56 protein-coding genes, 6 tRNA genes and 3 rRNA genes (2 of these 65 only partly in view) are annotated in these 55,615 nt (G+C 56.9%); 55 read left to right on the top strand and 10 right to left on the bottom strand.

Going from position 1 to position 55,615, the window contains the following annotated elements; genetic code table 11:
- The 4 genes from AC3RCP_RS29025 to trpE form a co-directional block, all read left to right on the top strand.
- Positions 1-737: the 3' portion of an iron-containing alcohol dehydrogenase gene (locus AC3RCP_RS29025; protein WP_492570680.1), read on the top strand. 412 nt of this gene lie to the left of the window's left edge; 737 of the gene's 1,149 nt are visible here — the last part of the coding sequence; its start codon lies off the left edge, out of view; the stop codon is at positions 735-737.
- A 79-nt stretch (positions 738-816) separates the two neighbouring features.
- Positions 817-1,491 (top strand): ribulose-phosphate 3-epimerase, encoded by a 675-nt coding sequence (gene rpe / locus AC3RCP_RS29020; protein WP_007926156.1) that lies wholly within the window; start codon positions 817-819, stop codon positions 1,489-1,491.
- Positions 1,488-2,306, top strand: a complete 819-nt coding sequence (locus AC3RCP_RS29015) for a phosphoglycolate phosphatase (protein WP_007926157.1) — start codon at positions 1,488-1,490, stop codon at positions 2,304-2,306. The genes rpe and AC3RCP_RS29015 overlap by 4 nt, the downstream gene beginning before the upstream one ends.
- Before the next feature lie 70 nt (positions 2,307-2,376).
- Positions 2,377-3,858 (top strand): anthranilate synthase component I, encoded by a 1,482-nt coding sequence (gene trpE, locus AC3RCP_RS29010; RefSeq protein WP_492570681.1) that lies wholly within the window; start codon positions 2,377-2,379, stop codon positions 3,856-3,858.
- 64 nt (positions 3,859-3,922) lie between these two features.
- Here trpE and estP read toward each other — a convergent pair whose 3' ends face one another.
- Positions 3,923-5,833 carry an esterase EstP gene (gene estP / locus AC3RCP_RS29005; RefSeq protein WP_101339267.1) on the bottom strand — a complete coding sequence of 637 codons (1,911 nt, stop codon included), beginning with the start codon at positions 5,831-5,833 and terminating at the stop codon, positions 3,923-3,925.
- 408 nt (positions 5,834-6,241) lie between these two features.
- Here estP and AC3RCP_RS29000 point away from each other — a divergent pair, with 408 nt between their 5' ends.
- The 4 genes from AC3RCP_RS29000 to AC3RCP_RS28985 all read left to right on the top strand — a co-directional run bounded on the left by AC3RCP_RS29000 (position 6,242) and on the right by AC3RCP_RS28985 (position 9,496).
- Positions 6,242-6,835, top strand: coding sequence for an aminodeoxychorismate/anthranilate synthase component II (locus AC3RCP_RS29000; protein WP_007930170.1), 594 nt, complete (start codon positions 6,242-6,244; stop codon positions 6,833-6,835).
- Positions 6,836-6,844: 9 nt separating this feature from the next.
- Positions 6,845-7,894 (top strand): anthranilate phosphoribosyltransferase, encoded by a 1,050-nt coding sequence (gene trpD, locus AC3RCP_RS28995; protein ID WP_007930171.1) that lies wholly within the window; start codon positions 6,845-6,847, stop codon positions 7,892-7,894.
- Positions 7,891-8,727, top strand: a complete 837-nt coding sequence (trpC, locus tag AC3RCP_RS28990) for an indole-3-glycerol phosphate synthase TrpC (protein WP_101339266.1) — start codon at positions 7,891-7,893, stop codon at positions 8,725-8,727. The genes trpD and trpC overlap by 4 nt, the downstream gene beginning before the upstream one ends.
- A 67-nt stretch (positions 8,728-8,794) precedes the next feature.
- On the top strand, positions 8,795-9,496 hold the full coding sequence (locus AC3RCP_RS28985) for a lipoate--protein ligase family protein (RefSeq protein WP_492570682.1): 702 nt from the start codon (positions 8,795-8,797) through the stop codon (positions 9,494-9,496).
- Here AC3RCP_RS28985 and crp read toward each other — a convergent pair.
- The gene (gene crp, locus AC3RCP_RS28980; RefSeq protein WP_007930174.1) at positions 9,493-10,137 is read right to left on the bottom strand and encodes a cAMP-activated global transcriptional regulator CRP; all 645 of its coding nucleotides are present in this window, start codon (positions 10,135-10,137) and stop codon (positions 9,493-9,495) included. The two genes, AC3RCP_RS28985 and crp, sit on opposite strands and share 4 nt — an antisense overlap.
- Positions 10,138-10,373: 236 nt before the next feature.
- Here crp and AC3RCP_RS28975 point away from each other — a divergent pair, with 236 nt between their 5' ends.
- Positions 10,374-10,796 (top strand): OsmC family protein, encoded by a 423-nt coding sequence (locus tag AC3RCP_RS28975; protein ID WP_007930176.1) that lies wholly within the window; start codon positions 10,374-10,376, stop codon positions 10,794-10,796.
- Between the two features lie 82 nt (positions 10,797-10,878).
- Here AC3RCP_RS28975 and coq7 read toward each other — a convergent pair whose 3' ends face one another.
- From coq7 to hemJ, 6 genes are all read right to left on the bottom strand, one after another.
- Positions 10,879-11,526 (bottom strand): 2-polyprenyl-3-methyl-6-methoxy-1,4-benzoquinone monooxygenase, encoded by a 648-nt coding sequence (gene coq7, locus AC3RCP_RS28970; protein WP_007930179.1) that lies wholly within the window; start codon positions 11,524-11,526, stop codon positions 10,879-10,881.
- Positions 11,527-11,651: 125 nt separating this feature from the next.
- A complete protein-coding gene (locus tag AC3RCP_RS28965) occupies positions 11,652-11,990 on the bottom strand; it encodes a histidine triad nucleotide-binding protein (protein ID WP_007930180.1) in 339 nt (112 codons plus the stop codon).
- A gap of 79 nt (positions 11,991-12,069) precedes the next feature.
- Entirely contained in the window at positions 12,070-12,858 is a 789-nt protein-coding gene (locus tag AC3RCP_RS28960) for an SDR family NAD(P)-dependent oxidoreductase (protein ID WP_007930181.1), read from the bottom strand.
- A 129-nt stretch (positions 12,859-12,987) separates the two neighbouring features.
- Entirely contained in the window at positions 12,988-13,863 is an 876-nt protein-coding gene (locus tag AC3RCP_RS28955; protein ID WP_101339264.1) for a DUF805 domain-containing protein, read from the bottom strand.
- 92 nt (positions 13,864-13,955) lie between these two features.
- The gene (locus AC3RCP_RS28950; RefSeq protein ID WP_009051135.1) at positions 13,956-14,924 is read right to left on the bottom strand and encodes an NAD(P)H-dependent flavin oxidoreductase; all 969 of its coding nucleotides are present in this window, start codon (positions 14,922-14,924) and stop codon (positions 13,956-13,958) included.
- Positions 14,925-14,959: 35 nt separating this feature from the next.
- Entirely contained in the window at positions 14,960-15,391 is a 432-nt protein-coding gene (gene hemJ / locus AC3RCP_RS28945; RefSeq protein ID WP_007930191.1) for a protoporphyrinogen oxidase HemJ, read from the bottom strand.
- A gap of 134 nt (positions 15,392-15,525) precedes the next feature.
- Here hemJ and argC point away from each other — a divergent pair, with 134 nt between their 5' ends.
- Both argC and erpA read left to right on the top strand, forming a co-directional pair.
- Positions 15,526-16,560, top strand: coding sequence for an N-acetyl-gamma-glutamyl-phosphate reductase (gene argC / locus AC3RCP_RS28940; RefSeq protein WP_025804014.1), 1,035 nt, complete (start codon positions 15,526-15,528; stop codon positions 16,558-16,560).
- Positions 16,561-16,727: 167 nt separating this feature from the next.
- Positions 16,728-17,078, top strand: a complete 351-nt coding sequence (gene erpA / locus AC3RCP_RS28935) for an iron-sulfur cluster insertion protein ErpA (RefSeq protein WP_007906865.1) — start codon at positions 16,728-16,730, stop codon at positions 17,076-17,078.
- A 67-nt stretch (positions 17,079-17,145) separates the two neighbouring features.
- Here erpA and AC3RCP_RS28930 read toward each other — a convergent pair whose 3' ends face one another.
- Together AC3RCP_RS28930 and AC3RCP_RS28925 are read right to left on the bottom strand one after the other, a co-directional pair.
- Positions 17,146-18,237: an anhydro-N-acetylmuramic acid kinase gene (locus AC3RCP_RS28930; RefSeq protein ID WP_101339262.1), complete on the bottom strand. Its 1,092-nt coding sequence runs from the start codon at positions 18,235-18,237 to the stop codon at positions 17,146-17,148.
- A 2-nt stretch (positions 18,238-18,239) separates the two neighbouring features.
- Positions 18,240-19,670 carry a peptidoglycan DD-metalloendopeptidase family protein gene (locus AC3RCP_RS28925; protein WP_007930198.1) on the bottom strand — a complete coding sequence of 477 codons (1,431 nt, stop codon included), beginning with the start codon at positions 19,668-19,670 and terminating at the stop codon, positions 18,240-18,242.
- Between the two features lie 211 nt (positions 19,671-19,881).
- On the opposite strand from AC3RCP_RS28925, the gene tyrS reads away from it, so the two are divergent.
- The 44 genes from tyrS to rplR form a co-directional block, all read left to right on the top strand.
- A complete protein-coding gene (gene tyrS / locus AC3RCP_RS28920; protein ID WP_009045857.1) occupies positions 19,882-21,081 on the top strand; it encodes a tyrosine--tRNA ligase in 1,200 nt (399 codons plus the stop codon).
- Positions 21,082-21,632: 551 nt separating this feature from the next.
- Positions 21,633-23,169, top strand: a 16S ribosomal RNA gene (locus AC3RCP_RS28915).
- A gap of 65 nt (positions 23,170-23,234) precedes the next feature.
- Positions 23,235-23,311 (top strand) — tRNA-Ile (locus AC3RCP_RS28910).
- Between the two features lie 26 nt (positions 23,312-23,337).
- Positions 23,338-23,413: transfer RNA gene (locus AC3RCP_RS28905), tRNA-Ala, on the top strand.
- 239 nt (positions 23,414-23,652) lie between these two features.
- Positions 23,653-26,544, top strand: a 23S ribosomal RNA gene (locus AC3RCP_RS28900).
- Between the two features lie 139 nt (positions 26,545-26,683).
- Positions 26,684-26,799 (top strand): 5S ribosomal RNA (gene rrf, locus AC3RCP_RS28895).
- Together the 16S, 23S and 5S rRNA genes with 2 tRNA genes alongside form the textbook arrangement of a ribosomal RNA operon.
- 167 nt (positions 26,800-26,966) lie before the next feature.
- Positions 26,967-27,926, top strand: coding sequence for a bifunctional biotin--[acetyl-CoA-carboxylase] ligase/biotin operon repressor BirA (birA, locus tag AC3RCP_RS28890; RefSeq protein WP_101339261.1), 960 nt, complete (start codon positions 26,967-26,969; stop codon positions 27,924-27,926).
- Positions 27,916-28,665 (top strand): pantothenate kinase, encoded by a 750-nt coding sequence (locus AC3RCP_RS28885; protein WP_007924212.1) that lies wholly within the window; start codon positions 27,916-27,918, stop codon positions 28,663-28,665. The genes birA and AC3RCP_RS28885 overlap by 11 nt, the downstream gene beginning before the upstream one ends.
- A 7-nt stretch (positions 28,666-28,672) precedes the next feature.
- Positions 28,673-29,110, top strand: a complete 438-nt coding sequence (locus AC3RCP_RS28880; RefSeq protein WP_101339260.1) for a hypothetical protein — start codon at positions 28,673-28,675, stop codon at positions 29,108-29,110.
- Positions 29,111-29,252: 142 nt separating this feature from the next.
- A tRNA-Tyr gene (locus AC3RCP_RS28875) sits at positions 29,253-29,337 on the top strand.
- Between the two features lie 24 nt (positions 29,338-29,361).
- Positions 29,362-29,435: transfer RNA gene (locus tag AC3RCP_RS28870), tRNA-Gly, on the top strand.
- Between the two features lie 26 nt (positions 29,436-29,461).
- A tRNA-Thr gene (locus tag AC3RCP_RS28865) sits at positions 29,462-29,537 on the top strand.
- A gap of 84 nt (positions 29,538-29,621) precedes the next feature.
- A complete protein-coding gene (gene tuf, locus AC3RCP_RS28860; RefSeq protein ID WP_011063776.1) occupies positions 29,622-30,815 on the top strand; it encodes an elongation factor Tu in 1,194 nt (397 codons plus the stop codon).
- Positions 30,816-30,869: 54 nt separating this feature from the next.
- Positions 30,870-30,945 (top strand) — tRNA-Trp (locus tag AC3RCP_RS28855).
- Between the two features lie 45 nt (positions 30,946-30,990).
- On the top strand, positions 30,991-31,359 hold the full coding sequence (gene secE / locus AC3RCP_RS28850) for a preprotein translocase subunit SecE (protein WP_009045851.1): 369 nt from the start codon (positions 30,991-30,993) through the stop codon (positions 31,357-31,359).
- Between the two features lie 9 nt (positions 31,360-31,368).
- A complete protein-coding gene (gene nusG / locus AC3RCP_RS28845; protein WP_002555501.1) occupies positions 31,369-31,902 on the top strand; it encodes a transcription termination/antitermination protein NusG in 534 nt (177 codons plus the stop codon).
- A 118-nt stretch (positions 31,903-32,020) separates the two neighbouring features.
- Complete coding sequence (gene rplK, locus AC3RCP_RS28840) at positions 32,021-32,452, top strand: 50S ribosomal protein L11 (protein WP_003176435.1); 432 nt, start codon at positions 32,021-32,023, stop codon at positions 32,450-32,452.
- Positions 32,452-33,147 carry a 50S ribosomal protein L1 gene (gene rplA, locus AC3RCP_RS28835; RefSeq protein WP_007925952.1) on the top strand — a complete coding sequence of 232 codons (696 nt, stop codon included), beginning with the start codon at positions 32,452-32,454 and terminating at the stop codon, positions 33,145-33,147. Before rplK ends, rplA begins: the two co-directional genes overlap by 1 nt.
- Positions 33,148-33,345: 198 nt before the next feature.
- Entirely contained in the window at positions 33,346-33,846 is a 501-nt protein-coding gene (gene rplJ, locus AC3RCP_RS28830; RefSeq protein ID WP_007925954.1) for a 50S ribosomal protein L10, read from the top strand.
- A gap of 80 nt (positions 33,847-33,926) precedes the next feature.
- On the top strand, positions 33,927-34,292 hold the full coding sequence (gene rplL, locus AC3RCP_RS28825) for a 50S ribosomal protein L7/L12 (protein WP_007925956.1): 366 nt from the start codon (positions 33,927-33,929) through the stop codon (positions 34,290-34,292).
- A gap of 219 nt (positions 34,293-34,511) precedes the next feature.
- Positions 34,512-38,585, top strand: a complete 4,074-nt coding sequence (gene rpoB / locus AC3RCP_RS28820; RefSeq protein WP_007925957.1) for a DNA-directed RNA polymerase subunit beta — start codon at positions 34,512-34,514, stop codon at positions 38,583-38,585.
- 64 nt (positions 38,586-38,649) lie between these two features.
- Positions 38,650-42,849: a DNA-directed RNA polymerase subunit beta' gene (gene rpoC, locus AC3RCP_RS28815; protein WP_007925958.1), complete on the top strand. Its 4,200-nt coding sequence runs from the start codon at positions 38,650-38,652 to the stop codon at positions 42,847-42,849.
- A gap of 200 nt (positions 42,850-43,049) precedes the next feature.
- Positions 43,050-43,421, top strand: a complete 372-nt coding sequence (gene rpsL, locus AC3RCP_RS28810; protein WP_003186084.1) for a 30S ribosomal protein S12 — start codon at positions 43,050-43,052, stop codon at positions 43,419-43,421.
- Positions 43,422-43,531: 110 nt separating this feature from the next.
- Positions 43,532-44,002, top strand: coding sequence for a 30S ribosomal protein S7 (gene rpsG / locus AC3RCP_RS28805; RefSeq protein WP_007925959.1), 471 nt, complete (start codon positions 43,532-43,534; stop codon positions 44,000-44,002).
- Between the two features lie 30 nt (positions 44,003-44,032).
- On the top strand, positions 44,033-46,162 hold the full coding sequence (fusA, locus tag AC3RCP_RS28800; RefSeq protein WP_007925960.1) for an elongation factor G: 2,130 nt from the start codon (positions 44,033-44,035) through the stop codon (positions 46,160-46,162).
- Positions 46,163-46,192: 30 nt separating this feature from the next.
- On the top strand, positions 46,193-47,386 hold the full coding sequence (gene tuf / locus AC3RCP_RS28795; RefSeq protein WP_007924207.1) for an elongation factor Tu: 1,194 nt from the start codon (positions 46,193-46,195) through the stop codon (positions 47,384-47,386).
- Between the two features lie 140 nt (positions 47,387-47,526).
- Positions 47,527-47,838: a 30S ribosomal protein S10 gene (gene rpsJ, locus AC3RCP_RS28790; protein ID WP_003186070.1), complete on the top strand. Its 312-nt coding sequence runs from the start codon at positions 47,527-47,529 to the stop codon at positions 47,836-47,838.
- An 80-nt stretch (positions 47,839-47,918) separates the two neighbouring features.
- Positions 47,919-48,554, top strand: coding sequence for a 50S ribosomal protein L3 (gene rplC / locus AC3RCP_RS28785; protein WP_007924205.1), 636 nt, complete (start codon positions 47,919-47,921; stop codon positions 48,552-48,554).
- 12 nt (positions 48,555-48,566) lie between these two features.
- On the top strand, positions 48,567-49,169 hold the full coding sequence (rplD, locus tag AC3RCP_RS28780) for a 50S ribosomal protein L4 (RefSeq protein ID WP_007924200.1): 603 nt from the start codon (positions 48,567-48,569) through the stop codon (positions 49,167-49,169).
- The gene (gene rplW, locus AC3RCP_RS28775) at positions 49,166-49,465 is read left to right on the top strand and encodes a 50S ribosomal protein L23 (RefSeq protein WP_002555488.1); all 300 of its coding nucleotides are present in this window, start codon (positions 49,166-49,168) and stop codon (positions 49,463-49,465) included. Before rplD ends, rplW begins: the two co-directional genes overlap by 4 nt.
- 14 nt (positions 49,466-49,479) lie before the next feature.
- Positions 49,480-50,304: a 50S ribosomal protein L2 gene (gene rplB / locus AC3RCP_RS28770; protein WP_007924198.1), complete on the top strand. Its 825-nt coding sequence runs from the start codon at positions 49,480-49,482 to the stop codon at positions 50,302-50,304.
- A 16-nt stretch (positions 50,305-50,320) separates the two neighbouring features.
- A complete protein-coding gene (gene rpsS, locus AC3RCP_RS28765) occupies positions 50,321-50,596 on the top strand; it encodes a 30S ribosomal protein S19 (RefSeq protein WP_002555486.1) in 276 nt (91 codons plus the stop codon).
- Between the two features lie 13 nt (positions 50,597-50,609).
- Positions 50,610-50,942, top strand: coding sequence for a 50S ribosomal protein L22 (gene rplV / locus AC3RCP_RS28760; protein WP_003103908.1), 333 nt, complete (start codon positions 50,610-50,612; stop codon positions 50,940-50,942).
- Positions 50,943-50,955: 13 nt separating this feature from the next.
- Positions 50,956-51,642 (top strand): 30S ribosomal protein S3, encoded by a 687-nt coding sequence (gene rpsC / locus AC3RCP_RS28755; protein WP_007924192.1) that lies wholly within the window; start codon positions 50,956-50,958, stop codon positions 51,640-51,642.
- Between the two features lie 12 nt (positions 51,643-51,654).
- The gene (gene rplP / locus AC3RCP_RS28750) at positions 51,655-52,068 is read left to right on the top strand and encodes a 50S ribosomal protein L16 (protein ID WP_003228729.1); all 414 of its coding nucleotides are present in this window, start codon (positions 51,655-51,657) and stop codon (positions 52,066-52,068) included.
- Positions 52,068-52,259 carry a 50S ribosomal protein L29 gene (rpmC, locus tag AC3RCP_RS28745; protein ID WP_002555481.1) on the top strand — a complete coding sequence of 64 codons (192 nt, stop codon included), beginning with the start codon at positions 52,068-52,070 and terminating at the stop codon, positions 52,257-52,259. Before rplP ends, rpmC begins: the two co-directional genes overlap by 1 nt.
- A 2-nt stretch (positions 52,260-52,261) precedes the next feature.
- Positions 52,262-52,528 carry a 30S ribosomal protein S17 gene (gene rpsQ, locus AC3RCP_RS28740; protein ID WP_003194644.1) on the top strand — a complete coding sequence of 89 codons (267 nt, stop codon included), beginning with the start codon at positions 52,262-52,264 and terminating at the stop codon, positions 52,526-52,528.
- A 23-nt stretch (positions 52,529-52,551) separates the two neighbouring features.
- Complete coding sequence (gene rplN, locus AC3RCP_RS28735; protein ID WP_002555479.1) at positions 52,552-52,920, top strand: 50S ribosomal protein L14; 369 nt, start codon at positions 52,552-52,554, stop codon at positions 52,918-52,920.
- A gap of 11 nt (positions 52,921-52,931) precedes the next feature.
- Positions 52,932-53,246 carry a 50S ribosomal protein L24 gene (rplX, locus tag AC3RCP_RS28730; protein WP_003186046.1) on the top strand — a complete coding sequence of 105 codons (315 nt, stop codon included), beginning with the start codon at positions 52,932-52,934 and terminating at the stop codon, positions 53,244-53,246.
- A 20-nt stretch (positions 53,247-53,266) separates the two neighbouring features.
- Positions 53,267-53,806, top strand: coding sequence for a 50S ribosomal protein L5 (gene rplE, locus AC3RCP_RS28725; RefSeq protein ID WP_007924186.1), 540 nt, complete (start codon positions 53,267-53,269; stop codon positions 53,804-53,806).
- A gap of 13 nt (positions 53,807-53,819) precedes the next feature.
- Positions 53,820-54,125, top strand: a complete 306-nt coding sequence (gene rpsN, locus AC3RCP_RS28720) for a 30S ribosomal protein S14 (RefSeq protein ID WP_003228726.1) — start codon at positions 53,820-53,822, stop codon at positions 54,123-54,125.
- A 208-nt stretch (positions 54,126-54,333) separates the two neighbouring features.
- Positions 54,334-54,726 carry a 30S ribosomal protein S8 gene (rpsH, locus tag AC3RCP_RS28715; RefSeq protein WP_003228724.1) on the top strand — a complete coding sequence of 131 codons (393 nt, stop codon included), beginning with the start codon at positions 54,334-54,336 and terminating at the stop codon, positions 54,724-54,726.
- 12 nt (positions 54,727-54,738) lie between these two features.
- Positions 54,739-55,272: a 50S ribosomal protein L6 gene (gene rplF / locus AC3RCP_RS28710; protein ID WP_007924185.1), complete on the top strand. Its 534-nt coding sequence runs from the start codon at positions 54,739-54,741 to the stop codon at positions 55,270-55,272.
- 10 nt (positions 55,273-55,282) lie between these two features.
- Positions 55,283-55,615, top strand: the 5' portion of a protein-coding gene (gene rplR, locus AC3RCP_RS28705) for a 50S ribosomal protein L18 (RefSeq protein ID WP_003186037.1). Its footprint extends 18 nt past the window's final position; 333 of the gene's 351 nt are visible here — the first part of the coding sequence; its start codon is at positions 55,283-55,285; the stop codon falls past the right edge of the window.

The raw sequence follows: 55,615 nt of genomic DNA, 5'->3' as shown, positions 1-55,615 counted from the left end.
CGGGCACCGGCTCCGAGGTGACTAATGTGGCAATTCTTTCGGACAAGGTCGCACAGCTGAAAAAGGGCATTGTCAGCGATTACCTGTTGCCGGATGTGGCGCTGGTCAGCCCGCAGATGACCCTGACCTGCCCGCGCAGTGTGACTGCCGCCAGCGGTGTCGATGCCCTGGTGCATGCCATCGAGTCGTATCTGTCGCTCAACGCCTCGCCCATCACCGACTCCCTGGCCCTTGGCGCCATCAAGCTGATCGCCCAGGCGCTGCCCAAGGCATACGCCAATCCCGCCCACCTGCAGGCCCGCGAAGACATGGCCACCGCCAGCCTGATGGCCGGCATGGCCTTCGGCAACGCCGGGGTCGGCGCGGTGCATGCGCTGGCCTATCCGTTGGGTGGGCGCTTCAACATCGCCCATGGCGTCAGCAATGCCTTGCTGCTGCCGTACGTCATGACCTGGAACAAGATGGCCTGTGTCGAGCGCATGCAGGATATCGCCGAGGCCATGGGGGTGAAGACCGCTCATCTGAGCGCGGCCGAGGCTGCCGACAAGGCGGTCGAGGCCATGACCCAGCTCTGCGCCGCGGTGGAGATTCCCTCGGGGCTGCGCAGCTTCGGGGTGCCGGAGGAGGCCATTCCGTCCATGGCGGTGGAGGCCGCGGGGATCGAGCGCCTGATGCGCAACAACCCGCGCAAACTGAGCCCGGGCGATATAGAGAAGATCTATCGCGCGGCTTACTGATCATCGCGGTCACGGTGCGCGCGCCAAAGCATGAGGTATACAATGCGCGCCACCGTGATTCTGCTCAAAAAGGTGCGTCATGCAGCCCTTCGCAATTGCTCCGTCGATCCTCTCCGCCGATTTCGCCCGCCTGGGTGAGGAAGTGGACAATGTTCTCGCCGCTGGCGCCGATATCGTGCACTTCGATGTCATGGACAACCATTACGTACCCAACCTGACCATCGGTCCGATGGTCTGCGCTGCCCTGCGTAAGTACGGCATCACCGCGCCGATCGACGCCCACCTGATGGTGAGCCCGGTGGATCGCATCATCGGCGACTTCATCGAGGCCGGTGCGACTTACATCACCTTCCACCCGGAAGCCACGCTGCACGTCGACCGTTCCCTGCAGATGATTCGCGAAGGCGGCTGCAAGGCTGGCCTGGTGTTCAACCCGGCCACCCCGCTGGACGTGCTCAAGTACGTCATGGACAAGGTCGACATGGTCCTGCTGATGAGCGTCAACCCGGGTTTCGGTGGCCAGAAGTTCATTCCGGGTACCCTCGACAAGCTGCGTGAGGCCCGTGCCCTGATCGACGCTTCCGGTCGCGATATCCGCCTGGAAATCGACGGCGGGGTGAATGTGCACAACATTCGTGAAATCGCTGCCGCGGGTGCCGATACCTTCGTCGCGGGCTCGGCGATCTTCAATGCGCCGAACTACCGGGACGTGATCGAGAAGATGCGCGCCGAACTGGCGCTGGCCCGTCCATGAGCGGTTTCGAGCAGCTGTTCCCGGGGCGTCTGCCGCGGCTGGTGATGTTCGACCTGGATGGCACCCTGGTCGATTCGGTTCCCGACCTCGCGGCGGCCGTGGACGACATGCTGCTCAAACTGGGGCGCCCGCCCGCCGGTATCGAGGCGGTGCGCGAGTGGGTCGGCAACGGCGTGCAGATGCTGGTGCGCCGTGCCCTGGCCAACGACATCGCGGCGCAGGGCGTCGACGATGTCGAGGCTGAGCGCGGGCTGGAGCTGTTCAACAATGCCTATGAGGATGGCCACGAACTGACCGTGGTCTACCCTGGCGTGCGCGACACCCTCAAATGGCTGCACAAGCAGGGCGTCGAAATGGCGCTGATCACCAATAAGCCGGAGCGTTTCGTCGCGCCCTTGCTGGATCAGATGAAGATCGGCCGTTATTTCCGCTGGATCATCGGTGGCGATACCCTGCCGCAGAAGAAACCCGATCCGGCAGCGCTGTTCTTCGTCATGAAAATGGCCAGTATCCCTGCCTCGCAATCGCTGTTCGTCGGTGACTCGCGCAGCGACGTGCAGGCGGCGAAAGCCGCGGGTGTAAAGTGCGTGGCATTGAGCTATGGCTACAACCACGGACGGCCGATTGCCGAGGAAATGCCGGCCCTGGTGATCGACGATCTGCGCCAGCTAATTCCCGGTTGCCTGGATCCGGCCGCTGAGATAACGTTGCCCGACGCTGTTCAATCCCCTCCTGGAAACGCCATCGTGGTGGTCACTCGCAAACTCTGGATGAAAGTCATCAAGGCCCTGGCCCGCTGGCGTTGGCGCGCCTGACTTGTTCCTGGCCGGTCTTCCGGCGCGTTTGCATACCTGACTGTCAGAACCTCAAGCCACGAGGCACCTCATGATCCGCGAAGAATTCCTGCGTTTGGCCGCTGCCGGCTACAACCGCATCCCGCTTGCCTGCGAAACCCTGGCCGACTTCGACACGCCGCTGTCGATCTACCTGAAACTGGCCGACCAGCCCAACTCCTACCTGCTGGAGTCGGTGCAGGGCGGCGAGAAGTGGGGCCGTTATTCGATCATCGGCTTGCCCTGCCGCACCGTGCTGCGGGTGCATGACCACCATGTCAGCATCACCGTCGATGGCGTCGAGACCGAAAGCCATGACGTGGCCGATCCGCTGGCGTTCGTCGAAGAGTTCAAGGCGCGCTACCAGGTGCCGACCATCGTGGGCCTGCCGCGCTTCAATGGTGGCCTGGTCGGCTACTTCGGTTACGACTGTGTGCGTTATGTGGAGAAGCGCCTGGGCAAATGTCCGAACCCGGATCCGATCGGTGTGCCGGATATCCTGCTGATGGTCTCCGACGCCGTGGTGGTGTTCGATAACCTCGCCGGCAAGATGCACGCCATCGTCCTCGCCGACCCGTCCCGGGACGATGCCTTCGAGCAAGGCCAGGCACGCCTGCAAGCGTTGCTGGAAAAGCTGCGCCAGCCCATCACCCCGCGTCCTGGCCTGGACTTCAGCAAGCAGCAGGCGGCCGACCCGGTGTTCCGCTCCAGCTTCACCCAGGGTGACTACGAGCGCGCCGTCGATACCATCAAGGAGTACATCCTGGCGGGCGACTGCATGCAGGTGGTGCCGTCGCAGCGCATGTCCATCGATTTCAAGGCGGCGCCGATCGACTTGTATCGCGCCCTGCGTTGCTTCAATCCGACGCCTTACATGTACTTCTTCAACTTCGGCGACTTCCATGTGGTCGGCAGTTCGCCGGAAGTGCTGGTGCGGGTCGAAGACAACCTGATCACCGTTCGCCCGATCGCCGGCACCCGTCCACGCGGCGCCAGCGAAGAGGCGGATCTGGCACTGGAGAAGGACCTGTTGTCCGATGACAAGGAAATCGCCGAACACCTGATGCTGATCGACCTGGGGCGCAACGACACCGGGCGGGTTTCCGAGATCGGTTCGGTGAAGCTCACCGAGAAGATGGTGATCGAGCGTTATTCCAACGTGATGCATATCGTTTCCAACGTCACTGGCCAGTTGAAGGCCGGACTGACCGCGATGGACGCGCTGCGGGCGATTCTGCCAGCGGGCACCTTGTCCGGCGCGCCGAAGATCCGCGCGATGGAAATCATCGACGAGCTGGAGCCGGTCAAGCGTGGTGTGTATGGCGGGGCGGTGGGGTATTTCGCCTGGAACGGCAACATGGACACCGCCATCGCCATTCGTACGGCGGTGATCAAGGACGGCGAGCTGCATGTGCAGGCCGGTGGCGGTATCGTCGCCGACTCGGTGCCTGCGCTGGAATGGGAAGAAACCCTGAACAAGCGTCGCGCGATGTTCCGCGCGGTGGCCTTGGCTGAGCAGGCGCCCGATAGCTGAGTCGGACAACGAGCCATAAAAAACGCTGCCTCCTCACGGGGGCAGCGTTTTTTATTGCCTGCTCTTAGAAGTCGAGGCTGACCCCGACGTTGATGCCTTGCTGGGTGAAGTCATCGTCCTTGCGGATGTTGTAGCTGGCGCGCAAGGCCAGGTCCTGGGTGAGCTTGTGGCTGACTCCGAGGTTCAGGCGGTTGAGGTTGGTCTGCGGGGTATAGCCTTCGAGGGTGTAGCGGTTATCCGGCAGGCTGTTGAGGGCCATGGTCAGCTTCTGGGTATCGTCCTCGTATTCCTTTTCGTGGGCGATTTCGCCGAACACCTGGGTTTGCCGGGTGATCTGGTACTTACCCTGCAGGCCGATGCCCAGGCGCCGCGACGTGCGTTTCTGGTCATCGAAGGTCAGCGCGGTGGAGTCGTTGCCGTCCTCGGAGTAGCCGTCGACCTTGACCCGCGCATAGTCGGCGCTGATGAACGGCGACAGGTGCCACGGGCTGCTGGCCTGCTGCGCGATGTCGTAGCCCAGGCGAGCGCTGAAGGCCAGGACATCGCCGCTGGTGTCGCCTTTTTCCCCGCGCTCGTTGGGCCCCAGGTCGAATTTGCGCTTGAGGTTGTCGTAGTCCAGGTGCCCGGCGGTGGCTGCCGCGTCGGCCCACCAGCGGTTTTGCTGGTACTGGACGAAGGCGGTGCCCAGGTAGGTGTTGAGTTTGTAGTCCGAGTCGTTGCTGCCCGCTTCGAGCTTCTGCCGATAGGCGCCGGCCAGCACGCCGACTCGCCAGGCCTCGTCGAGCCGGTAGCTGCCGCCGATGTTCAGGTTGAGGCCGTTGCCGTCGGCGCTGGCGCCGCTGCGCTGGCTGTCGAAGTCCTGGTGCTGGCCGCCCGCGGCGACAATCGCCCGCCATTGACCCACGCCCTGCCAGTTTTCCCAGTCGGCCTGCCACTGGTTGCGCAGCTCATCCTGATGCGCGCGCAGGGTGCCCTGGGCCATTTCCGGGAGCAGGGTTATTTCCCAGGGTGCCGCCAGCAGGGAGTAAGCGTAATCGGCGATCAGCCGCTGGCCGGCTTCGGTGGGGTGGACCCCGTCGTTGTAGATCAGCTTGCTCGGGTCCGGCGTGGCGCTGTGGATGCCATAACGGGCGTTTTCCGTGCAGCCATCGCCGCTGAAACAGGTGGCGGTGAGGTTCTGGTCGGTGGCCAGGCCAAACTGTGCCGGGTTGGCGAAGCTTTCTTTCAAGAGCGCGGGAATATTGAGAGGAATGACTTGCGCATCGACCGTCTGCAGCTGCCGGACCAGCTCGGTGTTGAATTGGGCGCTGAGCTGGGAAGTGAATTCCTGCAGTGGGCCGCCGTTGATCTTCGGGGTCAGGCCGATATCCGGCAGCAGCCAGACCATGATGTAGCGGGCGCCGGCCTGTTGCAGGGCTTGCAGGCTGTCGACCAGACGACCGGCCGCGGCGTTGGCCTGGTTGAAACTGGTGATGTAGCCTTGGAGGAAGTCGTTGCCGCCGCCCGTCAGGTAATACAAGGCGTTTGGATCGGCGCGGAAATTGTTGGTCGGCAGATAGCCGGGACGGCTACGGTCGCCGGTGGCCGAGGTGGTGGTAATCGAATTGAGAATCTGGTCGGTGCGATGACCGCCGACCGCCCAGTTATTGCCGTCAGGCAGGCCTTCGCTGGCGCGGGTGGATGAGGTCGAGGCGGCGAGCTGGTCGTCGGAGAAGCCCAGCTTGGCACCGAGCAATTGCGTCGAGTTGGCGGAACGAACTTCCCCGCTGCCATCCAGATAGACCGGGCCTGTGCGGTTGGTGAAGCGTTGGGTGGCTCCCGCGGGGCCGCCGGGATCGACGAACTGCCCGGCATCGCTGAGGCTGTCGCCGAACACGATAAAGCTGGAATAGGGGACGGGGGCTGCGATCGCTTGAGCGCAGGCCAAAGACAAAAGACTGCTGGTGAGTGGTGCGAACAACGTCTTTCTGATCATGAGCAAGTCCGTTTTATTTATTGTTGTAGAGAACGAAACGACAGTACCAAAAACTTTTGCGTTTCAGCTATGGCGATAAGCCATATCGCTTGTTTATCCGGGCTCGGGCCCCGCCATATTGCACCCTCTGCTCAGCTAAGTTACTGTGCCTGAACGTATGAATGAGACCTTCCCCGTGTTGATCGTCAGCAAACTCTTGATGCGAGTTGTTAAGGCACACGCCCGTTGGCGTTGGCGCGCCTAACTTTTCTCTGCCGGCCCGGCCGGACCTGTACCGTTTTGCCTTCTTTACCCCTGTTCGACTCCGCTTGTGCTGGTTGAGTGATTGCAACCTCCGGCGGGCCTGCCAGCGGGCAATCCACTGAAGGCTGTATTAAAAGTCAGTGAATTCAAGAGGTTGTAATCCCCATGTTGCTGATGATCGATAACTACGACTCCTTTACCTATAACGTTGTGCAATACCTTGGCGAGCTGGGTGCCGAGGTCAAGGTGGTGCGCAACGACGAACTGACCGTGGCTGAAATCGAAGCGCTCAACCCTGAGCGGATCGTCGTGTCGCCCGGTCCTTGCACGCCGACCGAAGCCGGTGTGTCCATCGAAGCGATCAAGCATTTCGCCGGCAAACTGCCGATCCTGGGTGTCTGTCTGGGCCACCAGTCCATTGGCCAGGCCTTTGGCGGCGATGTGGTGCGCGCGCGGCAGGTGATGCACGGTAAGACTAGCCCGGTATTTCACCAGGACAAGGGCGTATTCGCCGGTCTGAACCATCCGTTGACCGTGACCCGTTACCATTCCCTGGTGGTCAAGCACGATACGTTGCCGGATTGCCTCGAACTGACCGCCTGGACCCAACTGGAAGACGGCTCCGTCGACGAGATCATGGGGCTGCGCCACAAGACGCTGAACATCGAGGGTGTGCAGTTTCACCCCGAGTCTATTCTCACCGAGCAGGGCCACGAGCTGTTCGCCAACTTCCTCAAACAGAGCGGCGGCACGCGCTAAGGACTTTCCATGGATATCAAGACTGCCCTGAGCCGTATCGTCGGCCACCTCGATCTGAGCACCGATGAAATGCGCCAGGTCATGCGTGAAATCATGACCGGCCAGTGCACCGATGCACAGATTGGCGCCTTCATGATGGCCATGCGTATGAAAAGCGAAAGCATCGACGAAATCGTTGGCGCTGTTTCGGTCATGCGCGAGCTGGCGGACAAGGTCGAGCTGAAAACCCTCGACGGTGTGGTCGATGTGGTCGGCACCGGCGGTGATGGTGCGAACATCTTCAACGTGTCCACAGCTTCTTCCTTTGTAGTCGCCGCAGCCGGTTGCACGGTGGCCAAGCACGGCAACCGCGCGGTGTCCGGGAAAAGCGGCAGTGCCGACCTGCTCGAATCCGCCGGTATCTACCTGAACCTGACGCCGGTACAGGTCGCCCGCTGTATCGACAACGTCGGTATCGGTTTCATGTTCGCCCAGTCCCATCACGGTGCCATGAAGTACGCCGCTGGCCCGCGTCGCGATCTCGGCCTGCGCACCCTGTTCAACATGCTTGGCCCGCTTACGAATCCGGCCGGCGTGAAACATCAGGTGGTGGGTGTGTTCACTCAGGCGTTGTGCCGGCCGTTGGCCGAGGTTTTGCAACGCCTGGGCAGCAAGCATGTGCTGGTTGTGCACTCTCAGGATGGCCTGGATGAATTCAGCCTCGCCGCGCCGACCTTCGTTGCTGAGCTGAAGGACGACCAGATCACTGAGTATTGGGTGCAGCCCGAAGACCTCGGCATGAAGAGCCAGAGCCTGTTCGGCCTGGTGGTCGAAAGCCCGGCGGCATCGCTCGAGCTGATTCGCGATGCCTTGGGGCGGCGCAAGACCGAGCATGGGCAGAAGGCAGCGGAAATGATCGTGCTCAATGCCGGTGCCGCGCTCTATGCCGCGGACCATGCCAGCAGCCTGAAAGAGGGTGTGGCCCTGGCCCATGATGCTTTGCACACTGGGCTGGCTCGCGAGAAGCTTGAGGAGTTGGGCGCCTTTACCGCGGTATTCAAGCAGGAGAATGAAGGATGAGTGTGCCGACGGTTCTGGAAAAAATCCTCGCCCGCAAGGTCGAGGAAGTGGCTGAGCGTAGCGCACGAGTAAGCCTGGCCGAACTCGAAGGCCTGGCCCGTGCCGCGGATGCGCCGCGCGGCTTTGCCAAGGCGCTGCTCGACCAGGCCAGGCTCAAGCAGCCGGCGGTGATCGCCGAAATCAAGAAAGCCTCGCCGAGCAAAGGCGTGATCCGTGAGCATTTCGTGCCGGCAGAGATCGCCAAGAGCTATGAGAAGGGCGGCGCGACCTGCCTGTCGGTACTCACTGATATCGATTACTTCCAGGGCGCCGACGCCTATCTGCAACAGGCGCGTGCCGCCTGTTCGCTGCCGGTGATTCGCAAGGACTTCATGATCGATCCGTACCAGATCGTCGAAGCCCGCGCCTTGGGGGCCGACTGCGTGCTGTTGATCGTGGCTGCGCTGGATGATGCCAGGATGGCCGAACTGGCCGCCGTGGCCAAAGGCGTGGGTCTCGATGTGCTGGTCGAAGTGCATGATGGCAACGAGCTGGAGCGTGCCCTGAAAACCCTCGACACGCCGCTGGTGGGCATCAACAACCGTAACCTGCACACCTTCGAGGTCAATCTGGAGACCACCCTCGATCTGTTGCCGCAGATTCCGCGCGATCGTCTGGTGATCACCGAGAGCGGCATCCTCAACCGGGCCGATGTCGAGTTGATGGAAATCAGCGACGTCTACTCCTTCCTGGTGGGCGAGGCCTTTATGCGGGCCGAGAGCCCAGGCCTGGAACTGCAACGCCTGTTCTTCCCGGAACGTGGCGTGCCGGTGAGCGGTTCGACCCTGGACTGAACCTGAGTTGATGAAGAAGCCGGCGCTGCCGGCTTTTTTATACCTATCGCAAAGGACCTTTACTGCCATGACCCAGCCCCTTTCCCTGACCGTCGAAGCCGGCCTGCAGGCCGAACAGGATCTGCTCGCCCAGGTATGCAGCGGTGACCAGGAGTACGGCCTGTTGTTCTGGCAACCGAGCGACAGAGCACTGGTGATGCCGCGACGCTTGAGCCGTTTGCCGGGGTTCGAGCAGGCCTGCGACGCGCTGGCCGCCAGTGGCTGGCCGGTGTTGCTGCGAGAAACCGGCGGGGAGCCGGTGCCGCAATCGGCGGCGACGGTCAATATCGCGCTGGTTTATGCGCCGCCTCGCAGCGAGGGTGATCAGAATCGGATCGAAACCGGCTATCGCCGTTTGTGCCAGCCGATCTGCGACCTGCTTTCCGAGCTGGGAGGCGAGCCCTCCCTGGGTGAAGTCGAGGGCGCTTTCTGCGATGGCCGGTTCAACGTCAATCTCAACGGGCGCAAGATGGTCGGCACCGCCCAGCGTTGGCGCCAGAGCAAGGGTGGGACGCGTCCGGTTGGATTGGTGCATGGCGCGCTGTTGCTGGATGACGAGCGGGAAACCATGGTGGCGGCGGTCAATCGTTTCAATCAGGCCTGTGGCCTGGAGCAGCGTTGCCGCGCCGAGAGCCATATCGCCTTGCATGAGGCATTTACAGCGCCGAATGTCATCGAGCGCCTGGATACCTTGTACCGGCAGATGCTGGCGCAGTTCCTGCCGCTCTAACGGGTGCCGAACACCACCATGGTCTTGCCTTTGACATGGACCAGGTTGCGTTCTTCGAGGTCCTTGAGCACCCGGCCGACCATCTCCCTTGAGCAGCCGACGATCCGCCCGATTTCCTGGCGAGTCACCTTGATCTGCATGCCGTCCGGATGGGTCATGGCATCTGGCTGCTTGCACAGTTCGAGCAGGCAGCGGGCCACTCGCCCGGTGACATCGAAGAACGCCAGGTCGCCGACCTTGCGGGTAGTGTTGCGCAGGCGTTGGGCGATCTGGCCGCTGAGCACATACAGAATGTCCGGGTCCTGTTGAGACAGCTCACGGAATTTTGCATAGCTGATCTCCGCGACTTCACATTCGACCTTGGCCCGTACCCAGGCGCTGCGTTGCTGCTCATGCCCGGCTTGTTCGAACAGGCCCAGCTCGCCGAAAAAATCCCCGGCATTGAGGTAGGCGATGATCATTTCCCGACCGTCGTCATCTTCGATCAGGATGGTGACCGAGCCTTTGACGATGAAGAACAGCGTGTCCGACTGGTCGCCGGCGCAGATGATGTTGCTCTTGGCCTGATAACGGCGGCGCTGGCAGTGCATCAACAGCTTGTCGAGGTTCTTGATCTTGGGTGTAGGGGCAAGAGCAACCATGGTTGTATCCCGAAAAGACAGCACGGTGTGATTTGGTTTTTTTATGGGGCGGTCAAGCTGGATCGCCGATAGCTGGCAATGCGCCAGTGATTTGGCGCCAGCTTAACAGACGCTTCCTTTGGGTAATTAAGAATTTTCCTATCAGAACTGAGTGTGGCACCGGAACAGGCAAAGCGCTGCCATCCCGGGCCCCTGTGCTAAGCTGGCGACCCTTTTTTAACAGTGGAGTCTTGGCGATGAAGGCACGCATCCAATGGGCTGGCGAAGCCATGTTCCTCGGGGAATCGGGCAGCGGTCATGTGGTGGTAATGGATGGCCCGCCGGAAGCCGGTGGTCGTAACCTGGGCGTGCGCCCGATGGAAATGCTCCTGCTCGGCGTAGGCGGTTGCAGCAACTTCGACGTGGTCAGCATCCTGAAGAAATCCCGCCAGGCTGTCGAAAGTTGCGAAGCCTTCCTCGACGCCGAGCGTGCGACAGAGGATCCCAAGGTCTTCACCAAGATCCACATGCACTTCGTGGTCAAGGGCCGCGGGTTGAAAGAAGCCCAGGTCAAGCGCGCCATCGAGCTGTCGGCGGAAAAATACTGCTCGGCATCGATCATGCTCGGTACGGCCGGGGTTGCCATCACTCACGATTACGAAATCGTCGAGCTCGGTTGAGTCGCCATTCAACCCTTCTGAATTCGCGGCAAAAGAAAGGGCGCTGAAAAAGCGCCCTTTTTTTGCCTGCGATTTGTATCGCTCAGATCCGGTAAGTGCTTTTGGTCATGACCTTGGCCAGTAGGCTCATGCCGAATTTTACCGGCGCCGGGAAGCGGAATCCGCCCGCGTCCAGGGCGCTTTCGGCGTGTTGTTCTTCGTCGATGCGCATCTGCTCGAGAATCGCCCGGGATTTTTCGTCCTCGGCCGGCAATTGCTCAAGGTGTTCGTTGAGGTGTTTGCACACCTGATCTTCAGTGGCGGCCACGAAACCCAGGCTGACCTTGTCGCTGATCAGCCCGGCCACTGCGCCGATGCCGAACGACATGCCATAAAACAGTGGGTTGAGCACGCTGGTGTGGCTACCCAGTTGGTGAATGCGTTGCTCGCACCAGACCAGGTGATCGATTTCTTCTTCCGCGGCATGCTCCATGGCTGCGCGCACTTGCGGCAGCTTGGCGGTCAGTGCCTGGCCCTGGTACAGCGCCTGGGCGCAGACTTCGCCGGTATGGTTGATGCGCATCAGGCCGGCGACATGCTTGGTGTCCTCTTCGCTCATCTGCACGTCCGGCTGCACGATGGCAGGGGAAGGGCGATAAGGCTGGCCGCTGAAGGGCAGCAAGGTACGCATTGCCGCATCTGCCTGCAGCAGTAGACGGTCAATCGGCGAGTAGTGACGTTGGGTAGTCATGCTTACCTCCGGGAAGAATCACGGCGGCCAGTTTACCCCAATCGATGGGCTGAGGCCTGCGCTGGATCAGCACACTCTCGGCAAAAGCGGGCGAGAAGTGTGCTGTCGCGCATTCTGGATGGGGATCAGCCCGGCGGCCAGTGCATCTGGCGCTGACCCAGAACGTGCATGTGAATGTGATACACGGTCTGGCCGCCGAGCTCATTGCAGTTCATGACGACCCGGAAGCCTTCTTCGCAGCCCAGCTCCCTGGCCAGACGCTGGGCGGTGAACAGGATATGTCCGGCCAGCAGCTTGTCGTCTTCGGTCAGGTCATTGAGGGTGCGTACCGGCTTTTTCGGAACTACCAGGAAATGCACGGGGGCCTGTGGGGCGATATCGTGGAAGGCCAGAACCTGGTCGTCCTCATAGATGATCTTCGCCGGTATTTCCCGGTTGATGATCTTGGTGAACAGAGTATCCACAGCTGTTTCTCCGTTGTGTTGGTCCGGGCTGAGTGTACTCAGGCAAGCCGAGTGCGCCCAGCCTTAGATGGTTGCCAGGTCAGCGCGGGCAATAGGCTTTGTTGACGGCGCCGGAAATCTTGCGGGTCAGCCAGCGCGAACCCAGGCGCGGGCTGAACGCAAACCAGCGGTTGCGGCGGCCGGGGATGATAATGGCGCGATTCTTGTCCAGGGCGCGCACGGTGTACAGCGCGACTTCCTCCGGGCTCATCAGCAGTTTGCTGTCGTTAAGCTTGCTGGTGTTCAGCTGGGCGGTATCAAAGAAACCGGTACGGGTCGGGCCGGGGCAGAGCACGGAAACCTTTACTGCATTGTTTTTCAGCTCTTCGCGCAGGCCTTCGGAGAAGTGCAGTACATAGGCCTTGCTGGCGTAGTAGGTGCTCATCCAGGGGCCGGGATAGAAGCCGGCGATCGAGGCGACGTTGAGAATCTGCCCGCCGCCCTGCAAGGCCATGCTGTTGCCCAGGGCATGGCACAGCCGGGTAAGGGCCAGAATATTCACTTCGATCAGGTCCTGCTCGGTCATCCAGTCCTGGGCGAGGAAGGGGCCGCAGGTGCCGATGCCGGCGCAGTTCACCAATAGATCGATCTGCCGGTCGCCTTCCTCCAGCTCCAGCAGGAAACCCGAAAGCCGCAAAGGCTCGGACAGGTCGCAGGCTCGGAACAGCACCTCCACACCAAAGCGTTGGGTCAACTCGATGGCGATGCTTTCCAGCTGATCACGCTGACGGGCCACCAGGATCAGACTGCGGCCGCGCCGGGCCAGCGCTTCGGCCAGGGCCAGGCCTATGCCGCTGGAGGCGCCGGTGATCAGAGCGTAACGGGTCATGCGGTTCTCCATTGCAACGGCCGGTTGCCTGTGGGGAAAAGTCCCAGGCAGCGGCGCGTTAATTCAATCCGATAGTCTACAGGTGGCCGGGGCGGGCTTGCTGCTTTCACTGCTCCTGTTCTCGGCGCCCTAGACCGAGCTGAGGCCACCGATGAAGGACAGCAGCAAAACGATTATCCACAGCGCGGCAAGTCCCTTGACCACTCCGCTGTTTGGCGGAGGCGGCGCGCCGTAACGATTGGCGCCGGTGTTGCCCGGCAGGATCGCCAGTAGCAGCGGAAACACTGCGTACACAAAAGGCAGCAAATTCAGCAGCCAGAGCCAACCCGACCAGCCCAGGTCATGCAGGCGCTGAACGGAAATGGTGATGTTCAGATAGGCGAAGGCCAGCGCTACGACGCCGAGGAAGATCATTCCCGTCACTTGCAGGCTGTTGCCGACCAGAGCCGCGGTCAGGAAGCCGCCGGCCAGGGTAGTCAGCAGGATCAGCACCAGGGTCCAGGCGAGATAGCGCAGGCGGCCGATGCGTCCTTCGACGGTGTAGAACTTCAGCTCGCCGAACTCGGGAAGGGGGTCGCCCACTGTGGCTTGAGGCGGGGTGTAGGGCGAAGTACCCGCGCCGGCCATGGGGTCTGGCGTCGGCGTAGGGGCCGGGCGTTGCCAGTCATTCGTCATGCTGGGTTCTGCCTGGGGTGAGGCTACAGAAGGCGAAGGGGCGGGGGCTGGTGCTGGGGGAGCCGGCTGAGGTGCAGGTTGGCTGGCGCCTGGGGCAAGATCCGGTTCGATGCGTGGGGCGATCCCGGCCTGGTTCAGCGCGGCGAGATAAATGTCCGCGTCCTGTTGGGAGAGGTCGCGCTTGAGGGTGATGTTTTGTCCCTTGAACAGAGGCTCGATCGCGGCGATATCGCTTTTGAACAGCTTGGCGATTTTCTGCTTGGCATGTTCGATGTCGACACCCGGAAGCAGAGCCCCGTCAAATACGATCTTGAAACGGTCTTGGCTCATGCAGGGCGTCCTTGTCGGCTATATAGAGAGGGCTTTCGCAGGGCGATAGTTTAAGGCCAGCCGTCCGTTGCTGGCCAAAAAACATCAGCGATTCAGCGCGGCCAGCGTTGCGGTAGCCGGGCGGCCAGTTCCTGCGCGGCACGGTATTCGGCGTCCAGACGGGCGACCAGTTGATCGACGCTCGGTAAGTCATCGATTTCACCGACGCCTTGTCCGGCGGACCACACGGTTTTCCAGGCTTTGGCTTCGTCGCTGAGCGGCTTGAGTTTCGAGCCGAAGTTGACTTCGCCTTTGCCCTGCAGGGCGGCAAGGTCGAAGCCTGCGTTTTCCAGGCTCTGGCGCATGAAGCTTGCCGGAACCCCGGAGACTGCCGCGGTGTGCACAATGTCGGCGGCCTTGGCGCTCAGCAGCATCTCCTTGTAGGCCTCCGGTGCATGGCTTTCCGTGGTGCCGATAAAACGCGTGCCGAAGTAGGCGAGGTCGGCGCCGAGCAACTGTGCGGCGAGGATCTCGTGGCCGTGGTTCAGGCAGCCAGCCAGCAGCAGCGTCTTGTCGAAGAACTGGCGGATTTCGGCGATCAGGGAGAACGGGCTCCAGGTCCCGGCGTGGCCACCGGCGCCGGCGGCTACGGCGATCAGGCCGTCGACCCCGGCCTCGGCGGCTTTTTCCGCGTGGCGCCGGGTGGTGACGTCATGGAAGACCAGGCCTCCATAGGCATGCACTGCATCGACCAGTTCCTTCACCGCCCCCAGGCTGGTGATGACGATAGGCACCTTGTGTTCGATGCAGATCGCCAGGTCGGCATTCAAGCGTGGATTGCTGTGATGCACGATCAAATTGACGGCATAGGGCGCAGGGTTTTCCAGGGTCGCAAGGCCAGCTTCGATTTCTTCCAGCCAGGCCTTGAAGCCACTGCTTTCACGCTGGTTGAGGGCAGGGAAGCTGCCGACCACACCGTTGCGGCAGCACGCCAGAACCAGTTGTGGGTTGGAAATCAGGAACATCGGCGCCGCCACGACAGGCAAGCGCAAGCGTTGTTCGAGCAGAGCGGGCAGCGACATTGGAAGTACCCCGAATAATGAACGGCTAGTAGGAATTAGAACGGCCGGACAACGACCAGAATTACGATAGCCAGCAATACCAGAACTGGCACTTCATTGAACCAGCGGTAAAAGACATGGCTGCGGGTGTTTTCGCCACGGGCAAAACGTTTCACCTGGGCGCCGCACATATGGTGGTAGCCAATCAGGATGACCACCAGGGTCAGCTTGGCATGCATCCAGCCGCCCTGGCCGAAGTAGGCGCTGGGGTTCAGGCTCAGCAGCCAGATACCGAAAATCAGCGTGGCAATCATCGCCGGGCCCATGATTCCGCGGTACAGCTTGCGCTCCATGATGCTGAAGCGTTCCTTGCTGATCGTGTCTTCGCTTTGAGCGTGATAAACGAACAGGCGTGGCAGGTAGAACAGACCGGCAAACCAGCAGACCAGACTGACGATGTGAAAGGCTTTGAGCCACAGATAGAGCATTTCGGTTATTCCCAGGTTCACGGTAGCGAAGATAGTAGTGGCAGGAGCGTCCGCACGTCACCTTGACGGTTGTCGCAGGGTCTTTCGGCCCCTATCATCGACGGCTTTCCAGTGGGTTCGTTGAGGGCAGGTTTATGGTCAAGGTCGGTATCGTCGGCGGCACGGGTTACACCGGTGTCGAACTGCTGCGTCTGTTGGCACAGCATCCGCAGGCTGAAGTGGTGGTCATCACTTCCCGATCCGAGGCAGGCCTTGCCGTCGCCGATATGTACCCGAACCTGCGAGGCCACTATGACGGCCTGGCATTCAGCGTTCCGGACATCAAGACCCTCGGTGCCTGCGATGTGGTGTTCTTCGCGACTCCGCACGGTGTTGCCCATGCCCTGGCGGGTGAGCTGCTGGCTGCCGGTACCAAGGTCATCGACCTGTCGGCGGACTTCCGTCTGCAGGACGCCGATGAGTGGGCCAAGTGGTACGGCCAGCCCCATGGGGCCCCTGAGTTGCTCGATGAAGCCGTCTATGGCCTGCCGGAAGTCAATCGCGAGCAGATCAAGAAGGCCCGCCTGATCGCTGTTCCGGGGTGCTACCCGACTGCTACCCAGCTCGGCTTCCTGCCACTGCTGGAGGCGGGGCTGGCCGACACTTCGCGGCTGATCGCCGACTGCAAGTCGGGTGTCAGCGGGGCGGGGCGGGGCGCTAGTGTCGGCTCCCTGTACTCCGAGACTTCGGAAAGCATGAAGGCCTATGCGGTCAAAGGTCATCGTCACCTGCCGGAGATTCGCCAGGGCCTGCGCCGTGCGGCGGGCAAGGATGTCGGCCTGACGTTCGTGCCGCACCTGACGCCGATGATCCGTGGCATTCACTCGACGCTCTATGCCACTGTCGTGGACAAGTCGGTGGACCTGCAGGCGCTGTTCGAGAAACGTTATGCCAACGAGCCGTTCGTGGATGTGATGCCGGCGGGCAGCCATCCGGAAACCCGCAGCGTGCGGGGCGCCAACGTATGCCGGATTGCCGTGCACCGTCCGCAGGATGGCGATCTGGTGGTCGTGTTGTCGGTGATCGACAACCTGGTCAAAGGCGCGTCGGGCCAGGCCGTACAGAACCTGAACATCCTGTTCGGTCTAGACGAGCGTCTGGGCCTGTCCCACGCCGGCATGCTGCCTTAAGGCGTCTGCCTGCTTCAGCAAAAGGCCCGTTACGGGCCTTTTTGCATTTCTGCGGTAAGCCCTGGGCTTATTGATATACCGTAACAATAGTTGACCGCTTTTCTGGGAGAAGCGGATAATGCGCGTCATCACGCATTATGGCGGCGTAACGCCGGGAGATAGTCAGCATGAGCGTCGAATCCTTCACCCCCACGGCTTTGCAATTCACCCACGGTGCCGCGCACAAGGTGAAGAGCCTGGTCGATGAAGAGGGTAATGATCGCTTGAAGCTGCGCGTATTCGTTACGGGCGGCGGTTGTTCAGGGTTTCAGTACGGCTTCACTTTCGATGAAGAAGTCGCGGATGACGACACCATCGTCGAGCGCGAAGGCGTCAGCCTGGTGGTCGATCCGATGAGCTTCCAGTATCTGGCGGGTGCCGAGGTGGATTATCAGGAAGGTCTGGAAGGTTCGCGTTTCGTGATCAAGAACCCGAATGCCACGACCACCTGCGGTTGCGGTTCTTCGTTCTCGATCTGATCGCTGAATAAGGTTTTACCAAGCGCCGCAGGGTTTTCGGGCTCTGCGGCGTTTTGCTGTCTGGCGATCAGGCGGGGTAGATCGCGCCCAGGATACGTAAGCCGCGGGCGCCAGTGACACTTGGGCGGTTGGCGGCTATGCCTTCCAAACAGCAGTGGGCCAGCCAGGCGAATGCCATGGCTTCAACCCAGTCCGGATCGACGCCGTGGGTGGCGGTACTGCTGACCTTGGTGTTAGGTAGCAGGCTGGACAGGCGATTCATCAAGGCCGAGTTGTGAGCGCCGCCGCCGCAGACCAGCAGCTCCTGGGTATCGGTCTGCGCCACCTGCAGCGACTCGACGATGGTCAGCGCGGTCAGCTCCAGGAGCGTTGCCTGTACGTTTTCGGGGGGCAAGGCTGGCAGGCGAGCCAGATGCTCCTGTAGCCACTCCAAGTTGAATACCTCGCGACCCGTACTCTTCGGGCCTTGAGTGGCAAAGAATGGGTCGCTGAGCAGAGCGTTCAGCAGCAGCGGCTCAACCTGACCGCTGGCAGCCCATTGGCCGTCGCGATCGTAGTTTTCTCCGCGCTGGGCATTGATCCAGGCATCCAGCAGGACGTTACCCGGGCCGCAGTCGAAGCCGGCAACCGGCTTGTCGCTCTCGATCAGGCTCAGGTTGCTGAAGCCGCCGACATTGAGGACCGCGCGCTTGCCGCAGCTTTGATCAAAGAGCGCTTCATGAAAGGCCGGTACCAGTGGAGCGCCCTGGCCGCCGGCGGCGACGTCGCGGCTGCGGAAGTCGCTGACCACCGTGATTCCGGTCAGCTCTGTCAGTAATGCCGGGTTGCCGATCTGGACCGTGAAGCCGCGGGCGGGCTCATGGCGGATGGTCTGGCCATGACTGCCAATGGCGCGGATGTCCGCGGGTTTCAGTTTCTGTTGGGCAAGTAGGCTATGAATACCCTGGGCGGCCAGTTTTACCCAGTTTTGCTGGGCGATGGCGGAGCGGGCGATTTCATCGGGACCGCTGGCGCACAAGCCAAGCAGCTCGGCGCGCAGGGATTCAGGCATGGGAATGTAATGCGTGGCGATCAGCCTGATCGCCGGTGTTTGCTCGATGAGTGCGATATCCAGGCCATCAAGACTGGTCCCGGACATCACACCTATATAGAGCGCCATGCTTAACGCTTGTTCGAAGCGAGCAGGGTGGCTTTTTCCTGATCCATCCGCGCCATCAGTGGCTGGCTTTGTTGCAGGAAGCGTGCGCGTTCCGCTTTGGCGATCGGATCGGCCATTGGCAGCTTCTGGCCCAGTGGATCGACGTGAACGCCGTTGACCTGGAACTCGTAATGCAAATGCGGGCCCGTGGAAAGCCCGGTGGTGCCGATGTAGCCGATCACCTGGCCCTGCTTGACGGTTCCGCCGGTCTTGACGCCTTTGGCGAAGCCTTGCATATGGCCGTACAGCGTGCGGTAAGCATTGCCGTGCTGGATGATCACGGTGTTGCCGTATCCGCCACGACGCCCGGCCAGGAGCACCTTGCCATCGCCGGCTGCCTTGATTGGCGTACCGCGAGGGGCTGCGTAGTCGACGCCTTTGTGAGCGCGGATCTTGTTCAGGATCGGGTGTTTGCGGCCCATGGAGAAGCGCGAACTGATACGTGCGAAATCCACCGGCGTACGGATAAAGGCCTTGCGCATGCTATTGCCATCAGCGGTGTAATAACTGCTCATGCCTTGTTTGTTGGTGTAGCGCACCGCGGTGTAGGTCTTGCCACGGTTGGTGAAGCGGGCGGAGAGAATGTTGCGGGTACCCACGGCTTTACCATTGACGACGGTCTGTTCGTAGATCACGTCGAACTCGTCACCGGGGCGAATATCCTGGGCGAAGTCGATGTCGTAGCCAAAGACGTTGGCCATGTCCATCGTCAGACTGTGAGACAGGCCGGCACGTGCTGCGGATTGCGACAGCGAGCTGTTGATCACGCCATGAACGTAGGCCGTGCGCACCATGGGCTTGGCGGTGATACGGCTGAAGGCGAAGCCTTTTGGCCCTTTGGTCAGGGTGATGCTTTCCAGGTCATTGACCTTGCTGTGCAGATTGTTCAACTGGCCGTCCGGACCCAGTTCGAACTCAAGTTTCTGGCCGCGCTTCAACTGGGTGAACTGCTTGGCTTGCTTGTCGCTGGCCAACACGTCATGCACCGAAGTGGCAGGTAGGCCGACCTTCTCGAATAGCGTGGAAAGGGTGTCGCCCTTGGCAACAATGACTTCCCTGTGATTCGCTGCCTTCTTTTCTTCCGCCACGGCCGGAGCAGGCTGCTCTTGAGCGGTTTCAGTGGTTTTCGCAGTGTCTTCGGGGCTGTTTTCGATTTGTGCGAACGGGGACGCTACGGCTTCATTTGTGGCTTGTGCGGCGTCTGCGGCGTCTTGATCTTGTGTCAGTTGCTCGGCCGGGCTTTCCAGGTCGAGGCTCAGAGTTGTTCTTTTGGCTTCTACATCGCTGGAAGGGAATACCAGGAGCGCCAGGCTGAGGAGGGCGGCGATGCCACTTGCGGCGAGCAGGTGGGTCTTCGGATAAAGCGGCGGGGCTTTAGGCGGTTCTGTGGTCATAAGTAATTTTGACTTTGAAAAAGATGAATTGGAAAAGATGAATGACATGATGAAGATGAAATAACTGTATAAAATATAACCAAATCATCTGTTAAGCAAGCCTGCGGACGTCCTGTTCGCGGAAAGCCATCCGTACGCCGGGCAAAACTTGTAATTGGGCGCTGATCTTGTATGGTTGGTTCCCTTTGAATCTGAGCCTTGCGGGTCTGTTATGAAGTCGGTTGAAGAGCAGCTAGCGCTGATCAAACGTGGTGCAGAAGAGTTGTTGGTCGAGTCCGAGCTGATCGAAAAGCTCAAGCGCGGCCAACCGCTGCGTATTAAGGCTGGCTTCGACCCAACGGCGCCGGATTTGCACCTGGGTCATACCGTGCTTATTAATAAGCTGCGCCAGTTCCAGGATCTGGGTCATCAGGTGATCTTCCTGATCGGCGACTTCACTGGGATGATCGGTGATCCGAGTGGCAAGAGCGCAACTCGTCCGCCTCTGACTCGCGAGCAGGTCCTCGAAAATGCCGAGACCTACAAGAGCCAGGTGTTCAAGATTCTCGACCCGGCGAAAACCGAGGTGGCCTTCAACTCCACCTGGATGGACAAGATGGGACCTGCGGACTTCATTCGCCTGACTTCCCAGTACACCGTTGCTCGCATGCTCGAGCGTGACGACTTCGACAAGCGCTATTCCACCAATCAACCCATTGCCATTCACGAGTTCCTCTATCCGCTGGTTCAGGGTTATGACTCGGTGGCGCTGCGTGCCGATGTGGAGTTGGGCGGTACCGATCAGAAGTTCAATCTGTTGATGGGGCGTGAGCTGCAGCGCGGTTATGGTCAGGAAGCTCAGTGCATTCTGACGATGCCGTTGCTCGAGGGGTTGGACGGCGTCAAGAAGATGTCCAAGTCGCTGGGTAACTATGTAGGTATCCAGGAAGCGCCGGGTGTTATGTATAGCAAGCTGGTCTCCATTCCGGATGCGTTGATGTGGCGTTACTTCGAGCTGCTGAGCTTCCGCTCCATGGATGAGATTCTTTCCTTTAAGGCAGATGTCGAGGCGGGTGCGAATCCGCGGGATATCAAGATCAAGCTGGCTGAAGAAATCGTTGCGCGTTTCCATGGTGAGGAAGCTGCAGCGAATGCTCACCGTGCTGCGGGCAACCGCATGAAGGATGGTGAGCTGCCGGATGATCTGCCTGAGATCGAGCTGGCTGCTGCTGAAGATATGCCGATCGCGGCTGTCCTTAATAAGGCGGGCTTGGTAAAGAACTCGGCAATGGCGCGTGACCTGCTCGGTTCGGGTGGTGTGCGTATAGATGGTGAGGTTGTTGAGCGTTCCTTTATATGGGCTGTCGGCTCGACTCATGTTTGTCAGGCCGGAAAGAAGGCTTTTGCACGTATTACGCTTAAATCCGAATAAAACTGAAAATAGGTGTTGACGGCGAATTATATCTCTCTATAATTCGCCCCACTTCCGGCGCAGTCGAAACGGAAAACTCCTTGAGATTCAACGAGTTGCGCGGTTTTCGGCAGTGGTTGCGCTTCAGTTCATCGAAGCCCGAAGGAGTTGATTCGGCAGTAAGTTTTCGCCGAGTTAACGATTCGATCTTCTCGGTCGAAAGCGGAGAAAAAGAGGTGTTGACAGCAGCGTGTAACGCTGTAGAATTCGCCTCCCGCTGACGAGAGATCGAAAGCGCAAGTGGTTGAAGTTGCAAAGGAAACTTTGAAAACTTCTTAAAATAACCGCTTGACAGATGCAGAGGCTGCTGTAGAATGCGCGCCTCGGTTGAGACGAAAGACTTAACCAACCGCTCTTTAACAACTGAATCAAGCAATTCGTGTGGGTGCTTGTGGAGTCAGACTGATAGTCAGAAAGATTATCAGCATCACAAGTTACTCCGCGAGAAATCAAAGATGTAACCAACGATTGCTGAGCCAAGTTTAGGGTTTTCTCAAAACCCAAAGATGTTTGAACTGAAGAGTTTGATCATGGCTCAGATTGAACGCTGGCGGCAGGCCTAACACATGCAAGTCGAGCGGTAGAGAGGTGCTTGCACCTCTTGAGAGCGGCGGACGGGTGAGTAATGCCTAGGAATCTGCCTGGTAGTGGGGGATAACGTTCGGAAACGGACGCTAATACCGCATACGTCCTACGGGAGAAAGCAGGGGACCTTCGGGCCTTGCGCTATCAGATGAGCCTAGGTCGGATTAGCTAGTTGGTGAGGTAATGGCTCACCAAGGCGACGATCCGTAACTGGTCTGAGAGGATGATCAGTCACACTGGAACTGAGACACGGTCCAGACTCCTACGGGAGGCAGCAGTGGGGAATATTGGACAATGGGCGAAAGCCTGATCCAGCCATGCCGCGTGTGTGAAGAAGGTCTTCGGATTGTAAAGCACTTTAAGTTGGGAGGAAGGGTACTTACCTAATACGTGAGTATTTTGACGTTACCGACAGAATAAGCACCGGCTAACTCTGTGCCAGCAGCCGCGGTAATACAGAGGGTGCAAGCGTTAATCGGAATTACTGGGCGTAAAGCGCGCGTAGGTGGTTCGTTAAGTTGGATGTGAAATCCCCGGGCTCAACCTGGGAACTGCATCCAAAACTGGCGAGCTAGAGTATGGTAGAGGGTGGTGGAATTTCCTGTGTAGCGGTGAAATGCGTAGATATAGGAAGGAACACCAGTGGCGAAGGCGACCACCTGGACTGATACTGACACTGAGGTGCGAAAGCGTGGGGAGCAAACAGGATTAGATACCCTGGTAGTCCACGCCGTAAACGATGTCAACTAGCCGTTGGGAGCCTTGAGCTCTTAGTGGCGCAGCTAACGCATTAAGTTGACCGCCTGGGGAGTACGGCCGCAAGGTTAAAACTCAAATGAATTGACGGGGGCCCGCACAAGCGGTGGAGCATGTGGTTTAATTCGAAGCAACGCGAAGAACCTTACCAGGCCTTGACATCCAATGAACTTTCCAGAGATGGATTGGTGCCTTCGGGAACATTGAGACAGGTGCTGCATGGCTGTCGTCAGCTCGTGTCGTGAGATGTTGGGTTAAGTCCCGTAACGAGCGCAACCCTTGTCCTTAGTTACCAGCACGTTATGGTGGGCACTCTAAGGAGACTGCCGGTGACAAACCGGAGGAAGGTGGGGATGACGTCAAGTCATCATGGCCCTTACGGCCTGGGCTACACACGTGCTACAATGGTCGGTACAGAGGGTTGCCAAGCCGCGAGGTGGAGCTAATCCCACAAAACCGATCGTAGTCCGGATCGCAGTCTGCAACTCGACTGCGTGAAGTCGGAATCGCTAGTAATCGCGAATCAGAATGTCGCGGTGAATACGTTCCCGGGCCTTGTACACACCGCCCGTCACACCATGGGAGTGGGTTGCACCAGAAGTAGCTAGTCTAACCTTCGGGAGGACGGTTACCACGGTGTGATTCATGACTGGGGTGAAGTCGTAACAAGGTAGCCGTAGGGGAACCTGCGGCTGGATCACCTCCTTAATCGACGACATCAGCTGCTTCATAAGCTCCCACACGAATTGCTTGATTCATTGAAGAAGACGATTGGGTCTGTAGCTCAGTTGGTTAGAGCGCACCCCTGATAAGGGTGAGGTCGGCAGTTCGAATCTGCCCAGACCCACCAATTACTGGTGCACCCTGTAGCGATACGGGGCCATAGCTCAGCTGGGAGAGCGCCTGCCTTGCACGCAGGAGGTCAGCGGTTCGATCCCGCTTGGCTCCACCATTACAGATTGGTGTCCATCGTTTAAAGCTTAGAAATGAGCATTCCATCAAGTTGATGGTGAATGTTGATTTCTGATCTTTATCAGAATCGTTCTTTAAAAATTTGGGTATGTGATAGAAAGATAGACTGGATAGCACTTTCACTGGTGTTGTTCAGGCTAAGGTAAAATTTGTGAGTTTAATCGCGAATTTTCGGCGAATGTCGTCTTCACAGTATAACCAGATTGCTTGGGGTTATATGGTCAAGTGAAGAAGCGCATACGGTGGATGCCTTGGCAGTCAGAGGCGATGAAAGACGTGGTAGCCTGCGAAAAGCTTCGGGGAGTCGGCAAACAGACTTTGATCCGGAGATGTCTGAATGGGGGAACCCAGCCATCATAAGATGGTTATCTTGTACTGAATACATAGGTGCAAGAGGCGAACCAGGGGAACTGAAACATCTAAGTACCCTGAGGAAAAGAAATCAACCGAGATTCCCTTAGTAGTGGCGAGCGAACGGGGACTAGCCCTTAAGTGGCTTTGAGATTAGCGGAACGCTCTGGAAAGTGCGGCCATAGTGGGTGATAGCCCTGTACGCGAAAATCTCTTAGTCATGAAATCGAGTAGGACGGAGCACGAGAAACTTTGTCTGAATATGGGGGGACCATCCTCCAAGGCTAAATACTACTGACTGACCGATAGTGAACTAGTACCGTGAGGGAAAGGCGAAAAGAACCCCGGAGAGGGGAGTGAAATAGATCCTGAAACCGTATGCGTACAAGCAGTGGGAGCAGACTTTGTTCTGTGACTGCGTACCTTTTGTATAATGGGTCAGCGACTTATATTCAGTGGCGAGCTTAACCGAATAGGGGAGGCGTAGCGAAAGCGAGTCTTAATAGGGCGTTTAGTCGCTGGGTATAGACCCGAAACCGGGCGATCTATCCATGGGCAGGTTGAAGGTTAGGTAACACTGACTGGAGGACCGAACCGACTACCGTTGAAAAGTTAGCGGATGACCTGTGGATCGGAGTGAAAGGCTAATCAAGCTCGGAGATAGCTGGTTCTCCTCGAAAGCTATTTAGGTAGCGCCTCATGTATCACTGTAGGGGGTAGAGCACTGTTTCGGCTAGGGGGTCATCCCGACTTACCAAACCGATGCAAACTCCGAATACCTACAAGTGCCGAGCATGGGAGACACACGGCGGGTGCTAACGTCCGTCGTGAAAAGGGAAACAACCCAGACCGTCAGCTAAGGTCCCAAAGTTATGGTTAAGTGGGAAACGATGTGGGAAGGCTTAGACAGCTAGGAGGTTGGCTTAGAAGCAGCCACCCTTTAAAGAAAGCGTAATAGCTCACTAGTCGAGTCGGCCTGCGCGGAAGATGTAACGGGGCTCAAACCATACACCGAAGCTACGGGTATCACGTAAGTGATGCGGTAGAGGAGCGTTCTGTAAGCCTGTGAAGGTGAGTTGAGAAGCTTGCTGGAGGTATCAGAAGTGCGAATGCTGACATGAGTAACGACAATGGGTGTGAAAAACACCCACGCCGAAAGACCAAGGTTTCCTGCGCAACGTTAATCGACGCAGGGTTAGTCGGTCCCTAAGGCGAGGCTGAAAAGCGTAGTCGATGGAAAACAGGTTAATATTCCTGTACTTCTAGTTATTGCGATGGAGGGACGGAGAAGGCTAGGCCAGCTTGGCGTTGGTTGTCCAAGTTTAAGGTGGTAGGCTGGAATCTTAGGTAAATCCGGGGTTCTAAGGCCGAGAGCTGATGACGAGTTACCTTTCAGGTGACGAAGTGGTTGATGCCATGCTTCCAAGAAAAGCTTCTAAGCTTCAGATAACTAGGAACCGTACCCCAAACCGACACAGGTGGTTGGGTAGAGAATACCAAGGCGCTTGAGAGAACTCGGGTGAAGGAACTAGGCAAAATGGCACCGTAACTTCGGGAGAAGGTGCGCCGGTGAGGGTGAAGGACTTGCTCCGTAAGCCCATGCCGGTCGAAGATACCAGGCCGCTGCGACTGTTTATTAAAAACACAGCACTCTGCAAACACGAAAGTGGACGTATAGGGTGTGACGCCTGCCCGGTGCCGGAAGGTTAATTGATGGGGTTAGCTAACGCGAAGCTCTTGATCGAAGCCCCGGTAAACGGCGGCCGTAACTATAACGGTCCTAAGGTAGCGAAATTCCTTGTCGGGTAAGTTCCGACCTGCACGAATGGCGTAACGATGGCGGCGCTGTCTCCACCCGAGACTCAGTGAAATTGAAATCGCTGTGAAGATGCAGTGTATCCGCGGCTAGACGGAAAGACCCCGTGAACCTTTACTATAGCTTTGCACTGGACTTTGAATTTGCTTGTGTAGGATAGGTGGGAGGCTTTGAAGCGTGGACGCCAGTTCGCGTGGAGCCATCCTTGAAATACCACCCTGGCAACTTTGAGGTTCTAACTCAGGTCCGTTATCCGGATCGAGGACAGTGTATGGTGGGTAGTTTGACTGGGGCGGTCTCCTCCTAAAGAGTAACGGAGGAGTACGAAGGTGCGCTCAGACCGGTCGGAAATCGGTCGTAGAGTATAAAGGCAAAAGCGCGCTTGACTGCGAGACAGACACGTCGAGCAGGTACGAAAGTAGGTCTTAGTGATCCGGTGGTTCTGTATGGAAGGGCCATCGCTCAACGGATAAAAGGTACTCCGGGGATAACAGGCTGATACCGCCCAAGAGTTCATATCGACGGCGGTGTTTGGCACCTCGATGTCGGCTCATCACATCCTGGGGCTGAAGCCGGTCCCAAGGGTATGGCTGTTCGCCATTTAAAGTGGTACGCGAGCTGGGTTTAGAACGTCGTGAGACAGTTCGGTCCCTATCTGCCGTGGACGTTTGAGATTTGAGAGGGGCTGCTCCTAGTACGAGAGGACCGGAGTGGACGAACCTCTGGTGTTCCGGTTGTCACGCCAGTGGCATTGCCGGGTAGCTATGTTCGGAAAAGATAACCGCTGAAAGCATCTAAGCGGGAAACTTGCCTCAAGATGAGATCTCACTGGAACCTTGAGTTCCCTGAAGGGCCGTCGAAGACTACGACGTTGATAGGTTGGGTGTGTAAGCGCTGTGAGGCGTTGAGCTAACCAATACTAATTGCCCGTGAGGCTTGACCATATAACACCCAAGCAATTTGCGCTTAACAGCCAGATTGCGGTGTGTGAAGACGAAACGAACCGAAAGTTCGAGAAAACACACAAACTATCGCATACCCAATTTGCTGAAGCGTCGAAAGACGACTCGGCACACCGAATTTCTTGACGACCATAGAGCATTGGAACCACCTGATCCCATCCCGAACTCAGCAGTGAAACGATGCATCGCCGATGGTAGTGTGGGGTTTCCCCATGTGAGAGTAGGTCATCGTCAAGATTAAATTCCGAAACCCCAATTGCGAAAGCAATTGGGGTTTTGTTTTTGCGCGCGGAAAAACCTTTCAAATTGCAGCTGCTAGCTGCTTGATTGTGCCTGGTCACGCTTTCTATGCAACAGCCTTAGGCATGGCTATCATGCCTGCCTCATTGTGAGGCGAGATCTGCATGCTGACATTGTTGGAGCTTCTGAAGGATGGGCGGTTTCACTCGGGCCAGGCCCTTGGTGCCGCCTTGGGCGTTAGTCGCAGTGCCGTGTGGAAGCAGTTGCAGCAGTTGGAGGCTGAGCTGGGGCTCTCTATCCATAAAGTTCGCGGCCGCGGTTATCAGTTGGCGGCCCCGCTGACGCTTCTGAATCCGGCTGATATTTACGAGCAATCAAAGGATTGCCCTTGGGCTGTGCTGGTTTTCGATTCTATTGACTCTACAAACGCCGAAGCTCTGAGGGCTGTCGAGCGTGGCGTGCCTGCGCCGTTCCTGGTGCTCGCTGAGCGTCAGACGGCGGGGCGTGGTCGGAGAGGGCGAAAATGGGCTAGCCCTTTTGCAGAAAATGTTTATTACAGCCTCGTACTGCGTATCGATGGTGGAATGCGTCAGCTTGAAGGGCTCAGCTTGGTAGTCGGGCTGGCGGTCATGCAAACCTTGCGCGAGTTTGGAATTGCTGGTGCGGGCCTGAAGTGGCCAAACGATGTTTTAGTTGGACGCAAAAAAATCGCCGGAATCCTGTTGGAGTTGGTTGGGGATCCTGCTGATGTTTGTCATGTAGTTCTGGGTGTAGGTATCAACGTCAGCATGCAGAAAACCGACGAGATTGATCAGCAGTGGACGTCTGTACGGCTTGAGTCCGGCAAGCAGGTTGATCGTAACCAGTTGGTTGCTCGGTTGAGCATGATGCTGAAGGCTTACCTGGAGCGCCACCAGGCCCAGGGCTTTTCCTCTATTCAAGAGGAGTGGGAGCAGAATCATTTGTGGCAAGGTAGTGCGGTGTCTCTGATTGCTGGGATCAATAAAATAGACGGTGTTGTTATGGGCATCGATCAGCAGGGCGCATTGCGATTGAGGGTGGATGGGGTTGAGAAGGTCTACAGCGGTGGCGAGCTCAGCTTGAGGTTACGCAATGATTCTTGAGCTTGATTGCGGAAACAGCTTCATTAAATGGCGCGTTCTGGATAATGCTGCGCTTGGGGTATTTGCTGAGGGTGTGGTTGATTCCGATGATGCTTTGGTCGGGCATCTGCGTACGCTAAACGGCTTGGTTTTGACCCGCTGCCGCTTGGTCAGCGTGCGCACGGCCGAGGAGACGAGCAAGCTTACTTCCATGTTGGTTCAGGCTTTTGGCGTGGCGGTGATCTGTGCTGCGCCTGCGAAAGAAATGGCCGGCGTACGAAATGGTTATGAGGAGTTTGAGCGACTTGGCCTGGATCGCTGGCTTGCCATGCTGGGAGGCTTTCGCCTTGCGGCTGGTGCCTGCCTAGTACTCGATTTCGGGACGGCGGTTACTGCGGATTTCATTGCTGCGGATGGCGAGCACCTGGGGGGGTTTATCTGCCCAGGGATGCCATTGATGCGTAATCAGCTGAGAACTCACACTCGTCGAATTCGGTACGATGATTTGTCTGCCGAGCGCGCGCTGGTGAGCCTGTTGCCGGGGCGTACGACGGTTGAGGCGGTAGAGCGTGGCTGCTCATTGATGTTGAGGGGGTTCGTTCTAACTCAGTTGGAGTTGGCGCGTGGTTACTGGGGGGATGATTTCGTAGTATTTCTCACTGGTGGTGATGCTGATCTGGTTTCTGGGGTTGTCCCGCAAGGGCGAGTGGTTCCGGATCTGGTTTTTGTCGGATTGGCTATGGCATGCCCATTGTCCTGAGGTTTTTATGCGCTGGTTGTTCCTGCTGCTTCTGGTTCTCAATGTGTTCTATTACGTCTGGCATCAGCAGGAAGTGCCTTTACGTGCCAAGGAGGTAACACCTCTGACGCTTTATAAAGGGTCCCAGCAGGATATCCGCTTGTTGAGTGAGTCGTCTGACGCTCTCTCTAGGCGTGACAAGGGTGGGGCTCAAGCCGATTGCCTCTATATAGGTGGTTTTGCTCGTCGTGATCAGGCTCAAATGCTCGAGCAGCGTCTGTCGGCATTGGGGGTGGAGGTCCGATTGAAGTCCTTGGGGTTGCCTGATGCTTCTGGTTACTGGTTGCGGGTGGCTCCTGAAAGCAAGCATTTGCTGGATGATTCGCTGCTGCAGAATCTTGCTAAAGAATTCAATGAGTTAAAACATAAAATAATGTCATGCGAAGGCATTGCAACTGCCGAATAGTTTGCATAGAATGGCGCCCGCTCCGCAGTGAAGACCTCTAGAGGTAGACGCAGCGAAGCGAGGTCAACGCAGCTAACCTCAGGTTTTTAATGAGAAAATGCTTGACAGAAGGGTGGCATGATGTAGAATGCTGCCTCGCTTAGGAGGGGTTCCCGAGCGGCCAAAGGGATCAGACTGTAAATCTGACGTCTACGACTTCGAAGGTTCGAATCCTTCCCCCTCCACCAGATTTAGCGTGAGCTGCAGGCTCCGCGGGTATAGTTTAGTGGTAGAACCTCAGCCTTCCAAGCTGATGATGCGGGTTCGATTCCCGCTACCCGCTCCAAGTTTGCAGGTTGTGCAAAGTGTTTCGCTCTTGTAGCTCAGTTGGTAGAGCACACCCTTGGTAAGGGTGAGGTCAGCGGTTCAAATCCGCTCAAGAGCTCCATATAACAAGGCAGATATGAAAATATCTGCCTTTGTTTTAATGGCTTGTGTGACTTGCTCAATTCTTCTCCTAGGGGTGATTTCGATGGCTAAGGAAAAGTTCGAACGTAATAAGCCGCACGTCAACGTTGGTACCATTGGTCACGTTGACCACGGTAAAACCACTCTGACTGCTGCTCTGACTCGCGTCTGCTCCGAGGTTTTCGGTTCGGCTCGTGTTGACTTCGACAAGATCGACAGCGCCCCGGAAGAAAAGGCTCGTGGTATCACCATCAATACTGCGCACGTAGAGTACGATTCGAATATTCGTCACTACGCGCACGTTGACTGCCCAGGTCACGCCGACTACGTCAAAAACATGATCACTGGTGCTGCCCAGATGGACGGCGCGATCCTGGTTTGCTCGGCTGCCGATGGTCCGATGCCGCAAACTCGTGAGCACATCCTGCTGTCCCGTCAGGTAGGTGTTCCGTACATCGTTGTCTTCCTGAACAAGGCTGACATGGTGGACGACGCTGAGCTGCTGGAACTGGTTGAGATGGAAGTGCGCGACCTGCTGAGCACTTACGACTTCCCAGGTGATGACACTCCAATCATCATCGGTTCGGCTCTGATGGCTCTGAACGGCCAAGACGACAACGAAATGGGCACTACCGCTGTTAAGAGGCTGGTAGAAACTCTGGATACCTACATCCCAGAGCCAGAGCGTGCTATCGATAAGCCGTTCCTGATGCCAATCGAAGACGTGTTCTCGATCTCCGGCCGCGGTACCGTGGTAACTGGTCGTGTTGAGCGTGGTATCGTTCGCATCCAGGAAGAGGTTGAGATCGTTGGTCTGCGCGACACTCAAAAAACCACCTGCACCGGTGTTGAGATGTTCCGCAAGCTGCTGGACGAAGGTCGTGCTGGTGAGAACTGCGGCGTTCTGCTGCGTGGCACCAAGCGTGACGACGTTGAGCGTGGCCAGGTTCTGGTTAAGCCAGGTACCGTTAAGCCGCACACCAAGTTCACTGCTGAAGTGTACGTTCTGAGCAAGGAAGAAGGCGGCCGTCATACTCCGTTCTTCAAAGGCTACCGTCCACAGTTCTACTTCCGTACTACTGACGTGACTGGTAACTGCGAGCTGCCAGAGGGCGTTGAAATGGTAATGCCGGGTGACAACATCCAGATGACTGTCACTCTGATCAAAACCATCGCGATGGAAGATGGTCTGCGTTTCGCTATCCGTGAAGGCGGTCGTACCGTCGGCGCTGGCGTCGTAGCCAAAGTCATCGAGTAAGTTCTTGATATATCTCCATCGGGCCGGCATAATGGTCGGCCTGATTTTGTTTTTAGGTCAGTAGCTCAATTGGCAGAGCGACGGTCTCCAAAACCGTAGGTTGGGGGTTCGATTCCCTCCTGACCTGCCAGATTCACTCGGTGTGTCTGGCTTTCTTTTCACAGGATCTTCATAGATGACTCCTAAAGCTGAAGCTCAAGGCTCTCGCTTCGATCTGCTCAAGTGGCTTGTAGTAGTTGCTTTGGTGGTCGTTGGCGTTGTCGGTAATCAGTATTACTCCGCTTCGCCGATCCTGTACCGCGTACTCGCTTTGCTTGCTATCGCTGCTGTAGCTGCCTTTGTAGGCCTGCAGACTGCCAAGGGCAAGTCTTTCTTTGTACTGGTTAAGGAAGCTCGCACCGAGATTCGTAAAGTCGTATGGCCAACTCGCCAAGAAACCACGCAGACCACGTTGATCGTAGTGGCTGTTGTTCTGGTTATGGCGTTGCTGTTGTGGGGGCTTGATTCCCTGCTCGGCTGGCTCGTTTCCTTGATTGTTGGCTAAGGGTGTCCCGTGGCTAAGCGTTGGTACGTTGTGCATGCTTACTCGGGTTACGAGAAGCATGTAATGCGTTCGTTGATCGAGCGCGTAAAGCTGGCTGGCATGGAAGATGGCTTTGGTGAAATTCTGGTTCCCACTGAAGAAGTGGTTGAGATGCGTAATGGCCAGAAACGCAAAAGCGAGCGCAAGTTCTTCCCTGGTTATGTGCTGGTTCAGATGGATATGAATGAGGGTACTTGGCACTTGGTCAAGGATACTCCTCGGGTGATGGGTTTTATCGGTGGTACTGCCGACAAGCCTGCGCCAATCACGGACAAAGAGGCAGAAGCCATTCTGCGTCGTGTTGCTGATGGTAGTGACAAGCCTAAGCCTAAGACTCTGTTCGAGCCGGGTGAGGTTGTTCGTGTTACCGATGGTCCGTTCGCTGACTTTAACGGCACCGTCGAAGAAGTTAACTACGAAAAGAGCCGGATCCAAGTGGCTGTGCTCATTTTCGGTCGCTCTACTCCGGTAGAGCTAGAGTTCAGCCAGGTCGAAAAGGCATAGCTGAACGAGAATCCCATACCCCGCAGCCCAAGGCTGTGGGGTTTTGTCGTCACTGGGATAAACGCGCAAGTAACCGGGGAGCCTTTCCAGGCGTTTGAACCCGTAATTGGAGTGCCTCATGGCTAAGAAGATTACTGCTTACATCAAGCTGCAAGTGAAGGCCGCACAGGCCAACCCAAGTCCACCCGTCGGTCCAGCACTGGGTCAGCACGGCGTGAACATCATGGAATTCTGCAAGGCCTTCAACGCCCGTACCCAGGGTCTTGAGCCAGGTCTGCCGACTCCTGTGATTATCACTGTTTACAGTGACCGCAGCTTCACTTTCGAAACTAAGAGCACCCCTGCTTCGGTTCTGCTGAAGAAAGCTGCTGGCCTAACCAGCGGTTCCGCTCGTCCGAACACCGTTAAGGTTGGCACCGTTACCCGTGCTCAGCTGGAAGAAATCGCGAAAACCAAAAACGCGGATCTGACTGCAGCTGATATGGATGCAGCCGTGCGTACTATCGCCGGTTCTGCTCGTAGCATGGGCCTTAACGTGGAGGGTGTGTAATGGCTAAGCTGACCAAGCGCCAAAAGGCTATCGCCGGCAAGATTGAAGCGGGCAAGGCCTACAGCTTCGTAGACGCAGCTGCTCTCCTGACCGAGCTGTCGACCGTCAAGTTCAGCGAGTCTGTTGACGTCGCTGTAAACTTGGGTGTTGACCCACGTAAATCCGACCAGGTTGTTCGCAGCGCTACCGTGCTGCCACACGGCACTGGCAAGACTGTACGTGTAGCTGTGTTCACCCAAGGCCCAGCCGCTGAAGCTGCCCTGGCTGCCGGCGCTGATCGCGTAGGTATGGACGACCTGGCTGCCGAAATGAAAGGCGGCGACCTGAACTATGACGTAGTTATTGCTTCCCCGGATGCAATGCGCGTTGTAGGTCAGCTGGGCCAGATCCTCGGTCCACGCGGTCTGATGCCTAACCCTAAGGTTGGTACCGTAACTCCAGACGTAGCTGGCGCTGTTAAAAACGCCAAGGCCGGTCAGGTTCGTTATCGCACCGACAAAAACGGCATTATCCACACTTCCGTTGGCAAGGTCGGCTTCGACGCCGTCAAGCTGAAGGAAAACGTTGAAGCCCTGATCGCTGATCTGAAGCGTATCAAGCCAGCTTCCTCGAAAGGTATCTACGTCAAGCGCGTTACCCTGAGTACCACTATGGGCCCAGGTCTGGTCATCGACCAAGGTTCGCTGGACGTATAAGACACAGGTTGACGTAAGAGATTGCGTCAATTGAAAGATTGGGGTCCCTGCCTGGCGGGGGCTATCCAAGACCGTAGGCGACGCAAGTCTTAAACCACAAGCCTACGCAGATGGTGCTCCCGGTTCCTTACCGAATCAGACACCAAAACGACATCCGGCCTCGGTTGGATGAAACGGTAACAAGCAGGAGTTAAACCCGTGGCAATTAAACTCGAAGACAAGAAGGCCATCGTCGCTGAAGTCAACGAGGCTGCCAAAGGCGCTCTGTCCGCTGTCGTGGCTGATGCCCGTGGTGTGACAGTAGGCGCTATGACCGGACTCCGTAAAGAGGCCCGCGAAGCTGGCGTGTATGTACGTGTCGTACGTAACACCCTGCTCAAGCGCGCTGTTGAAGGCACTCAATATGACGTGCTCAACGACGCGTTCGTCGGCCCGACCCTGATTGCATTCTCCAAGGAACATCCGGGCGCTGCTGCTCGTATTTTCAAAGAGTTCGCAAAGGGTCAGGAAAAGTTCGAGATCAAGGCAGCTGCGTTCGAGGGCAAGTACCTCGCAGCAAACGAGATCGACGTGTTGGCTTCGCTGCCAACTCGCGACGAAGCTATTGCGAAGCTGATGAGCGTGATCCAAGGCGCTACCAGCAAGCTGGCTCGTACTCTGGCGGCCATTCGCGACCAGAAAGAAGCTGCTGCTGCCTAAGGCACTGCAAGCCCTTTCAAAATCATATGTTTAATTTGATGGCTGCGTAGGCTGTCACCCCAATACAGGAATTTATAGTCATGTCTCTGACTAACGAGCAAATCATCGAAGCAATCGGCCAGAAAACCGTTCTGGAAGTTGTTGAGCTGATCAAAGCAATGGAAGAAACCTTCGGCGTTACCGCTGCTGTTGCCGCTGCTGGTCCAGCTGCTGCTGCCGCTGTTGTTGAAGAGCAAACTGAATTCAACGTCATGCTGACCGAAGCTGGCGAGAAGAAAGTTAACGTGATCAAGGCTGTACGTGAACTGACCGGTCTGGGCCTGAAAGAAGCCAAGGCTGTAGTTGACGGTGCTCCTGCCATGGTTCTGGAAGGCGTTGCTAAAGAAGCCGCTGACAAAGCCAAAGCAGCTCTGGAAGAAGCAGGCGCTAAAGTCGAGCTGAAGTAAGCATCGACTTTGTGTCTCCAGCCCAAGCGTTAAGCTGAGGCTGATGGCTGGTGGCTCTTGCCACCGGCCTTTTTCCGTTATTGGCAGCCGACTGGGTCGGTGTCTCTAACGTGCTGTAACCACCCTGTGCGGTGGAGCAAACCAAAGGGTTTGCACGATTTTCTGGCTGCTCCCGTCGGGAGGGGCCAAATAAGCAGGTGACCAAGCTGGGGAACGCTGATGGCTTACTCATATACTGAGAAAAAACGTATCCGCAAGGACTTTAGCAAGTTGCCGGACGTCATGGATGTGCCGTACCTCCTGGCCATCCAGCTGGATTCGTATCGTGAATTCTTGCAAGCGGGAGCGACTAAAGATCAGTTCCGCGACGTGGGCCTGCATGCGGCCTTCAAATCCGTTTTCCCGATCATCAGCTACTCCGGCAATGCTGCGTTGGAGTATGTCGGTTATCGCTTGGGCGAACCGGCATTTGATGTCAAAGAATGCGTGCTGCGCGGTGTAACTTACGCCGTACCTTTGCGGGTAAAAGTTCGTCTGATCATTTTCGACAAAGAATCGTCGAACAAAGCGATCAAGGACATCAAAGAGCAAGAAGTCTACATGGGTGAAATCCCCCTGATGACTGAGAACGGTACCTTCGTAATCAACGGTACCGAGCGTGTAATCGTTTCCCAGCTGCACCGTTCCCCTGGCGTATTCTTCGACCACGACCGTGGCAAGACGCACAGCTCCGGTAAGCTGCTGTACTCCGCACGTATCATTCCTTACCGCGGCTCCTGGTTGGACTTCGAGTTCGACCCGAAAGACTGCGTGTTCGTGCGTATCGACCGTCGTCGCAAGCTGCCTGCATCGGTATTGCTGCGCGCGCTGGGCTACACCACTGAAGAAGTGCTGGACGCTTTCTACACCACCAACGTATTCCATGTGCGCGGCGAAAGCCTGAGCCTGGAGCTGGTGCCTCAGCGCCTGCGCGGTGAAATTGCAGTCCTCGATATTCAGGATGACAAAGGCAAGGTTATTGTCGAGCAGGGTCGTCGTATTACCGCTCGTCACATCAACCAGCTGGAAAAAGCCGGGATCAAAGAGCTGGAAGTGCCTCTGGACTACGTCCTGGGTCGTACTACCGCCAAGGTCATCGTGCATCCGGCCACCGGCGAAATCCTGGCAGAGTGCAATACCGAGCTGAACACCGAGATCCTGGCGAAGATCGCCAAGGCTCAGGTCGTGCGTATCGAAACGTTGTACACCAACGATATCGATTGCGGTCCGTTCGTTTCCGACACTCTGAAGATCGACTCCACCACCAACCAGCTGGAAGCGTTGGTCGAGATCTATCGTATGATGCGTCCTGGCGAGCCTCCAACCAAGGATGCGGCCGAGACCCTGTTCAACAACCTGTTCTTCAGCCCTGAGCGCTATGACCTGTCTGCGGTCGGCCGGATGAAGTTCAACCGTCGTATCGGTCGTACCGAGATCGAAGGTTCGGGCGTGTTGTGCAAGGAAGACATCGTTGCTGTTCTGAAGACTCTGGTCGACATCCGTAACGGCAAAGGCATCGTCGATGACATCGACCACCTGGGTAACCGTCGTGTTCGCTGCGTAGGCGAAATGGCCGAGAACCAGTTCCGCGTTGGCCTGGTACGTGTTGAGCGTGCGGTCAAAGAGCGTCTGTCGATGGCTGAAAGCGAAGGCCTGATGCCGCAAGACCTGATCAATGCCAAGCCTGTGGCTGCGGCGGTGAAAGAGTTCTTCGGTTCCAGCCAGCTGTCCCAGTTCATGGACCAGAACAACCCGCTGTCCGAGATCACCCACAAGCGTCGTGTCTCCGCACTCGGCCCGGGCGGTCTGACCCGTGAGCGCGCAGGCTTCGAAGTTCGTGACGTACACCCGACTCACTATGGTCGTGTATGCCCGATTGAAACGCCGGAAGGTCCGAACATCGGTCTGATCAACTCCTTGGCTGCCTATGCTCGCACCAACCAGTACGGCTTCCTCGAGAGCCCGTACCGCGTGGTGAAAGAAGGTCTGGTGACCGACGAGATCGTGTTCCTGTCCGCTATTGAAGAGGCCGATCACGTGATCGCCCAGGCTTCGGCGACCATGAACGACAAAGGTCAGCTGATCGATGAGCTGGTAGCTGTTCGTCACTTGAACGAATTCACCGTCAAGGCGCCAGAAGACGTCACCTTGATGGACGTTTCGCCGAAGCAGGTAGTTTCGGTTGCAGCGTCGCTGATTCCGTTCCTCGAGCACGACGACGCCAACCGTGCGTTGATGGGGTCGAACATGCAGCGTCAGGCTGTACCAACCCTGCGTGCCGACAAGCCGCTGGTAGGTACCGGCATGGAGCGTAACGTTGCCCGTGACTCCGGCGTTTGCGTCGTGGCTCGTCGTGGCGGCGTGATCGACTCGGTTGACGCCAGCCGTATCGTGGTTCGTGTTGCGGATGACGAAGTTGAACCAGGCGAAGCCGGTGTTGACATCTACAACCTGACCAAATACACCCGCTCCAACCAGAACACCTGCATCAACCAGCGTCCGCTGGTGAGCAAGGGCGATCGGGTTCAGCGTAGCGACATCATGGCCGACGGTCCGTCCACCGACATGGGTGAGCTGGCTCTGGGTCAGAACATGCGCATCGCGTTCATGGCATGGAACGGCTTCAACTTCGAAGACTCCATCTGTCTGTCCGAGCGTGTGGTTCAGGAAGACCGCTTCACCACGATCCACATCCAGGAACTGACCTGTGTGGCCCGTGACACCAAGCTTGGCCCAGAGGAAATCACTGCAGACATCCCGAACGTGGGCGAGGCTGCACTGAACAAGCTGGACGAAGCCGGTATCGTTTATGTGGGTGCTGAAGTTGGCGCAGGCGACATCCTGGTCGGTAAGGTCACTCCGAAAGGCGAGACCCAGCTGACTCCGGAAGAGAAACTGCTGCGTGCAATCTTCGGTGAAAAAGCCAGCGACGTTAAAGACACTTCCCTGCGTGTACCTACCGGTACCAAGGGTACTGTCATCGACGTACAGGTCTTCACTCGCGACGGCGTGGAGCGTGATGCTCGTGCCTTGTCGATCGAGAAGAGCCAGCTCGACGAGATCCGTAAGGATCTGAACGAAGAGTTCCGTATCGTTGAAGGCGCCACTTTCGAACGTCTGCGTTCCGCTCTGGTCGGCCACAAAGCCGAAGGCGGCGCCGGTCTGAAGAAAGGTCAGGAAATCACCGACGAAGTACTCGACGGTCTTGAGCATGGTCAGTGGTTCAAGCTGCGCATGGCTGAAGATGCTCTGAACGAGCAGCTCGAGAAGGCCCAGGCCTACATCGTTGATCGTCGCCGTCTGCTGGACGACAAGTTCGAAGACAAGAAGCGCAAACTGCAGCAGGGCGATGACCTGGCTCCAGGCGTGCTGAAAATCGTCAAGGTTTACCTGGCAATCCGCCGCCGCATCCAGCCGGGCGACAAGATGGCCGGTCGTCACGGTAACAAGGGTGTGGTCTCCGTGATCATGCCGGTTGAAGACATGCCGCACGATGCCAACGGCACCCCGGTCGACGTCGTCCTCAACCCGTTGGGCGTACCTTCGCGTATGAACGTTGGTCAGATTCTCGAAACCCACCTGGGCCTCGCGGCCAAAGGTCTGGGCGAGAAGATCAACCGCATGGTCGAAGAGCAGCGCAAGGTCGCGGAACTGCGTAAGTTCCTGGACGAGATCTACAACCAGATCGGCGGTCGTAACGAAGATCTGGATAGCTTCTCCGATCAGGAAATCCTGGATCTGGCGAAGAACCTGCGCGGCGGCGTGCCGATGGCCACTCCGGTGTTCGACGGTGCCAAGGAAAGCGAAATCAAGGCCATGCTGAAACTGGCGGACCTGCCAGAAAGCGGCCAGATGCAGCTGACCGACGGCCGTACCGGCAACAAGTTCGAGCGCCCGGTTACTGTTGGCTACATGTACATGCTGAAGCTGAACCACTTGGTAGACGACAAGATGCACGCTCGTTCTACCGGTTCGTACAGCCTGGTTACCCAGCAGCCGCTGGGTGGTAAGGCGCAGTTCGGTGGTCAGCGTTTCGGGGAGATGGAGGTCTGGGCACTGGAAGCATACGGTGCCGCATACACTCTGCAAGAAATGCTCACAGTGAAGTCGGACGATGTGAACGGCCGGACCAAGATGTACAAAAACATCGTGGACGGCGATCACCGTATGGAGCCGGGCATGCCCGAGTCCTTCAACGTGTTGATCAAAGAAATTCGTTCCCTCGGCATCGATATCGATCTGGAAACCGAATAACACGTGACGCGAATCGAGAGCGGGGCAGAATTGCCCGCTCTCTGCTCCGCCAGGAGGAAAGGCCTTGAAAGACCTACTGAATTTGCTGAAAAACCAGGGTCAAGTCGAAGAGTTCGACGCCATCCGTATCGGATTGGCCTCGCCTGAGATGATCCGTTCGTGGTCGTTCGGTGAAGTTAAAAAGCCGGAAACCATCAACTACCGTACGTTCAAGCCTGAGCGTGACGGCCTGTTCTGCGCCAAGATCTTTGGCCCGGTAAAGGATTACGAGTGCCTGTGCGGTAAGTACAAGCGCTTGAAGCATCGTGGCGTGATCTGCGAGAAGTGCGGCGTTGAAGTTGCACTGGCCAAGGTTCGTCGTGAGCGTATGGCGCACATCGAACTGGCTTCGCCGGTTGCCCATATCTGGTTCCTGAAATCGCTGCCGTCCCGTATCGGCCTGCTGATGGACATGACCCTGCGTGATATCGAGCGCGTTCTCTACTTCGAGAGCTATGTCGTTATCGATCCAGGCATGACCACCCTGGAAAAAGGCCAGCTGCTGAACGACGAGCAGTACTTCGAAGCGCTGGAAGAGTTCGGTGACGACTTCGATGCCCGCATGGGTGCCGAGGCTGTCCGCGAGCTGCTGCACGCTATCGACCTGGAGCACGAGATTGGCCGTCTGCGCGAAGAGATTCCGCAAACCAACTCGGAAACCAAGATCAAGAAGCTGTCCAAGCGTCTGAAGTTGATGGAAGCCTTCCAGGGTTCCGGCAACCTGCCAGAGTGGATGGTGCTGACCGTTCTGCCGGTTCTGCCGCCAGATCTGCGTCCACTGGTCCCGCTGGATGGCGGTCGTTTCGCGACTTCCGACCTCAACGATCTGTATCGTCGAGTGATCAACCGTAACAACCGTTTGAAGCGCCTGCTGGATCTGTCCGCTCCGGACATCATCGTGCGCAACGAAAAGCGTATGTTGCAGGAAGCCGTCGACGCACTGCTCGACAACGGTCGTCGTGGCCGCGCTATCACCGGTTCTAACAAGCGTCCTCTGAAATCCCTGGCCGATATGATCAAGGGTAAGCAAGGTCGTTTCCGTCAGAACTTGCTCGGTAAGCGTGTTGACTACTCCGGTCGTTCGGTAATTACCGTAGGTCCGACCCTGCGTCTGCACCAGTGCGGTCTGCCTAAGAAAATGGCTCTCGAGCTGTTCAAACCGTTCATTTTCGGCAAATTGGAAATGCGTGGCCTGGCCACCACCATCAAAGCCGCGAAGAAAATGGTCGAGCGCGAGCTGCCAGAGGTCTGGGACGTTCTCGCCGAAGTGATTCGCGAACACCCAGTGCTCCTCAACCGTGCACCGACCCTTCACCGTCTGGGTATCCAGGCGTTTGAGCCAGTACTGATCGAAGGTAAGGCTATCCAGCTGCACCCTCTGGTCTGTGCTGCGTACAACGCCGACTTCGACGGCGACCAAATGGCCGTGCACGTACCGCTGACACTGGAAGCCCAGCTGGAAGCGCGTGCGTTGATGATGTCGACCAACAACATCCTGTCGCCAGCCAACGGCGAGCCAATCATCGTTCCGTCGCAGGACGTTGTATTGGGTCTGTACTACATGACTCGTGAAGCGATCAACGCCAAGGGCGAAGGTCGTGTGTTCGCGGATCTGCAGGAAGTTGACCGTGTATTCCGTGCCGGCGAAGCCGCGCTGCATGCCAAGGTCAAGGTGCGGATCACCGAAACCGTCAATGACCGTGATGGCGGCAGCGTGACCAACACTCGTATCGTCGACACCACTGTCGGCCGTGCGCTGTTGTTCCAGGTTGTGCCAAAAGGTCTGTCGTACGACGTCGTCAATCTGCCGATGAAGAAAAAGGCGATCTCCAAGCTGATCAACCAGTGCTATCGCGTGGTTGGTCTGAAAGAGACTGTGATCTTCGCTGACCAGTTGATGTACACCGGTTTTGCCTACTCGACCATTTCCGGCGTTTCCATCGGTGTTAACGACTTCGTTATCCCGGATGAAAAAGCCCGCATCATCGGTGCTGCCACCGACGAAGTGAAAGAGATCGAGAGCCAGTACGCCTCCGGCCTGGTAACCCAGGGCGAGAAGTACAACAAAGTGATCGACCTTTGGTCGAAAGCGAACGACGAAGTATCCAAGGCGATGATGGCCAACCTCTCGAAAGAGAAAGTCATCGACCGTCATGGCGACGAAGTCGAGCAAGAATCCTTCAACTCGATGTACATGATGGCCGACTCGGGTGCGCGGGGTTCCGCAGCACAGATTCGTCAGCTGGCCGGTATGCGTGGTCTGATGGCCAAGCCGGACGGTTCCATCATCGAAACGCCGATTACTGCGAACTTCCGTGAAGGTCTGAGCGTACTCCAGTACTTCATCTCGACTCACGGTGCTCGTAAAGGTCTGGCGGATACCGCGTTGAAAACTGCGAACTCCGGTTACCTGACTCGTCGTCTGGTAGACGTGGCGCAGGATCTGGTTGTAACCGAGATCGACTGTGGCACCGAGCATGGCCTGGTAATGACTCCGCACATTGAAGGCGGTGACGTTGTAGAGCCGTTGGGTGAGCGCGTGTTGGGTCGTGTTATTGCCCGTGACGTATTCAAGCCAGGTACCGAGGACGTCATCGTTCCTGCCGGCACTCTGGTCGACGAGAAGTGGGTCGAGTTCATCGAGCTGAACAGCATCGACGAAGTGATCGTGCGTTCGCCGATCAGCTGCGAAACCCGCTACGGCATTTGCGCCAAGTGCTACGGCCGCGACTTGGCTCGTGGTCACCAGGTGAACATCGGTGAAGCTGTCGGCGTTATCGCTGCTCAGTCCATCGGTGAGCCGGGTACCCAGCTGACGATGCGTACGTTCCACATCGGTGGTGCGGCAAGCCGGACCTCCGCGGCCGACAGCGTTCAGGTGAAGAACGGCGGTACCGTCCGTCTGCACAACCTGAAGCACGTTGAGCGAGTGGATGGTCACCTGGTTGCTGTGTCCCGTTCCGGCGAGCTGGCGATCGCTGACGACTTCGGTCGTGAGCGTGAGCGTTACAAGCTGCCGTACGGTGCTGTGATTTCGGTTAAAGAAGGTGACAAGGTCGACGCTGGCTCTATCGTGGCCAAGTGGGATCCGCACACTCACCCGATCGTTACCGAAATGAAAGGTACCGTGACCTACGTGGGCATGGAAGAAGGCATCACGATCAAGCGTCAGACTGACGAATTGACCGGTATGACCAACATTGAAGTACTTGACGCGAAAGATCGTCCAGCTGCCGGTAAAGACATCCGTCCTGCCGTGAAGATGGTCGACGATAACGGCAAGGATCTGTTGCTGCCAGGCACTGACGTAATTGCTCAGTACTTCCTGCCAGCCAACGCCCTGGTCGGTGTAGCGGACGGCGCGAAGATCGCGATCGGTGATGTTATCGCTCGTATCCCGCAAGAAACTTCGAAGACCCGCGACATCACCGGTGGTCTGCCGCGTGTTGCCGACTTGTTCGAAGCTCGTCGTCCGAAAGAAGCATCGATTCTGGCTGAAGTCAGCGGCACCATCGCGTTCGGTAAAGAGACCAAGGGCAAGCGCCGTCTGGTCATTACCCCGAACGACGGTAGCGATCCGTACGAAGAGCTGATTCCGAAGTGGCGTCACCTGAACGTCTTCGAAGGCGAACAGGTAAACCGCGGCGAAGTTATCTCCGACGGTCCAAGCGATCCACACGACATCCTGCGTCTGCTGGGTGTGAGTGCGCTGGCCAAGTACATCGTGAACGAGATCCAGGACGTTTACCGCCTGCAGGGCGTGAAGATCAACGACAAGCACATCGAGACCATTCTGCGTCAGATGCTGCGTAAGGTTGAGATCGCTGAATCCGGCGATTCCAGCTTCATCAAGGGCGACCAGATGGAGCTGACTCACGTATTGGTAGAGAACGAGCGTCTGAACACCGAAGACAAGTTTGTCGCCAAGTTCACCCGCGTTCTGCTGGGTATCACCAAGGCGTCGCTGTCGACCGAATCGTTCATCTCGGCGGCCTCTTTCCAAGAGACCACTCGCGTACTGACCGAAGCGGCGGTAACCGGCAAGCGCGATTACCTGCGCGGCCTGAAAGAAAACGTGGTCGTGGGTCGCCTGATCCCGGCTGGTACTGGCCTGGCCTATCACAGTGAGCGTAAGCGTCGCCGTGATGCAGACAAGCCTCTGCGCGTAAGCGCAAGTGAAGTTGAAGCTGCACTGACCGAAGCGCTGAACTCCAGCGGTAACTGAGGTCTGCAGTAGATTGAGATAGGGCCCTGGCTTTTCCGCTCACGAATCAAGACGATTTTGTCGGGGTCCGTTGATAGGGGAGGCCGGGGCCTTGCCTTGACTGGGGACAAGATCCTCTTTAGACTCTTGTACCCCTAAATTTGGTGGGGCTTGCGCCCTGCCATTTTGTTTATGTCGAAAGACAACAGTGGAGCTAGTAGATGGCAACTATCAACCAGCTGGTACGTCAGCCGCGTAAGCGTATCGTCGAGAAATCCGACGTGCCTGCGCTGCAGAACTGCCCGCAACGTCGTGGCGTGTGCACTCGCGTGTATACCACTACGCCGAAAAAACCTAACTCGGCACTGCGTAAAGTATGCCGTGTGCGTCTGACCAACGGTTTCGAGGTTTCCTCGTACATCGGTGGTGAAGGCCACAACCTGCAAGAGCACAGCGTGGTACTGATCCGCGGCGGTCGTGTAAAAGACTTGCCAGGTGTTCGTTACCACACCGTTCGCGGCTCCCTGGATACCTCCGGCGTTAAAGGTCGTAACCAAGGTCGTTCGAAGTACGGTACCAAGCGTCCGAAGTAATCGGCCGTTTTGCAGTTAATTATTTTATTGAGTCGATAAGAGTAAGGTCGGGCACGAGTCCTTTGGATCAACTGTCCCGAGCTAACCTGAAGACCGTTTGAGGGCTTATCATGCCAAGACGTCGCGTAGCAGCCAAACGTGAGATTCTGGACGATCCGAAATACGGAAGCCAGATCCTCGCCAAGTTCATGAACCACGTAATGGAAAGCGGCAAGAAAGCCGTTGCCGAGCGTATCGTTTATGGCGCGCTGGAAAAAGTTAAAGAACGCAAGAACAGCGATCCCCTGGAAATCTTCGAGAAAGCTCTCGACGCCATCGCTCCGCTGGTCGAAGTGAAGTCGCGCCGTGTTGGCGGTGCTACTTACCAGGTTCCGGTCGAAGTTCGTCCGTCCCGTCGTAACGCTCTGGCAATGCGCTGGTTGGTAGACTTCGCCCGTAAGCGCGGCGAGAAGTCTATGGCTCTGCGCTTGGCTGGCGAACTGCTGGATGCTGCCGAAGGCAAGGGTGCTGCAGTTAAGAAGCGTGAAGACGTACACCGTATGGCTGAAGCCAACAAGGCTTTCTCGCACTACCGCTTCTAATATCGGCATCATTCATTTTGCGAGGGCTTTATGGCTCGTACTACAGCAATCAACCGCTACCGTAACATCGGTATCTGTGCCCACGTTGACGCGGGCAAGACTACCACTACCGAGCGGATCCTGTTCTATACAGGTCTCAGCCACAAGATGGGTGAGGTGCATGACGGCGCTGCTACCACCGACTGGATGGTGCAGGAGCAGGAGCGTGGTATCACCATTACCTCTGCTGCTGTAACTACCTTCTGGAAAGGTTCGCGCGGCCAATACGATAACTATCGTGTAAACGTTATCGATACCCCGGGCCACGTAGACTTCACCATTGAAGTGGAGCGTTCGCTGCGCGTACTCGACGGCGCGGTCGTTGTGTTCTGCGGTACTTCCGGTGTTGAGCCTCAGTCCGAAACCGTATGGCGTCAAGCCAACAAATACGGCGTTCCACGTGTTGTTTACGTGAACAAGATGGACCGTGCCGGTGCCAACTTCCTGCGTGTTGTTGCTCAGATCAAAAACCGTCTGGGTCACACTCCGGTTCCAGTTCAGCTGGCTATCGGTGCAGAAGATAACTTCGAAGGTCAGATCGATCTGATCAAGATGAAGGCTATCTACTGGAACGACGACGACAAGGGTACTACCTATCGCGAGGAAGAAATTCCTGCCGATATGCTGGACCTGGCTAACGAGTGGCGCTCCAACATGGTTGAAGCTGCTGCCGAAGCCAACGAAGAGCTGATGAACAAGTACCTTGAAGAAGGTGAGCTGACTGTCGAAGAGATCAAGGCAGGCCTGCGCGCGCGCACCCTGGCCAGCGAGATCGTTCCGGCTGTCTGCGGTTCCTCGTTCAAGAACAAGGGCGTTCCGCTGGTTCTCGATGCTGTCATCGACTACCTGCCTGCTCCGACCGAGATCCCTGCAATCCAGGGTATCCATCCGGACAACATCGACGACGAAAACGCTCCGAAAATCGAGCGTCACGCCGACGACAGCGAACCGTTCTCGGCTCTGGCGTTCAAGATTGCTACTGACCCGTTCGTGGGCACCCTGACTTTCGTGCGCGTTTACTCGGGCATGCTGCAGTCTGGCGACTCCGTGATCAACTCGGTCAAGGGCAAGAAAGAGCGCGTTGGTCGTATGGTGCAGATGCACGCTAACCAGCGTGAAGAAATCAAGGAAGTGCTCGCGGGCGACATCGCTGCGCTGATCGGCATGAAGGACGTCACCACCGGTGACACCCTGTGTGATGCCGCTAGCCCGGTTATCCTCGAGCGTATGGACTTCCCTGAGCCGGTGATTTCGGTGGCCGTTGAGCCGAAAACCAAGCAAGACCAGGAGAAGATGGGTATTGCACTGGGCAAGCTGGCTCAGGAAGACCCGTCGTTCCGCGTCAAGACTGACGAAGAAACTGGTCAGACCATCATCTCGGGTATGGGTGAGCTTCACCTGGACATCCTCGTTGACCGCATGAAGCGCGAGTTCAACGTCGAGGCCAACATCGGTAAGCCGCAGGTTTCCTATCGCGAGAAGATTACCGTCGGCTGTGAAGTTGAAGGTAAGTTCGTTCGTCAATCCGGCGGTCGTGGCCAGTTCGGTCATTGCTGGATCCGTTTTGCTCCGGCAGACGTCGACGAAAAAGGCAATATCACTGAAGGTCTGGTGTTTGCCAACGAGGTCGTTGGTGGTGTGGTTCCGAAGGAATACATCCCGGCAATCCAGAAGGGTATCGAAGAGCAGATGAAGAACGGCGTTGTCGCCGGCTATCCGCTGATCGGCCTGAAGGCTACCGTGTTTGATGGTTCTTACCACGACGTCGACTCTAACGAGATGGCGTTTAAGGTAGCGGCCTCCATGGCGACCAAGCAGCTGCGTGAGAAGGGCAAGGGCGTAGTTCTTGAGCCGATCATGAAGGTTGAAGTAGTAACCCCTGAGGACTACATGGGTGACGTGATGGGTGACCTGAACCGTCGTCGTGGTCTGATCCAGGGTATGGAAGACTCGGTCTCTGGCAAGGTTATCCGTGCTGAAGTGCCGCTGGGTGAAATGTTCGGTTATGCGACCGACGTTCGTTCCATGTCCCAGGGTCGCGCGAGCTACTCCATGGAGTTCTCCAAGTACGCCGAAGCTCCGTCGAATATCGTCGAAGCACTCGTTAAAAAACAAGGCTAATCCAGCCCTTTAGGCAAGAGGTTCACTGTCGTGGCTAAAGAAAAATTTGAACGTAACAAACCGCACGTCAACGTTGGCACCATCGGTCACGTTGACCACGGTAAAACCACTCTGACCGCTGCACTGACTCGTGTTTGCTCCGAGGTTTTCGGTTCGGCTCGCGTTGACTTCGACAAGATCGACAGCGCCCCGGAAGAAAAGGCTCGTGGTATCACCATCAACACCGCGCACGTAGAGTACGACTCGAACATTCGTCACTACGCGCACGTTGACTGCCCAGGTCACGCCGACTACGTCAAAAACATGATCACTGGTGCTGCCCAGATGGACGGCGCGATCCTGGTTTGCTCGGCTGCCGATGGTCCGATGCCACAAACTCGCGAGCACATCCTGCTGTCCCGTCAGGTAGGCGTTCCGTACATCGTTGTCTTCCTGAACAAGGCTGACATGGTAGACGACGCTGAGCTGCTGGAACTGGTTGAGATGGAAGTGCGCGACCTGCTGAGCACTTACGACTTCCCAGGTGATGACACTCCAATCATCATCGGTTCGGCTCTGATGGCTCTGAACGGCCAAGACGACAACGAAATGGGCACTACCGCTGTTAAGAAGCTGGTAGAAACTCTGGATACCTACATCCCAGAGCCAGAGCGTGCTATCGATAAGCCGTTCCTGATGCCAATCGAAGATGTATTCTCGATCTCCGGCCGCGGTACCGTGGTAACTGGTCGTGTTGAGCGTGGTATTGTTCGCATCCAGGAAGAAGTTGAGATCGTTGGTCTGCGCGACACTCAGAAAACCACCTGCACCGGTGTTGAGATGTTCCGCAAGCTGCTGGACGAAGGTCGTGCTGGTGAGAACTGCGGCGTTCTGCTGCGTGGCACCAAGCGTGACGACGTTGAGCGTGGCCAGGTTCTGGTTAAGCCAGGTACCGTTAAGCCGCACACCAAGTTCACTGCTGAAGTGTACGTTCTGAGCAAGGAAGAAGGCGGCCGTCATACTCCGTTCTTCAAAGGCTACCGTCCACAGTTCTACTTCCGTACTACTGACGTGACTGGTAACTGCGAGCTGCCAGAAGGCGTTGAAATGGTAATGCCAGGTGACAACATCCAGATGACTGTCACTCTGATCAAAACCATCGCGATGGAAGATGGTCTGCGTTTCGCTATCCGTGAAGGCGGTCGTACCGTCGGCGCTGGCGTCGTAGCCAAAGTCATCGAGTAATCGACGACTCATGAAAAAGCCCCCGCTTGCGGGGGCTTTTTTATTGGGTTGACACTCTGTGGGGCCGTCTATAGAATTGCGCCTCCTTTTAACGGGCGTATTGCGCCCGGTGGGAATAGCAGCCTGGAGTCTGAAATCCAATGCAAAATCAGCAAATCCGTATCAGGTTGAAGGCTTTCGACCATCGCCTGATCGACCAATCCACCCAGGAAATCGTGGAAACCGCGAAACGTACTGGTGCTCAAGTGCGTGGTCCTATTCCACTGCCTACCCGTAAAGAGCGGTTCACCGTTCTGGTCTCCCCGCACGTCAACAAAGACGCGCGTGACCAGTACGAGATCCGTACTCATAAGCGCGTACTGGACATCGTCCAGCCAACGGATAAAACCGTTGATGCTCTTATGAAGCTTGATCTTGCGGCAGGTGTGGAAGTGCAGATCAGCCTCGGCTAAGACTCGGTCTTAGTCGTGTAACGCTCTGAAATGGGCGGCCATAGCGGGTGAAAGCCCCGTACACTCATGAGGTTTACAACATGACTATTGGTGTAGTCGGTCGTAAATGCGGTATGACCCGTATTTTCACCGAAGAAGGTGTCTCCATTCCGGTCACGGTCATTGAGATCGAGCCGAATCGCGTCACCCAGTTCAAAACTGAAGAAACCGATGGCTATCGTGCAGTGCAAGTCACTGTAGGTGAGCGTCGTGCTTCGCGCGTGACTGCTGCTCAAGCAGGTCACTTCGCTAAAGCGAACGTTGCTGCCGGTCGTGGCGTTTGGGAATTCCGCCTTGAAGAAGGCGAGTACCAAGCTGGCGATCTGATCAATGCAGAAATCTTCGCAGCTGGCCAACTGGTAGATGTTACCGGTCAGTCGAAAGGTAAAGGCTTCGCCGGTACCATCAAGCGTTGGAATTTCCGCGGTCAAGATAACACCCACGGTAACTCCGTTTCCCACCGCGTCCCGGGCTCTATTGGCCAGTGCCAGACTCCTGGTCGTGTATTCAAGGGCAAAAAAATGTCCGGTCATATGGGCGCTGAGCGCGTGACCGTGCAGTCCCTGGAAGTAGTGCGCGTCGACGCTGAACGCAATCTGTTGTTGGTCAAGGGTGCTGTTCCTGGCGCTACTGGCGGCAACCTGGTTGTACGTCCGGCGGCCAAGGCTCGCGGTTAAGGGGAAGCTGACATGCAATTAAATGTAAATGACGCTCAAGCGATCGAAGTTTCCGAACTGACATTTGGCGGCGAATTCAACGAGACGCTGGTTCACCAAGCAGTCGTGGCCTACATGGCCGGCGGCCGTCAAGGTAGCAAGCAGCAAAAGACCCGTTCCGACGTTTCTGGTGGCGGCAAGCGCCCATGGCGTCAGAAAGGTACTGGCCGTGCTCGTGCCGGTACTATCCGTAGCCCAATCTGGCGTGGCGGCGGTACCACTTTCGCAGCTCGTCCACAGGATCACTCCCAGAAGCTGAACAAGAAGATGTATCGCGCAGCAATGCGTTCCATCCTTGCTGAGCTGGTGCGTACTGATCGTCTGGTCGTGGTTCAGGATTTCGCTGTTGAAACTCCGAAAACCAAAGATCTGCTGGGCAAGCTGAACAACATGAGTCTGACCGACGTTCTGATCGTGTCTGACGCTGTTGATCAGAACCTGTACCTGGCTGCTCGTAACCTGCCACACGTTGATGTACGTGACGTGCAAGGTTCCGATCCAGTTAGTCTGATCGCATACGACAAAGTGTTGATCACTGTGTCGGCCGTGAAGAAATTCGAGGAGCTGCTGGGATGAACCAGGAACGCGTATTTAAAGTTCTGCTTGGCCCGCACGTTTCCGAGAAGGCTACGGTTCTGGCAGACAAGAAAGGCCAGTTCGTTTTCAAGGTTGCTACTGATGCAACCAAGCTGGAAATCAAGAAGGCCGTCGAAAGCCTGTTCAGCGTGAAAGTGGAGCGCGTTACTACTCTGAACGTTCTGGGTAAGAGCAAGCGTACCGCTCGCGGTCTGGGCAAGCGTAATGACTGGAAGAAGGCAGTTATCTCCCTTCAGCCAGGCCAAGATCTCGATTTCAGCAGCAGTGCTGAGTAAGGAAGGGGTGCATCATGGCAATCGTTAAATGCAAACCGACTTCCCCTGGCCGCCGTTTTGTGGTCAAGGTGGTCAACCAGGAGCTGCATAAAGGCGCTCCTCACGCACCGCTGCTCGAGAAGAAATCGAAGTCTGGTGGTCGTAACAACAATGGCCGTATTACCACTCGTCACGTTGGTGGTGGTCATAAGCAGCACTACCGTCTGGTCGACTTCCGTCGCAACGACAAAGATGGCATCGCTGCCACTGTCGAGCGTATCGAATACGATCCAAACCGTACTGCTCACATCGCTTTGCTGCTGTACGCAGACGGCGAGCGTCGCTACATCATCGCCCCTAAAGGCGTGAGCGCTGGCGACCAGCTGATCGCAGGTGCTCTGGCACCGATCAAGCCGGGCAACGCTCTGCAACTGCGTAACATTCCAGTTGGTAGCACCGTACACGGCATCGAACTGAAGCCAGGTAAAGGCGCGCAAATCGCTCGTTCCGCTGGTGCTTCGGCTCAGCTGATCGCTCGTGAAGGTGTCTACGTGACCCTGCGTCTGCGTTCTGGTGAGATGCGTAAAGTTCTGGCTGAATGCCGTGCGACCCTGGGCGAAGTCTCGAACTCCGAGCACAGCCTGCGTTCGCTGGGTAAAGCTGGTGCCAAACGCTGGCGTGGCGTTCGCCCAACCGTTCGTGGTGTTGCCATGAACCCGGTTGACCACCCACATGGTGGTGGTGAAGGTCGTACCTCTGGTGGTCGTCATCCGGTATCGCCATGGGGCTTCCCGACTAAGGGCGCGAAGACTCGTGGTAATAAGCGTACCGACAAAATGATCGTCCGTCGTCGCAAGTAAATAGAGGGATACGACAGTGCCACGTTCTCTGAAAAAAGGTCCTTTTATTGATCTTCACCTACTGAAGAAGATCGAAGTGGCGGCGGAAAAGAACGATCGCAAACCAGTTAAGACCTGGTCGCGCCGTTCCATGATCCTGCCACAAATGGTCGGTCTGACCATTGCTGTGCATAACGGTCGTCAACATGTTCCAGTTCTCGTGAACGAAGACATGGTCGGCCACAAACTGGGCGAGTTCGCCGGTACCCGTACATATCGCGGGCACGTGGCTGACAAGAAAGCCAAGCGTTAAGGGGTAAGGAACGATGGAAGTAGCCGCTAAGTTGTCGGGCGCTCGAATCTCCGCCCAGAAAGCCCGCTTGGTCGCCGACCAGATCCGCGGGAAGAAGGTGGGCGAAGCGCTCAACCTGTTGGCTTTCAGCAGTAAGAAAGCCGCCGAGATCATGAAGAAAGTGCTGGAGTCGGCCGTAGCCAACGCCGAGCATAACGAAGGCGCAGACGTTGATGACCTGAAGGTCTCCACCGTTTTCGTCAACGAAGGGCGTTCGCTGAAGCGCATCATGCCACGTGCCAAAGGCCGTGCTGATCGCATCGTCAAGCGGTCTTGCCATATCACTGTCAAGGTTGCTGACAAGTAACGGAGTCGAAGAGATGGGTCAGAAAGTACATCCCATTGGCATTCGCCTGGGAATCGTCAAGGAGCACACCTCCGTCTGGTACGCAGACGGTCGGACTTATGCGGACTATTTGCTCGCAGATCTGAATGTGCGTGAGTACCTCCAAGACAAACTAAAAAGCGCGTCCGTAAGCCGTATCGATATCCATCGTCCGGCTCAAACTGCACGCATCACCATCCACACCGCTCGTCCCGGCATCGTGATCGGCAAGAAAGGTGAAGATGTTGAGAAACTGCGTCAGGACCTGACCAAGCAAATGGGTGTGCCTGTGCACATCAATATCGAAGAGATCCGCAAGCCGGAGCTCGACGGTATGCTGGTTGCCCAGAGCGTAGCTCAGCAGCTGGAGCGTCGCGTAATGTTCCGTCGCGCTATGAAGCGCGCAGTACAGAACGCCATGCGCATTGGTGCCAAAGGCATCAAAATCCAAGTGAGCGGTCGTCTCGGCGGTGCTGAAATCGCACGTACTGAATGGTATCGCGAAGGTCGTGTGCCGCTGCACACCCTGCGTGCCGATATCGACTATGCCACCTACGAAGCTCACACCACTTACGGTGTGATCGGTGTGAAGGTTTGGATCTTCAAAGGCGAAGTAATTGGTGGTCGCCAAGAAGAGCTGAAGCCACAAGCACCTGCGCCTCGTAAAAAAGCTGCTAAGTAAGGGGTACGCCAAATGTTGCAACCAAAGCGTACGAAGTTCCGCAAGCAAATGACCGGCCACAACCGTGGTCTGGCATTGCGCGGTAGCAAAGTCAGCTTCGGCGAGTTCGCGCTGAAGTCTGTTGCTCGTGGTCGTCTCACCGCTCGTCAGATCGAGTCAGCGCGTCGTGCTCTGACCCGTCACGTAAAACGTGGCGGCAAGATCTGGATCCGTGTATTCCCGGACAAGCCTATTTCCAAGAAGCCACTCGAAGTTCGGATGGGTAAAGGTAAGGGTAACGTCGAATACTGGGTTGCCCAGATTCAGCCAGGCAAAGTCCTGTATGAAATCGAGGGTGTTTCTGAAGAGCTGGCGCGTGAGGCTTTCGCCCTGGCTGCTGCAAAGCTGCCGCTCGCCACCTCCTTTGTTAAACGGACGGTGATGTGATGAAAGCGAATGAACTTCGTGAAAAATCCGCACAGCAGCTGAACGAGCAACTGCTCGGCCTGCTGCGCGACCAGTTCAATCTGCGCATGCAGAAGGCAACTGGCCAGTTGGGGCAGTCTCATCTGCTCTCGCAAGTTAAGCGTGACATCGCTCGCGTGAAGACTGTGCTCAACCAGCAGGCAGGTAAGTAATCATGGCTGAAGCCGAAAAAACTGTCCGTACGCTGACTGGCCGTGTTGTCAGCGACAAGATGGACAAGACCATCACCGTTCTGATCGAGCGTCGCGTTAAGCACCCTATCTACGGTAAATACGTTAAGCGTTCGACTAAGCTGCACGCGCACGACGAAACCAACCAGTGCCACATCGGCGACAAAGTCACTATTCGTGAAACTCGTCCGATGGCCAAGACCAAGTCTTGGGCTCTGGTTGATGTTCTCGAACGCGCTGTGGAAGTCTAAGGGCTAAGGGTCGGAGAAATTATATGATTCAGACTCAATCCATGCTCGATGTGGCCGATAACAGCGGCGCTCGCCGCGTTATGTGCATCAAGGTGCTGGGTGGCTCCCATCGTCGTTACGCTGGTATCGGTGACATCATCAAAGTTACCGTCAAGGAAGCAATTCCTCGCGGTAAGGTGAAGAAAGGTCAAGTGATGACTGCTGTTGTAGTCCGCACTCGCCATGGCGTCCGTCGTGCTGACGGCTCCATCATCCGCTTTGATGGCAATGCTGCTGTTCTGTTGAACAACAAGCAAGAGCCGATCGGCACCCGTATCTTTGGGCCAGTGACCCGTGAACTTCGTACTGAGAAGTTCATGAAGATCGTCTCGCTCGCCCCAGAAGTGCTGTAAGGAGATCCGACATGCAAAAGATTCGTCGTGACGACGAGATCATCGTGATCGCCGGCAAAGACAAGGGTAAGCGCGGTAAGGTGCTTAAGGTTCTCGCTGACAACCGTCTGGTTGTTGGTGGTCTGAACCTGGTTAAGCGTCATACCAAGCCTAACCCGATGTCGGGCGTACAGGGCGGTATCGTCGAGAAAGAAGCGCCACTGCACGCTTCCAACGTCGCCATTTTCAACGGCGAAACCAACAAGGCTGACCGCGTTGGTTTCAAAGTAGAAGACGGCAAAAAAATTCGTGTCTTCAAGTCGACCCAAAAAGCGGTTGATGCTTGAACACTGCTAGGTAGAAGACCATGGCACGACTACAAGAGATTTACCGGAAGGAAATCGCTCCGAAACTTAAGGATGAACTTAAGCTTTCGAACGTGATGGAAGTTCCGCGCGTTACCAAAATCACCCTGAACATGGGTCTGGGCGAAGCGATCGGCGACAAAAAAGTCATCGAGCACGCTGTTGCTGACCTGGAAAAGATCACCGGCCAGAAAGTCGTTGTGACCTACGCTCGGAAATCCATCGCTGGCTTTAAAGTCCGTGAAGGTTGGCCGATCGGCGTCAAAGTGACCCTGCGCCGTGAGCGTATGTACGAGTTCCTGGATCGTCTGCTGTCGATCTCCCTGCCTCGGGTTCGCGACTTCCGCGGCCTGAATGCCAAGTCCTTCGACGGTCGTGGCAACTACAGCATGGGCGTGAAAGAGCAGATCATCTTCCCGGAAATCGACTACGACAAGATCGATGCTCTCCGCGGTCTGGACATTACCCTGACCACCACTGCCAAGAACGATGATGAAGGCCGCGCTCTGCTGCGTGCTTTCAAATTCCCGTTCCGCAACTGATTGGAGTAGGAAAATGGCCAAGAAGAGCATGAAAAACCGTGAGCTGAAGCGTCAGCTCACCGTTGCCAAGTACGCCACCAAGCGTGCAGCGCTGAAAGCTATCATCGTCGATCTGAACGCAAGTCCAGAAGCGCGTTGGGAAGCTACCGTAGCTCTGCAGAAGCAGCCACGTGACGCAAGCGCTTCGCGCATGCGTAACCGCTGCCGCCTGACTGGTCGTCCGCACGGCGTTTACCGCAAGTTCGGCCTCGGCCGTAACAAGCTGCGTGAAGCTGCAATGCGTGGTGACGTACCAGGTCTGGTTAAAGCCAGCTGGTAATAGCTATCAAAGTCGCGGTGTTCGGGGTCGCAAGATCCTGACCGCCGGTGGCCTTGAACATGAATCAAGCCCCTTTTGGGGCTTGATTCATTTCTGGGGTGTGTCTAGAATGACCGGCTCGCCTGAGCCCGTGTTTTTTGCCCGGAATTTCTCGGCGACAAGCTGTAGCCGTAAGGCTCATTTTTTTTGTATCAGGAGCGTCTAGCCCATGAGTATGCAGGACCCGTTAGCGGACATGCTAACTCGAATCCGTAATGCCCAGATGGCTGAAAAGTCCGTCGTAAGCATGCCGTCTTCCACGCTGAAGGTGGCTGTAGCAAAAGTCCTGAAGGACGAAGGTTACATCGCGGGTTATCAGATCAGCAGCGAAACCAAGCCACTGCTGTCCATCGAGCTGAAATACTTCGAAGGCCGTCCGGTCATCGAGGAAGTGAAGCGCGTTAGCCGTCCAGGCCTGCGTCAGTACAAGTCCGTTGAAGATCTGCCGAAAGTTCGTGGCGGTCTCGGCGTGTCTATCGTCTCCACCAACAAAGGTGTGATGACTGATCGTGCTGCGCGCGCTGCCGGTGTCGGCGGCGAAGTTCTTTGCACTGTGTTCTAAGGGGGGATAAGCATGTCTCGCGTCGCTAAGAACCCCGTTAAGCTGCCAGCTGGTGTTGAAGTTAAATTCGCCGGCCAACAGCTTTCGGTGAAGGGTGCCAAGGGCACTCTCGAACTGAACGTACACTCGTCCGTTGAAATTGTTCAGGAAGCTGGTGAGCTGCGTTTCGCTGCTCGCAATGGCGACCAACAAACTCGCGCAATGGCCGGTACCACTCGTGCGTTGGTAAACAACATGGTCCAAGGCGTAAGCCAAGGCTTCGAGCGCAAGCTCCAGCTGGTCGGTGTTGGTTACAAGGCACAAGCAAAAGGCACAGTGCTGAACTTGGCCCTTGGCTTCTCGCATCCAGTGGACTACGAGCTGCCGGAAGGCATCACCGCTGAGACTCCTAGCCAGACCGATATCCTGATCAAGGGCATCGACAAGCAGCTGGTAGGTCAAGTGGCCGCTGAGATCCGCGACTTCCGTCCGCCAGAGCCTTACAAAGGTAAAGGTGTGCGCTACGCGGACGAAGTCGTCCGTCGTAAAGAAGCCAAGAAGAAGTAGGGCATAGCAAATGACCGACAAAAAAGTTACTCGACTGCGTCGCGCTCGCAAAGCACGCCTGAAAATGCACGAACTCGAAGTCGTGCGTCTCTGCGTGTTCCGCTCTTCGCAGCACATCTACGCCCAGGTCATTTCGGCCGACGGCAACAAGGTCCTGGCAAGTGCCTCGACTTTGGATAAAGAACTGCGTGATGGCGCCACTGGCAACATCGACGCGGCCACTAAGGTTGGCCAGCTGGTCGCTACGCGTGCAAAAGCCGCTGGCGTCTCGCAGGTGGCTTTCGACCGCTCTGGCTTCAAGTACCACGGCCGCGTCAAGGCGCTGGCTGATGCTGCTCGTGAA

Source organism: Pseudomonas sp. GW822-FHT05A08 (assembly GCF_058800485.1).
This window is presented reverse-complemented; position numbering and strand designations above follow the sequence as displayed.

Coding starts and splice junctions, on each gene's coding strand:
- AC3RCP_RS28930 (WP_101339262.1), bottom strand. CDS start 18,237: ATGGCGCTCTATATAGGTGTGATGTCCGGGACCAGTCTTGATGGCCTG.
- rplC (WP_007924205.1), top strand. CDS start 47,919: ATGACTATTGGTGTAGTCGGTCGTAAATGCGGTATGACCCGTATTTTC.
- rplB (WP_007924198.1), top strand. CDS start 49,480: ATGGCAATCGTTAAATGCAAACCGACTTCCCCTGGCCGCCGTTTTGTG.
- tyrS (WP_009045857.1), top strand. CDS start 19,882: ATGAAGTCGGTTGAAGAGCAGCTAGCGCTGATCAAACGTGGTGCAGAA.
- rpmC (WP_002555481.1), top strand. CDS start 52,068: ATGAAAGCGAATGAACTTCGTGAAAAATCCGCACAGCAGCTGAACGAG.
- rplP (WP_003228729.1), top strand. CDS start 51,655: ATGTTGCAACCAAAGCGTACGAAGTTCCGCAAGCAAATGACCGGCCAC.
- trpC (WP_101339266.1), top strand. CDS start 7,891: ATGAGTGTGCCGACGGTTCTGGAAAAAATCCTCGCCCGCAAGGTCGAG.
- estP (WP_101339267.1), bottom strand. CDS start 5,833: ATGATCAGAAAGACGTTGTTCGCACCACTCACCAGCAGTCTTTTGTCT.
- trpD (WP_007930171.1), top strand. CDS start 6,845: ATGGATATCAAGACTGCCCTGAGCCGTATCGTCGGCCACCTCGATCTG.
- rpsC (WP_007924192.1), top strand. CDS start 50,956: ATGGGTCAGAAAGTACATCCCATTGGCATTCGCCTGGGAATCGTCAAG.
- tuf (WP_011063776.1), top strand. CDS start 29,622: ATGGCTAAGGAAAAGTTCGAACGTAATAAGCCGCACGTCAACGTTGGT.
- rpsQ (WP_003194644.1), top strand. CDS start 52,262: ATGGCTGAAGCCGAAAAAACTGTCCGTACGCTGACTGGCCGTGTTGTC.
- AC3RCP_RS28960 (WP_007930181.1), bottom strand. CDS start 12,858: ATGACCCGTTACGCTCTGATCACCGGCGCCTCCAGCGGCATAGGCCTG.
- rplN (WP_002555479.1), top strand. CDS start 52,552: ATGATTCAGACTCAATCCATGCTCGATGTGGCCGATAACAGCGGCGCT.
- rpoB (WP_007925957.1), top strand. CDS start 34,512: ATGGCTTACTCATATACTGAGAAAAAACGTATCCGCAAGGACTTTAGC.
- rpe (WP_007926156.1), top strand. CDS start 817: ATGCAGCCCTTCGCAATTGCTCCGTCGATCCTCTCCGCCGATTTCGCC.
- coq7 (WP_007930179.1), bottom strand. CDS start 11,526: ATGACTACCCAACGTCACTACTCGCCGATTGACCGTCTACTGCTGCAG.
- argC (WP_025804014.1), top strand. CDS start 15,526: ATGGTCAAGGTCGGTATCGTCGGCGGCACGGGTTACACCGGTGTCGAA.
- rplL (WP_007925956.1), top strand. CDS start 33,927: ATGTCTCTGACTAACGAGCAAATCATCGAAGCAATCGGCCAGAAAACC.
- AC3RCP_RS29000 (WP_007930170.1), top strand. CDS start 6,242: ATGTTGCTGATGATCGATAACTACGACTCCTTTACCTATAACGTTGTG.
- trpE (WP_492570681.1), top strand. CDS start 2,377: ATGATCCGCGAAGAATTCCTGCGTTTGGCCGCTGCCGGCTACAACCGC.
- secE (WP_009045851.1), top strand. CDS start 30,991: ATGACTCCTAAAGCTGAAGCTCAAGGCTCTCGCTTCGATCTGCTCAAG.
- crp (WP_007930174.1), bottom strand. CDS start 10,137: ATGGTTGCTCTTGCCCCTACACCCAAGATCAAGAACCTCGACAAGCTG.
- rplX (WP_003186046.1), top strand. CDS start 52,932: ATGCAAAAGATTCGTCGTGACGACGAGATCATCGTGATCGCCGGCAAA.
- AC3RCP_RS28880 (WP_101339260.1), top strand. CDS start 28,673: ATGCGCTGGTTGTTCCTGCTGCTTCTGGTTCTCAATGTGTTCTATTAC.
- hemJ (WP_007930191.1), bottom strand. CDS start 15,391: ATGCTCTATCTGTGGCTCAAAGCCTTTCACATCGTCAGTCTGGTCTGC.
- AC3RCP_RS29015 (WP_007926157.1), top strand. CDS start 1,488: ATGAGCGGTTTCGAGCAGCTGTTCCCGGGGCGTCTGCCGCGGCTGGTG.
- AC3RCP_RS28885 (WP_007924212.1), top strand. CDS start 27,916: ATGATTCTTGAGCTTGATTGCGGAAACAGCTTCATTAAATGGCGCGTT.
- rpsL (WP_003186084.1), top strand. CDS start 43,050: ATGGCAACTATCAACCAGCTGGTACGTCAGCCGCGTAAGCGTATCGTC.
- AC3RCP_RS28955 (WP_101339264.1), bottom strand. CDS start 13,863: ATGAGCCAAGACCGTTTCAAGATCGTATTTGACGGGGCTCTGCTTCCG.
- rplA (WP_007925952.1), top strand. CDS start 32,452: ATGGCTAAGCTGACCAAGCGCCAAAAGGCTATCGCCGGCAAGATTGAA.
- AC3RCP_RS28985 (WP_492570682.1), top strand. CDS start 8,795: ATGACCCAGCCCCTTTCCCTGACCGTCGAAGCCGGCCTGCAGGCCGAA.
- rplW (WP_002555488.1), top strand. CDS start 49,166: ATGAACCAGGAACGCGTATTTAAAGTTCTGCTTGGCCCGCACGTTTCC.
- birA (WP_101339261.1), top strand. CDS start 26,967: ATGCTGACATTGTTGGAGCTTCTGAAGGATGGGCGGTTTCACTCGGGC.
- rplD (WP_007924200.1), top strand. CDS start 48,567: ATGCAATTAAATGTAAATGACGCTCAAGCGATCGAAGTTTCCGAACTG.
- rplK (WP_003176435.1), top strand. CDS start 32,021: ATGGCTAAGAAGATTACTGCTTACATCAAGCTGCAAGTGAAGGCCGCA.
- AC3RCP_RS28925 (WP_007930198.1), bottom strand. CDS start 19,670: ATGACCACAGAACCGCCTAAAGCCCCGCCGCTTTATCCGAAGACCCAC.
- rpsH (WP_003228724.1), top strand. CDS start 54,334: ATGAGTATGCAGGACCCGTTAGCGGACATGCTAACTCGAATCCGTAAT.
- erpA (WP_007906865.1), top strand. CDS start 16,728: ATGAGCGTCGAATCCTTCACCCCCACGGCTTTGCAATTCACCCACGGT.
- rpsJ (WP_003186070.1), top strand. CDS start 47,527: ATGCAAAATCAGCAAATCCGTATCAGGTTGAAGGCTTTCGACCATCGC.
- AC3RCP_RS28950 (WP_009051135.1), bottom strand. CDS start 14,924: ATGTCGCTGCCCGCTCTGCTCGAACAACGCTTGCGCTTGCCTGTCGTG.
- rplF (WP_007924185.1), top strand. CDS start 54,739: ATGTCTCGCGTCGCTAAGAACCCCGTTAAGCTGCCAGCTGGTGTTGAA.
- rplV (WP_003103908.1), top strand. CDS start 50,610: ATGGAAGTAGCCGCTAAGTTGTCGGGCGCTCGAATCTCCGCCCAGAAA.
- rpsN (WP_003228726.1), top strand. CDS start 53,820: ATGGCCAAGAAGAGCATGAAAAACCGTGAGCTGAAGCGTCAGCTCACC.
- rpsG (WP_007925959.1), top strand. CDS start 43,532: ATGCCAAGACGTCGCGTAGCAGCCAAACGTGAGATTCTGGACGATCCG.
- AC3RCP_RS28975 (WP_007930176.1), top strand. CDS start 10,374: ATGAAGGCACGCATCCAATGGGCTGGCGAAGCCATGTTCCTCGGGGAA.
- fusA (WP_007925960.1), top strand. CDS start 44,033: ATGGCTCGTACTACAGCAATCAACCGCTACCGTAACATCGGTATCTGT.
- rplE (WP_007924186.1), top strand. CDS start 53,267: ATGGCACGACTACAAGAGATTTACCGGAAGGAAATCGCTCCGAAACTT.